The organism is Streptomyces sp. NPDC005263, from assembly GCF_042872365.1.
Classification (GTDB): Bacteria; Actinomycetota; Actinomycetes; order Streptomycetales; family Streptomycetaceae; genus Streptomyces.
The window spans coordinates 1,529,429-1,587,099 of sequence record NZ_JBIAKJ010000001.1; the positions used below are offsets into that span (position 1 = coordinate 1,529,429).

A 57,671-nucleotide genomic window follows, 5' to 3' on the forward strand; every position below is an offset into this window, starting at 1 on the left:
TGACCGGAATCAGTGAGGCTCGTCCGAGCCAGGGCGTCGACCAGGTGGCCGCAGGCCTCGTGGCATGCCTGCCCGCGCTGAACCGGTACGTCAAACAGAGCATCGACCGGCGACTGCCCTACCCCAAGCTCCCCGAGCGGCAGTTGGCCCTGCTCCAGTACGTCGCGGAGTACGACGGCGCGACCGTCCACAAGGCCGCCGACGCGCTGCGGATGATGCCGAACAACGTCAGCGCCCTGGTCACCCGCCTCACCGACGCGGGCCTGCTGGAACGGCACCAGGACGACGTCGACAAGCGCGTCGCGCACCTGCGTGTCACCGCCGAGGCCCGGCAACGCATCCGCCAGGCCGAGGACGTCGCGGCGCGACAGCTCGCGGCCGCGCTGCGGACTCTCACAGACGGCGACCGCGACGCCCTCGGCTCGGCGCTCGGCGCCCTTGAGGCTCTCACCCGGCGTCTGCGCGAGCACTCCGCCACCTGACGATTCGGTCCGGATCTCGTACGCCTACCGCCCTTGCCGCTGCTGGGGCCCGGTGTGCTGCCTCCTGGACAGCCGCCCCACACACAGCTCACCCCCACATGTCCACGCGCCCAAGCCGCGCGCCGCACGTCCCGAGGACAGCTCACACATGTCTGTCACCGCTGTTTCCACAGCGCCCGCTCCCGTATCCGACCCTCACCCCCGCGGTCTTCGCGCCAACCCCTGGCTGACGCTGATCGCCGTCGCGCTCGGTCTGTTCATGGTCGGCCTCGACGGCTCCGTCGTCTCGATCGCCAACGCGGAGATCGCCCGTGACCTGAGCGCCACCACCGCCGAACTGCAGTGGGTCACCAACTCCTACCTGCTCGCCCTCGCCGCCGCCCTCATCCTCGGCGGCAAGCTCGGCGACCGCTTCGGCCGCCGCACTGTCTACCTCGTCGGCGTCGTCGGATTCACCCTCGCGTCCGTCGCGATCGGCCTCGCCGGCTCGGTCGACGGTGTCATCGCCTTCCGGGCCTTGCAGGGCCTCTTCGGCGCTCTGCTCATGCCCAACACCCTGGCGTTGCTGCGTGCGGTGTTCACGCCGAAGAAGTTCGGCATGGCGGTCGGCATCTGGGCGATGATCTCGTCCGTCGCCACCGCGCTCGGCCCGATCGTCGGCGGACTGCTCGTCCAGCATGTCAACTGGGAGTCGGTCTTCTACATCAACGCCCCCATCGGCGTGATCGCCCTGGTCTTCGGACTCGTTGTCCTGCCGCAGTCCAGGAACGAGGCGGCGGCGAGCGAGAAGTTCGACGTGCCCGGCGTCGTACTGCTCGCGCTCGGACTGATCGCCGTCGTCTTCGGAGTCGTCAAGGGCGAAACGTGGGGCTGGACTTCGGCCGGCACGCTCGGCGCGATCGTCGGCGGTGTCGTGGTCCTGGTCCTCTTCGGCTGGTACGAGACCCGCGTCGCGCACCCGCTCCTGCCCATGCGGCTGTTCCGCAACCCGGCCCTGACCATCGGTGCGTTCGTCACCGCGCTGAACTTCTTCGTCCTGCTCGGCGCGATCTTCTTCGTGATGCTGTACCTCCAGAACGTGCACGGCTTCACGCCCGTCGAGTCCGGTGTGCGCACCCTGCCGCTCAGCCTCGCCTCCATGCTGGCCTCGCCGCTCGGAGCGAAGCTCACCGAGAAGTTCGGCCCGCGCCTGACCATGCCGCTCGGGATGGTGCTCCAGGCAGGCGCCGCGTTCGCGATGCTCGCGTGGAGTGCCGACTCCTCGTACGCCGCCATGTGGCCGCCGTTCGTCGCGCTTGGTCTCGGCGTCGGCATCGTGATGGCCGCGTCCTCCGACGCGATCGTCGGCAACGCCCCCGTCAAGGACGGCGGCATCGCGGGTGGCCTCCAGGCCACCTCGCTCCAGGTCGGCGGCGCGCTCGGCACCTCGGTGCTGGTCTCCCTCATCAGCAGCCGCGTCGGCTCCACGCTCACGGACTCGCTGACCGACGCCGGCGTGCCCCACTCGGCGGCCGCTCGCTTCGAGGAGGCGAAGGACGCGGTCGCGATGGGCGTCGCCCCGGTCTCCGACGCGATGCCCGCACAGCTCAGGGCAGCCGTGGTGGAGGGCAGCCACACCGCCTTCATGAACGGCGTCCACACCGCCGTCCTGGTCACCGGCCTCCTCGCCCTCGTGGGCGCAGCCCTGGCGGCGTTCGGCCTCCGCGGTCGGCAGGACGAGAACCACGGGCACGACACCAAGGTGCCGGCCCCGGCCGCAGCCACCGTCCGGTCCTCCGTCGGCGTCCCGGTCAGCGGGCACGCCATCGGCGCCGAGTCCGCACCCGTGCCGCGGGCGGTCATCACCCTGATCTCGCTGGGCGGACGGCAGGTGGGCCACGTGGTGACCCACTCGGACGGTTCGTACACGGTGGACGCGCCGGGCGCGGGAAGCTACGTACTCATCGCCTCGGCCGAGGGCTACCAGCCTCAGGCGTCCACGGTCGTGGTCGGCGGCGAGCCGGTGTCGTACGACATCCTGCTCTCCGGCACGAGCGGCCTGGTCGGCACGGTCACGTCGGCCGATCACGGGAAGCCGGTCGTCGGCGCCATGGTGGTCGCGGCCGACGTGCGCGGCGATGTGCTCGCCGCCGGTCCGACCGACGCGGACGGCACCTTCGGCTTCACCGAGCTGCTGCCTGGTCAGTTGACCCTCGCGGTGACCGCGACCGGCTACCGGCCGATCGCGCTGCCCGTCGAGATCTCCGCGCAGGGCGTCACCAGGACCGAGCTCGAACTCTCCCCCGGCCTGCACGTGCGGGGCATGGTCCAGGCCGCGGGCCGGCCTCTGAACGACGCCCGGGTCACGCTCATCGACACGGCCGGCAATGTGGTGGTCAGCTCGACTACCGGCGAGGACGGCGGCTATGCCTTCACCGACCTGAACGGCGGCGAGTACACGGTCACGGCGGCCGGCTACCCGCCGAAGGCCACCCACCTGACCGTTCACGGCTCCGGTGTGGAAAGCCACGACATCGAGCTCTCCCACCCGGGCGGGTGACACTGGCCGGGCCGGGACACGTCCATCCGTTCTGGATGTGTCCGGCCCGGCGGTGAAAAACCCTGGACCTGGTGAACCCCGTACCGGTGGCGGCGGCCTGTCGCCACCGGTCCGAGGTTCAGCACGCAAGTCCTTTCGGCTCTCTCAGGACCAGTACAGGCGAAGCGGCAGGGACTGCAGATGCCTCACGGTGAGTTCACGCTGGTAAGCGAGCCGCTCAGGTGGCACCGCCAGCTCGAAGCGTTGCACCGTACCCAACAGCACCTCCACAGCGATGCGCACTTCGAGGCGGGCGAGGGCGTGCCCCAGGCACGTGTGCGCTCCCCGACCGAACGCGAGGTGCGCGTGGGGCGAGACACGATCGAGGTCCAGCTCGTCGGGCCGTTCGACCAGCTTCGCGTCACGGTTGCCGGCTCCAAAACTCACCAGGAGGCGAGCGCCGGCCGGAACCGGACAGCCGCCGATCTCGGTGTCACGGGTCGCGGTCCGGAACAGTCCCTGAACCGGCGATTCCAGACGCAGCGACTCCTCGACGAACGTGGCGAGCCGCGAGGGGTCCTGCCGCAATCGGTCGGCCAGCCGCGCATCCTCGGCCAGCAGCCTGGTGCTGCTGCTGATGGCATCGGCGGTCGTCACGTTACCGGCGAACAGCAACTCGATGACAAACCGCGTGGCGTCCTCCGCGCCGAGGCCGGCGGCCGCGATCGTATGCAGAATGGTGGTCTCCTGCTCGACACCGGCCGCGGCCTCCAACGCCGGGGCCAGGAGCGCACCGAACTCCTCGCAGGCCAGCCTGAAGCCGGCCGGGTCGGGTGAACCGACGAGGGAGGAAAGCACGTTCTCCGAGAGCCGCCTCATCGTGCCGGTGTCCGCTTCCGGGATGCCCAACACCGTGGCGATGACGGCGATGGGCAGCTTGACGGCGAAGTCGGACACGAAGTCGACTTCCTCCCGTCCACGCAGGTTCTCGATCAGCTCCGCACACATAGTCCGGATCTGCGGTTCGAAGCGGGCGACCCGTCCGGACGTGAACGCCCTGGCCGCCAAACGCCGACGCCGACTGTGCTCCGGCGCATCCGTGGTGACCAGATAGAACTCCGCACCCGTCGGCTCACTCCCGGGTTCGACGGGCTTGAGTCCGAGCGCGTCGCGCGACGAGAAGGTCTCGACATCACGCAGCACCGAGTCGACGTCATCGGCGCGAGTGACCATGAAGGCGCCCGCCTCCTCGACGAAGGGCACGCCTCGCTCTCTCAGTTGGGAGTACAGCGGGTAGGGGCAGTACGCGGCCTCGGGCTCGACCTGCATATTCCTGTCATGGCTGGACATGGGTTGCTCCCTGTTGTCCGTTCAGCGGCTCACTGACATGGGGAAGACCTAACCGGCCATGCTGCATGGACTCCGCTCGCGTCGACAGAACAGCAACCGTTGAATGAACAACGCCTGCCGCCTGACACGGACTTCCGCCAGCCCACGAGTTCTGAGCAAGCAGGCGCCGTCATTCCCCTCGTGCAGCGCTCACCGAAGAGTGTGCCGGAAGGCGTTCCATGCCACGTCACGCACCACTGCGACCACCAGCACCAACCGTCACAAAGACATCTCCAGCTCCCAACTACCTGGATCAGACGCCCTCTCACTGCCGCCTGCCCACATCCCCGGCGTTCGGGACCCGGGTCAGGACATCTCGGCGTCGACAGGCAGGGCAATGGCGATGGCCTCTGCGGCGAGCCGGACCTTCTCGCCGTAGGGCGTGAGGATGTCGGGGGACATACGGCTCTTCGGGCCCGAGATCGAGAGCAAGGCGATCGGCCGGCCGTGCCGGGGGCGGATGGCGGCGCCGACGGAGACCACGCCCTCCTCCGCCTCTTCCCGGCAGATCGCGAATCCGGCCTCGGCGATGCCTCGGAGCTCGGATCGCAGGCGGCCGGGGTCGGTGATCGTGTGCGGGGTGACCGCGTCCAGACCACCGTCGATGTACGCGCCCACCTCCGCCTGCGGCAGCGCGGCAAGGACAGCCTTGCCGTTGGAGGTGGCGTGCAGCGCCCCCGCGCCCCGAGGGGCGACACGGCCCGGACGGGCTGGGGGCTGTCGACCCGATCGACCAGGACCACTTCACGCCCGGTCGGAACCGTCAGGTGCACCGTTTCGCCGACTTCGGCACCGAGGTCCCTCATCGTTGGCAGCGCGGCAGGCCGGAGCCCGCCGCGGGCACTGACGGCACTGCCGACGACGAAGGCGCGGACGCCGACCTGCCACCGGCCCGTGTCCGTCTGCTGCTCGATCCAACCGGCCTCCGCGAGTGTCGCCAGGCTGCGCTGCACCGTAGTCTTCGGCAGACCGAGGGTCCGGGTCAGCGCGCTCAGCCCGATCGGCTGGTTGACCGCCACGGCCTCCAGAACCTGCAGCGCTGTGGTGACGCTCCGCATCGTCCCCGCTTCGTTTCCGGGCATCTCGCCGGGCGTCTGTTCCGTGATGGTCGCACATCGGCCGGGCCGCGTGCCGTGGTCACCTCTGCCCCAGACAGGTCCGTCGAGACGGTGCGGAGTCCCTGTCGCGCGCTGAACGAGTGCGGCTCCGTAGTCGTTGCCGTTCGGCGTCCGGACGATGGTGTGGGTGTGGAACTTCTCGGGCTCCGTGCTCGCCAGGAACACGCCGGCGTGATGGTCGAACTCAACGAGGACGACCGGGCTCTGCACACGTTAGTAGAACGGGTCCTCGTCGCCGCGCCCGCCGATCCAGCAGAAGTACGTCTCGTCGAGATGGCGGCGGATGTCCGCCAGCCGTGCCTTCCTGGGCCCGTCGGACTGGTACTCCAGAAAGATGGCCACCAGATCTATGAGGGCATCCCGCTGGGCCGGGTCGAGTTCTGCGCCGAGAACCCCTTCGTAAGGAATGACCTGGTTGTCCTGAAACGCTCCCGCCAGGGTGAGTTCGTCAGCGGGGTGCAGTCGCCCGGGGGCAGCTCCGGGTCCCGCTTCTGGTGGAACAGCACCGCCCGACCGGCCTGGCCGTTCGTCAAGTTCCTCACGAAAGCGAGGCCCGCGCGTTCCTCTTCCTCGAAGAGTGACAGTCCGGCGTGCTCACCGCGGTCGACCAGGTTCGGCTCGGAACCGAAGAACACCGGTGTGAGCACTTGCCGGCCGCCGATCAGGAGGCAGTTGACGGCGAGGTGGTGTCCCCAGAGGTTCCAGCCTCACGGTTCGGTCGCGGACGGAGTGCCGAAGATGTTGATGTTGTAGCTGTGCTCGTTGAGGAGACCGGGGAGCTCGACGAGGTCGCCCAGGAACCTGCCGGTGGTCATGATGCCCAAACCTTCTGGTACCCGGCGGGGCTCAGACACGCAGCCACGAACTGGCATGCCTGCTCACGGACCTTCTCGCTGACCTCCTCCAGCCGGACACCGAAGGGGTTGAGGCAGAACTCCGGGTTCAGCCAGGCCCGCCACACGCGACTGTCGAGGGGATGCCGGATGCTGCTCTGTTCGTCGGCACTGAGCATGCCCAGGAGGGTGAGGGCGGAGTCAACCGCCGCGGCGTTGTCGACACCCTCGTCGCGGACTGTTCTTCTGCGGCGTCTTTCGGTCACGGTGCGCACCTGTGCGCCGGCCGGGGGCCACACGCCTCGCCATCGGGGAGATCGCGGTACCACTTCTGTACAACGAACTTCCCGGACTCCGCGTCAGAGGGAAGCCGACCACTGCCACCGACCTGACGAAGCACTGCCGAGTGCCGTTCGGGTGGAGCGTAGCGATAATGGGGAAACAGGGTCGGCACGACAGCGCTGCGCGGACAGGCGGAACTCTCTGAGGCCCGGTGGAAGCGAGACCGCTATGGAAGAGGGACGCACCCCGGCCACCAAACGACTGGGCCCGAGCGGTGACGTGTCCGGCGACGATGGTGCGGCCTGGGCTGTCGTCGATCAGCACGGCGTTGTGACGGAATGGAGTGAGGGGGCTCGGCAGTTGCTCGGCTACCCGCCGGCCGAGATCGTCGGCGCACCCGCCGCCCGCCTGCTCGCCTGCTCGCCGAGAGCCTCGCCTCGCCGACCCTGCGGGAGATCCAGGCTCTGCCGAGGTGGAGCGGCCGGGCACGGCTGCGGCACCTGGACGGGTACCCGGTGGAGACAGGTCTGCTCGCGCATCGCCGGACCATGAGGGATACGGGCCCGGACTGGTTTCTGGTCTGTTCCCTCACCGGGGCCTCCACCTCGCAGGACACGCCGCTCACGGAGTGGATGGTCAAGCAGTCGCCCAGCTGCTCGATGATGGTGTTCGACACGCATCTGCGCCTGCGCCGGGCCAACAGCTGCGCGGAGAACGAACTGGGCCTCACCGAGACCGAGATGCGTGGGCTGCGGTTCTCGGAGTTCGACTTCAACCCGGAAGCCGTACGGGTGGAGCGGGCTGCTCGCCAGGTGCTGGAAAGCGAGGAGCCGCTCCACCTGGAGCTGTTCGCACGGCCCCCCGGCGAGAGCAGGGAGCGTGCTTGGTCCCTCCTCCTGTACCCGGTGCGGGACGAGGGCGGCGCCGTGTGCGGAGTGGGGCAGGCCACCCATGACGTGACCGAGCAGTACTGGGCGCGCAAGCGGCTGCAGCTGCTCAACGACGCCAGCGTCCGGATCAGCAGCAGCCTCGACGTGACGCGCACGGCCCAGGAACTGGCCGAGGTGGCCGTGCCGGAGTTCGCCGACTTCGCCACCGTTGATCTGCTCCCCGACTCCGACCCGGCGCCCGGGACCTCCCCACCAGGCACGGTCCGCCTGCGCCGGATGGCACACCAATCCGTGATCCCGGGCGCTCCTGAGGCAGTCGTTGCTCTCGGCGAGGTGGACGACTACGCAGCCGACTCCCCGACCGCCGAGTGCCTGGCCACGGGACGGGCCGTGCTCCACGCGACGTTCGATCCGTCCAAAGCCGACTGGTCGGTAGGCCACCCTCGCCGGGAGGCCTCGGTCCGCGCGTTCGCCATGCACTCCGTCATGGTTGTGCCTCTCCGCGCTCGCGGCACCGTTTTCGGCGTCGCCGTCTTCGTCCGCCATCAGCGGCAGGAGCCCTTCAGCGAAGACGATCTGCTGCTTGCCGAAGAGATCACCGGCCGGGCCGCCGTGTTCATCGACAACGCCCGCCGATACACCCACGAGCGCGACACCGCGACGGCGCTGCAAAGGACCCTGCTTCCGCAACATCTGCCGCGGCCGACAGCCGTGGAGGTCGCCTCCCGGTACCTGCCCGCCAGTGCGCTCGCCGGAGTGGGCGGCGACTGGTTCGACCTCATTCCGCTGTCCAGTGCACGGGTCGCCCTGGTCGTCGGCGACGTGGTCGGGCACGGCATCCACGCGGCGGCCACCATGGGACGGCTGCGCACGGCCGTCCGTACCCTCGCCGACGTCGACCTCCCGCCGGACGAACTGCTCACCCAGCTCGACGACCTGGTGATCCGGCTGGCGGCAGACGCGGACACCGGCGGCGCGTCACCGACCGACCAGGCCGCCGAGACCGCCGGGGGGCTCGGTACCACCTGTCTGTACGCCGTCTACGACCCGGTCTCGGGCACATGCACACTGGCAGGCGCCGGTCACCCCATGCCCGCGCTGGTCAGTCCCGAGGGCGCCGTGGACTTCCTTGACGCGCCCGTCGGCCCTCCTCTGGGCCTGGGCGGCCTGCCGTTCGAGGCCACCCAGGTAGTGATGCCCGAGGGGAGCATCCTCGCCCTCTTCACCGACGGCTTGATCGGGTCCCGCCACCTGGACATCGACCAGGGGCTGGCGCGGCTGCGCAGGGCACTGGCCCATCCCGGCACCGACCTGGACGGCCTCTGCGAGACAGTGATCGGTGCGCTGCGGCCCGAGGACCGCACCGACGACATCGCGCTGCTCACCGCCCGCACTCACGTGCTCGACGCCCGGCAGGTCGCCTCCTGGGACCTGCCCGCCGAGCCGGCCATCGTGGCCCAGGCCCGCAAGCTCGTCTCCGCCCAGCTCATGGACTGGGACCTGGCGGAGGCATCGTTCGTCACCGAACTGGTGATCAGCGAACTGGTCACCAACGCCATCCGTCACGCCGCCCCGCCCATCCAGCTACGGCTGATCCATGACCGCCACCTCATCTGCGAGGTCTCCGACGCCAGCAACACCACCCCCCACCTGCGCCGGGCGCACACCTACGACGAGGGCGGCCGCGGTCTGCTGCTGGTGGCCCAGCTGACCCGCGGCTGGGGCACCCGCCACTCCGCCTCCGGCAAGACCATCTGGGCAGAACAGGCCCTCGAGGCACGCCGGCCCGGCAGCTGAAGCCCCGCTCCACACGTCCACCAGGCCTGTCAGGACCATGCCTCACGCCGGCCGCCCGCGCCCACCGACATCGCTCCCCGGACGCGACGTTGTACGGACGGACGTTCTGGTCGTCGGCGCCGGTCCGGCAGGGCTGGCCGCTCACGGTGACCAAGTACCCGTCGACGGCTCCGACGCCTCGAGCTCACATCACCAACCAGCGGACCGTGGAGGTGCTGCGCGACCTGGGAATCGAGGACCGGGTCCGGGAGATCGCGATGCCTGCCGGGCTCATGGGCACCAACGTGTGGGCGACCTCGTTCGCGGGCGTGGAGCTGGCGCGCATGATGACCTGGGGCGAGGGTCTGGACCGACGTAGCGAGTACGCGGCAGCGAGCCCGTGCGAGATGTGCAACGCACCACAGAACGCGCTGGAGCCGGTGATCCTGCCCGAGTGTGCCTGATGTGCCGAGTTCGGCCGCGCTCCGCCGAGCGAGCCCGCCCAGGAGGTCTCGCCAGTCGCGAGAGCGCTCGCCTCGGCGGGGCCGAGAGTCCTATGACGGCTCACCTCCTTGCAGCCTTCGGAGTTCGTCATGAGATCTTTGGTTCGCTTCGTCGAGGAGGGTGAGCACACCGTGGATCAGGCAAAGACGCGTGGACCGTACGCCAAAACAGCGGCCCGCCGGGCGGAGATCGTCCGCGCGGCACGCGACAGCTTCGCCGAGCACGGTTACGCCAAGGCCTCTTTGCGCGATATCGCCGAGCGGGCCGGCATCACCCACGCCGGGCTGCTGCACCACTTCCACAACAAGGACGAACTCCTCGCCGAGGTGCTCGCCGACCGTGACTCCGAGGAGTGGCGGCGGGGCCTGGACGAGGTCGAACGGCCCGACCAGCTCGGCCCCTACCTCGCCGGGCTCATCCGCCACCACCAGAAGGCCCCCGAGTTGATGCGCCTGTGGATCGAGCTCGCGGCGGCCGCCTCCCGGCCGGATCATCCCGCCCACGGCTACTTCGTCGAACGGTACGACCGCAGCCGCGTCCAGTTCGTCGACGGATTCCCCGACGAAGCGGCCCGCAGCAGGCTCCGCGAGGGCCTCAGCCCCGAGAGCGCCGCGATTCTCTTCCAAGCCGTGCTCAACGGACTCCAGTTGCAGTGGGTCCTCGACCAGGACCTCGACATCGTGGGACCGGTCACCGACTTCGCAAGGCTGCTGTTCGACCAGGACGGCACTGCGGACGCCGGCTGAACAGCGTGGACGCCAGACCCGGCCCGACGTCCACAGCGATCACGCAGCCGTGAACGATCCCGGCCACGGCCGGAGAGCAGCCCACCCGCACGGCAACGAACCCGAGGGCGGACCGACGCCGTTGTGCTGCGAAGTTCACATGCGAAGGGGTGAGCACCTCCCGGGCGGGGTGCCCGCGTCGGCGGGTGCGACGTCGATCGATCAGCGGGGCACATGCGGACGCCGACAAGGCGTGCAGGACGACCGCGCAGTACGTAGCCGCCGGGAGGACTCCGGCACGAACAAGCGCCTGACCAGGCCCGCACTCCGTGATCGACGGACTGGGGCTCGCTCACTCATGTAACGCTCAGGTTACGAAACGGTCCCGCAGTCTTGCCTCCCTCGGGATCCCGGTTAGCGTTCCAGCGAAAACCAACCACTTGGTAAGAGTTGACGCTCGGACAAAACTACTGCCGAGCCCGCACCCCATACCCCCGCTCCCGGTCACCCGGGCATGCAGAGAATCCTCGGCGGCCTGAGAGCCGCCGGGACCGTCACCCTCGGCACTCAGGAAGGCAGTCGACGATGACTGAACTCGCTCCCGGATTCCTCTGGGGCGCATCCACGGCACCGCACCAGATCGAGGGCAACAACCTCAACAACGACTTCTGGGCGAACGAGGGGCGCATTCCGGGCATGGAGCGCAGCGGCGACGCCTGCGACAGCTACCACCGCTACCGCGAGGACATGCGACTGCTCGCGGACGCCGGCCTGAACGCCTACCGCTTCGGCATCGAGTGGGCCCGCATCGAGCCCGTCCCCGGCATGGTCTCGCGCGCCGAACTCGCCCACTACCGGCGCATGATCGAGACAGCCTTCGAGCTCGGTCTGACCCCGGTCGTGACTCTGCACCACTTCACCAGCCCTCTGTGGTTCTCCCAGGAGGGCGGCTGGCTCGGCGACCGGGCCGTCGACAGGTTCCGGACCTACGTCGAGACGGTCGCGCCGATCCTCGACGACGTCGAGTGGGTCGTGACCATGAACGAGCCGAACATGCTGGCCATCATGGTCGGCATGGCCCGGGCGATGCAGAGCGCGCAGGCCTCCGGCGAGTGGCAGAGCCCCACTCTCGACAACGAGGGCCCGCGTCCGGCGCTGCCGGCTCCCGACGCGGTGATCGGCGAGCGGCTCGTGGAGGCGCACCACGCCGCGCGGGAGGTGCTGCGTGAGCACACCGGCGCCAAGGTCGGCTGGACGGTCGCCAACCGCGCCTTCGTCGCCCGTCCGGGCTCCGAGGAGAAGAAGCGGGAACTGGAGCGCACCTGGGAGGACCTCTACCTGGAGGGCTCGCGCGGTGACGACTTCGTGGGCGTGCAGTCGTACTCCAGCCAGTGGGTCGGCCCGGACGGCATCGAGCCCTACCCGCCGCACCCGGACAACACGCTGGTGGGGAGCGCCTACCGGCCCGACGCCCTGAGTATCGCGGTACGGCACACAGCCGAGGTCACCGGCGGACTGCCGATCATGGTCACCGAGAACGGCATCGCCACCGGCGACGACACCCGCCGTATCGCCTACACCGGCGAGGCCTTGGAACACCTCGGCAAGGCGATCGCCGACGGGGTGGACGTCCGCGGCTATCTGCACTGGAGCCTGCTCGACAACTACGAGTGGGGTCACTGGGCACCGACGTTCGGCCTGATCGCGGTCGACCGCGAGACGTTCGAGCGCCGTCCCAAGCCCTCACTGGCCTGGCTGGGCGAGACCGCCCGCCGCGGCCGGATCTGACCAAACCGACGCACGGAGGACATGCCATGCAGGTATCCGTACCCGACGTCTCGTCGAAATCCCTGGCCGAACTCGTCTCGCTGTCCGGTCGGCGTGCCGTCGTGACCGGCGCAGGCCAGGGGCTCGGCCGGGCCGTCGCCGAGCGACTGGCCGAAGCGGGAGCGGACGTACTCGTCGCCGACATCCAGGACGAGCTCGCCACCGCCGTCGCCGCGGACCTCGGCACCCGGGGCCGTGCGCTGTCCGCCCACCTGGACGTCACCGACGCCGACAGCGTCGTGGCCACCGCCGACCTCGCCGTCCGGGAACTCGGCGGGATCGACATCTGGGTGAACAACGCCGGGATCTTCCCCAGCGTCTCCGCCCTGGAGATGTCCGACAAGGCATTCGACGAGGTGTTCGCCGTCAACACCCGCGGGGTCTTCCTCGGCTCCCGGGAAGCGGCGCGCCGGATGAGCGAGGCCGGTCACGGGGGCGCCATCGTCAACGTCGTCTCCACGGCCGGGTTCCGTGGCACGGCCCCCGGGCTCGCCGCGTACGTCGGCTCCAAGCACGCGGCCCGCGGCCTCACCCGGCAACTCGCCCTGGAATTCGCCCCGTTCGGCATCCGCGTGCTGGGCGTCGCGCCGACGTTCGTACCGACCGAGGGAAACCTGGCGGCAGCGGCCGCGGCCGGGGTGGACTCCGAAACGATCATGTCCGTGATGCAGCCGGGCCCGCTCGGCCGGCTCGGCGTGCCCGACGACGTCGCCCGGGTGGTGCTGTTCTGCGCCAGCGACCTCTCGGCCTTCATGACAGGTAGCACACTCCTCGCGGACGCCGGAGAAACCGCTTGACCGGAGCGCCGCCCAGACCACCCGACCTCACCCAGCACCCGGCAGGAACTCCATGCTCTCGAACCGCACCACCCCCACCCGCGACATCGTCGGCCTCGACGGACTGTGGCGGTTCGCTCTCGACGCCCGGGCCGGCGCCTCCCCATGGTCCTCCCGGCTCGTCCCGCCGCTCGAAGTCCCCGTACCCGCCAGCTACAACGACCTGTTCGTGGACCCGGAGATCCGTGACCACGTCGGAGTCGTCTGGTACCAGCGCGATGTGCGCGTGCCGCGCGGCTGGACCGGCGAGCGCGTGCTCCTGCGCTTCGGGTCCGTCACCCATGCCGCGCAGGTCTACGTCGGCGAACGGCTCGTGGCCGAGCACAGCGGCGGCTACACACCGTTCGAGGCGGACCTGACCGGCATCGTCGAGCCGGGCGCCGCGTTCCGGCTGACGGTCGGCGTCGACAACCGGCTGACGAACCTGACCATCCCGCCCGGCACCGTCACGACCGGCCCCGACGGCCGCGCGCGGCAGTCGTATCTGCACGACTTCTACAACTACGCGGGCATCGCCCGCCCGGTCCGCCTCTACAGCACGCCGACGACGTTCGTCGGGGATGTCACCGTCGTCACCGGGCGGGACGGTTCGGCCGGCACCGTCGGCTACCGCGTGGAGACCGCCGGTGTGCACGCCGAGACGGCCGCCGTGCGGGTGCGCGCGGTGGACGAGGCCGGCCGGACCGTCGCGGAGGGAACGGGCCACGAGGGTGTCCTGCGCATCGAGGACGTCACCCTCTGGCAGCCGGGCGCGGCCTACCTCTACGATCTCGTCGTAGAACTGGCCGTGAACGGCGAGACCGTGGACAGCTACAGCCAGCCCTTCGGTGTCCGGACCGTCGAGGTGCGCGGCACCGACTTCCTCATCAACGGGGAGCCGTTCTACTTCACCGGATTCGGCAAGCACGAGGACACCCCGGTCCGCGGCAAGGGCCATGACGACGCCTATCTCGTCCACGACTTCCAGCTCATGCAGTGGACCGGTGCCAACTCCTTCCGCACCTCCCACTACCCCTACGCCGAAGAAGTGCTGGACTTCGCCGACCGGCAGGGCATCGTCGTCATCGACGAGACCGCCGCCGTCGGCCTCAACCTGGGCGTCCAGGGCGGGCTGACCGGCGTTCCCCCGACCCCGACCTTCGCGCCGGAGAACTTCGGCGGGACCACTCGGGACGTCCACGCCCAGCACCTACGGGAGCTGATCGAACGGGACAAGAACCACCCGAGCGTGGTGATGTGGTCGCTCGCCAACGAACCCGCCTCCAACGAGGACGGCGCCCGCGAGTACTTCGAGCCGCTGGTCGAACTGGCCCGCAAACTCGACCCGACCCGCCCCCTCACCTACTCCGCCGTCATGTTCGCGACACCGCAGAACGACCAGATCGGCGACCTGTTCGACGTCCTGAGCATCAACCGCTACTACGGCTGGTACCTGTTCACCGGCGACCTCGCGACCGCCGAGGGATACCTGGAGCAGGACCTGCGCGGGTGGGTCCAGCGCTTCGGCAAGCCCGTCATGATGTCCGAGTACGGCGCCGACACCCAGCCCGGCCTGCATTCCGTCTGGGACGCCCCGTGGAGCGAGGAGTACCAGAGCGACTTCCTCGCCATGTACCACCGCGTCTTCGACCGCCTCCCCGAGTTCGTCGGCGAGCACGTGTGGAACTTCGCCGACTTCCAGACCTCCGCGGGCATCCACCGTGTCGACGGCAACAAGAAGGGCGTGTTCACCCGTGACCGAAAGCCCAAGTCGGCCGCGTTCGCCCTGCGCCGCCGCTGGCAAGGCCTGGAAGGCCGCAAGCCTGGCCAGGCCGTGGCCGACTGACACCTCACGGGCCGGAGAGATGCGGCCCCGTCCTCGGCGCGACGACCGGGAAGCCGCCGGGCCGGCCGACCCGCACCGCCACTTCCCACCGCGCACGGACGATCCGCGCCGGCACACTGCACCGAACCGGCCACTGACGGCACCAACCCGGCGACGCAGGGCATGCGTTCTGCCGCCCTGGCGGACCCGTCCGCACCTTCATCACACCAGCGCGGACACGGCCCGCCGACCGTGAAGGCGGGCACCATCTCCGCCCACCGTGAGCGGGACGGCCCAGCGCCCCCCCGTGACGGAACCCGTCGGCGGGACGGCGTCGGCCGTGCCGCCGGCATCCCGGCAGCCAGGACCGCTTCGTTCCACCGCTCCCGTCGCTCCTCGGCGGGCCTGATCGAACTACCGCTCCACCACGGCAACTGCCTTACGGCCGTTGGTCCGGCTCGCGCACCCAGCCCGGGCGAGCTCGGTTCCGCGCGCCCGCCCACCCCATCCCCCTATCTCTCCGCACCGGCGCAGAGCGGGGCCCTCCGTGCGGAACCGCCGCAGCCGAAGTGCCCCGCCCTGGCCGTACTCCCCCCGCGGCCGCCGCGCCCTGCGACCATGTTGACGAAGGAGTCTCCATGCCTCACGACGACCGGGACGTCAGGGTGGTGCTTCCCCCATCCACGGCCTCACGGCAGGAAACCGACCAGGCTCCCGCCACGCCCGAGGTCGAGGCACCGCCGCTGCAGCGGCTCGCCAGGGGCTACCTCGTCTGGCTGATGATCGCCAGCTTCGGTGGCTCCCTGGCCCTGATGGTCCCACTCGCCTACTCCCTCGCTGTGCGAATCGACGACCTCGCACCCGGGCACGAGGAGCGGCTCGGCTACGTCACCGGGTCCGCGCAGTTCGTCTATCTGGTCCTCAGCCCTCTCATCGGCCTATGGAGCGATCGCACACGCTCCCGGCTCGGCCGTCGCACCCCCTTCATGATCGGCGGCGCTTTGCTCGGTACCACCGCGCTCGTCGGTGTCGCCCTCGCGCCGTCGGTCCTCCTGCTGGGCCTGGCCTGGGTGGTCGGCATGATCGGCTGGTCGACGGCCGGGCAGGCGATCCAGAACGTCCAGGCGGACCGGGTGCCGGAGGAGCAGCGGGGCCGGATCTCCGCCCTGACCAGCGTCATGACCCAGATCGCCCCGGTGCTAGGCATCGGCCTCGCGTACGCGGTGGCCTCCAGCACGTTCCTGGTGTTCCTGGTCCCGGGCGTTCTGGGTGCTGCCATGGTGGTGCTCTTCCCCGTGCTCAAGCCTGAGGGCGACTCCCGCGCGCTGGTACACAGCAGCGGTGTGACGTTGAAGGGCATGGTCGCCAGCTACGGCTTCAACCCGCGCAAGTACCCGGACTTCGGCTGGAACTGGCTCGGCCGCTTCGTCTTCTTCATGGGCTTGTACTTCAACACCACCTTCGGCACCTTCTTCTACGCGCAACGGCTCGACCTGCCGGTCAAGGAGGTCGCCGGGGTCGTGGCGGTCATCGGGACCATCGGCGTGGTGGCCGCGGCGGGCGGCGCCATCGGGGGCGGCTTCCTCTCCGACAAGCTCGGCCGGCGCAAGCTGTTCGCCATGATCGGCGCCGTGGGGTTCGTCGCCGGGGCCGTCACCGAGGCGTTCGCCCACTCGCTGGCGCAGTTGGTCGTGGGCGCGGTGCTGATGCAGTTCGCCATCGCCGTGTTCAGCGCCGTCGACCAGGCGATCGTGTTCGCCGTCCTGCCGGACAGGGCCCAGGCGGGCCGGTACCTCGCCGTCGTCGGCTTCGCGCAGAAGATTCCCAGCGCCGTCGCTCCACTGGTCGCCCCGCTCGTCATCACCCTGGGTGTCAGCGCCGGCGGTGAGAAGAACTACACCCAGCTCTACCTGCTCGGCGCGGTCCTGGCCCTGGCCGGTGGCCTCATCGTCAAGTTCAAGATCAGGTCGGTCCGATAGTCCGCCTCCCGGCCGTCACCCGAGATTCCACCGAGTTCCGAGAAGGCACAGAATGCGCGACGCACCGTACAACCTGGGAATCGACAGCGGCGGGGACGACCTCCCCGTGTCCGGGCCCACGCCCCGGCTGTCGTGGAAGCCTCCGTCGGACACGGCGCACCAGGTGGCCTACGAGGTGCAGTGCACAGTCGACGGCGAAGCGCAGCCCACCGTGACCACCGCTGTGGACGAGCACCGTTTTCTCCCCTGGCCGTGGGCGGCGCTGGCCAGCGGTCGCCAGGTGGCCTGGCGGGTCCGGGCGCTCGCCACCGACGGCAACCCGCCCTGGTCGCAGTGGCACGCGTTCGAGAGCGGTCTGCTGGACGCCGACTGGCGGGCGCACTGGATCAGTCCCGCCGAGTCCGCTGATCGCGGCTACGGCAGACGGCCCGCATACGTGCTGTCGGCCCGGTTCCACGTGCCAGCCGGGGTGCGCTCGGCACGGCTGTACGCGACGGCACTCGGCGTGTACGAGGCGTACGTCAACGGCGAGCGGTCCGGCACCGCCGAACTCTCCCCCGGGTCCACCTCCTACGACCGCACGCTCTACGCCCAGGCGTACGACGTGACGGCCGCCGTCGTCACGGGCGACAACCGGATCGAGATCCTGCTGTCCGACGGCTGGTACCGGGGCCAGGTGGGCGCCTTCCGCCAACCGGCCGGCTGGGGCACGGTGCCCGGCGCGCGGGCCGAACTGCACCTCGTGCACGAGGACGGCACACGGCAGGTCGTCCGCACCGACGGAACGTGGACGAGCACGGAGTCGGCCATCACCCGGGCCGACCTCATGGACGGGCAGACCACCGACTTCCGGGTCGGACCGGGCGTCGAACACCCCGTCCTCGTGGACCAGGTCGAGGCACCCCCGATCACCTGGTCGCCGGCACCGCCGGTGCGGATCGTGGAGTCGCGCCCCGCACAGTCGGTCCGGCAGCTCAAGGACGGGCTGTGGATCGCGGACTTCGGCCAGAACGCCTCCGGCTGGATCAGCCTCAGCGATCTCGGCCCAGCCGGCACCCGTACCGTCATCGACTACGGCGAACACGTGGGCGCTGACGGCGACCTGACGACCACTCATCTAAATGCGACCCGGCCGGGCCAGGCGCCGATCCCCTTCGTCCAACGCGACGAGGCCGTTTCCGCGGGCGGCGGCGACAGGTTCGAGCCGCGCCACACCGTGCACGGCTTCCGCTACGCCCGCGTCCGCCGCGACGGTGCCCCACTCGACCCGGCGAGCCTCGTCATGCGGGTCGTCCACTCGGACCTTCGCCGCATCGGCACCTTCGCCTGCGGCCACGAAGACCTCGGCCGCCTCCACGAGATCGCCGACTGGAGCTTCCGCGGCAACGCCGTCGACGTGCCCACCGACTGCCCCACTCGCGAACGTCTCGCCTGGACCGGTGACTACCAGGTCTTCGCCCCCACCGCCACGCGCCTGTACGACGTGCTGGGCTTCAGCCGCAAGTGGCTACGCTCCGTGCGCGACGACCAGCTGCCCGACGGCCGGATCGCCAACTTCTCGCCCGACGGACGCCGTATCAAACACCACCTCGACGACCAGTTCGCCATGATGACCGGCTCGGCCGGGTGGGGAGACGCCATCGTCGCCGTTCCCTGGGAGCTGTACGAGTCCTACGGTGACCGCCAAGTGCTCGCCGAGAACTGGGAGGCGATGGTGGGTTGGGTGGAGTGGGCGCTCACGACCGCCCGCACCGCCCGCCATCCGTCCCGGATCGAGCGCTCGACCGAGCCGCTGCCGCACGAGCGATACCTCTGGGACGGCTCCTTCCACTGGGGCGAGTGGACCGAACCGAAAGCGAGGGCGGCGGACGGCACCCGTATCGACCCCGTCCAGAGCGACCCCGTCGCCTGGTTCACGGCCGACAAGGGCGAGATCGGTACGGCATTTCTTTACCGGTCGACGGCGACTATGGCGCGTGTCGCCCGGGTGCTGGGCCGCACCGGGGACGCGAACCGCTACGCCGTGATCGCCGGGCGGGTCCGCGACGCCTGGCGCGCGGAGTTCCTCTCCCGAGACGGACGTACCGTCGGCGACACCCAGGCCGGCTATGTGCGCGCGCTGGTCCTCGGACTCGTCCCGGATGAACTGCGTGAGGCTGCCGCTGCGCGGCTGGTCGAGCTGATCCGCGCGGCCGGCACCCATCTCGGCACCGGCTTTCTCGCGACCGGCGACCTGCTGCCTGTTCTCGCCGACACCGGTCACGCCGATGTCGCCTACGAGCTGCTCCTTCAGCGAACCGCGCCGTCCTGGCTGTACATGCTCGACCGGGACGCGACCACCATCTGGGAGGACTGGGAGGGTGTCGACGAGACCGGCACCGCCCACGAATCCCTGAACCACTACAGCAAGGGCGCGGTGATCCGCTTCCTGCACACCCACGTCCTGGGACTACGGCAGACGCCGGGATCGATCGCCTGGGAGTCCTTCGAGGTCGCGCCCGTCCCGCACCCGTCCGTTCCCTGGGCCCGGGGCACGCACGACTCCCCCCAGGGCACGATCGCCGTGGAGTGGCGGACGACCGGCGACCGGCTCGCCGTCACAGTCGACGTCCCACCGGCCACCACCGCACGCATCCTCTTCCCCGACGGCACCGCCGTAGAGCCCCCCGGTTGCGGCAGTTTCAGTGCCACCCGTCGTATACGGAAGGCGGATTGAGCCGACCGGACCGCGTACGTGTGCGGGCCACCTCTGAGTGTGCCCCTTCTACGCTTCGGGGGTACGGGAGCCCGAAGGGACAGCAAGCGTGGCCAGCCGGATCCCGTAATCAAGACCCGGCGGCGCCTCGCACCAGCTGCGGTCCAGCGGAACGCGTTGGAGAGCGCTGGTCGGCCCGGTCAGCGCCCAGCCCCGTCAGATGCACGGTGACGTCTCCGCCGTCGGACGTGGAGCCGTCCCGATCGGCCACCAGGCGCCGTCATCCCGCGATGATCCACCCGTCCGCGCCGACGCACGCGTCACTGTCGGCCGAGACAGCGATGTGCACCCAGCTGACGCCGAGATTCACCTCGTCCAGATCCGCACGCAATGCGCGCGCGGAGGACGCCTGTTCGTCGGGGGACGTGTTCCACAGGCCGAGCGCGAAAGGCTCGACGTGGCTAGATCCGAGCGCGGACAGGCGCGCGAGGGTGCCAGGGCGGCCGGCCTCCAGAACCTCGATCACGCTGTACAACTGGGCGGCGAGGATGCCGGGGCTCATGCGTCGTCCTCCGGTTTTGCGGTTTGCGGGAAGGTCATACGCATGAAGGACCGGATCGGGCCGACGATGTCGAGATCCTGGTCGAGCAGCCACTGCAACTGAAGGCCGTTGAGCACGGCTTGAAGCAGGGTGGCCGCATCGTCGGGGCAGAGCGCCTCGTGGAGTTCGCCGCGTTCGTCCTTCCCGAGCATGCCCCGGGCGAACTGGTCGCGTCCCCAGGCGTAGCGCTGCGCGAAGTAGCCGTGCGCGGGGTGCTCCGGGCGTGAGGCGGCCGCCGCGAGCTCGATCCACAGGCGCATCAGTTCGGGGGCCTTCTGGTGGTGGCACAGCATGTCGCCGAGGTAGGGCGCCAGATGGTCCATGTCGGACACCTGCGACTCGGCGTACCGCCGTTCCCCGGCGTCGCGTTCGGCGAGCACGGCGGCCAGCAGGTCGTCCTTGTTGCGGAAGTGATGCAGCAACCCGGCGTGCGTGATGCCTGCTCGTTCGGCGATGTCGCGCAGCGAAGCCTTCGTGAAGCCGTGTTCCGCGAAGCTCTCGCGAGCCGCCCGGACGATCTCGGCCCGTCTGGCGGGGGTCTTGGTGTACGGGCCGCGGGCCTTGGCCTGGGTCACAGTGCGCTTCCTCTTCCCGGATCCCGCATCACACCTTCAAAAACCTTCCAGGCATTAGGTTTTCGTTGCCTGCTCGGAGTGTGGGCGGCGACCGTCGCAAGCACAAGGGGCGGGGCGCGACGATTTCGCGCCAGGTAACGCTCTGATTACGAACGGGGCTTCCCATCTTCCCGCGCCTTCCGTCGGGGCTTACCTTCCGAGTGAAATTCAACCACGTGGTAACTGTTCGCGTGACGGGACCAACCGGCGGATCCGCGACCGCCTCACCGTCCCTGTTCACCACCCGCATGCCGGCCTCACGGGGCTCCACCGCACACCCCCACACGTGCATCGGCCAACTCGTGCGCCCATGCATGACCGCGCCCACACACCGACGCACTGACGAAGGCCCCGGCTCTTCAGGTTCCAGGACGAAGGAATCCGCCCATGCGTATCCGCTTCTCGCATTCCCGGCCCATGCCACGGCCACGACAGCGCTCGCAGGCCCTTGCCGCAGCCGTGACCGTCGCCCTGCTGGCAACAGCCACTGCCGCGTGCGACAGCACCCCGGCCGCCACGTCGAACTCCGGCGCCGCCGCCGCCCTCTCGCTGTCCATCCTCGGCACACCCAACTCGTTCGACCCCGCCCAGCTCATCGAGGGCCAGCAGACCTACGTCTGGGATTCGATCTTCGACACGCTGCTCCTCCAGGACAACGAGGGCGTACTCCACCCCGGCGCGGCCCAGAGCTGGTCGTACTCCAAGGACGGCCGCGCGCTCACGCTGAAGATCCGCCAGGGCATGAAGTTCAGCTCGGGCGATCCCGTCGACGCGAACGCGGTGAAAGCCACCCTGGAGCGGATCCGGTCGACACCCGGGCAGAGCCGGCTGTCGCTGGCCTCCGTCTCCTCGGTCGAGACCCCCGACCCCGCGACGGTCCTCGTCAAGCTCAAGCAGCCCGATGCCTCACTGCTCGCCGCACTGTCGACGTCGCCCGGCGTGATCGGCGACCCGAAGACGATGGCGAACAAGAGCACCACCCTCAACCCTGTCGGCTCGGGTCCCTACACCCTCGACACCAAGGCCACGGTCAACGGCTCCGTCTACGTCCTCAAGAAGCGCGAGGACTACTGGAACCAGAAGGCGTATCCGTTCAAGACGGTCAAGATCCGCGTGATCACCGACCCGACCGCCTCGGCCAACGCCCTCAAGGCGGGCGAGACCAACGCCGGTACCGTCGACGTCTCGCAGATCTCCGCGATCAAGGCGGCCGGCTTCCGGATCTCGCACGTGCCGGCCACCGCGGGCGCCTTCCTCGTCCTCGGCGACCGCGCGGGCAGCAAACTGAAGGCGCTCGGCGACCTGCGCGTGCGCAAGGCCATCAACATGGCCTTCGACCGGCAGAAGATCGTCACCCAGATGCTGCGGGGCTCCGGCAAAGCCACCGACCAGTTGTTCAACCCGCAGGGCGGGGCCTACGACGAGTCGCTCAACAAGCTCTACCCCTATGACGTCACCGGGGCCAAGAAGCTCCTCGCCGAGGCCGGCTACCCCAAGGGATTCTCCGTCACCATGCCGAGCCTCGTCTTCACCAAGAGCTTCGAGCCGATCTTCACCCAGGCGCTCGCCGACATCGGCGTCAAGGTGACCTGGGAGCCGGTGCCCGCGCAGCAGACCACCACCGCCGTCGCCTCGGGCAAGTACCCGATGTTCCTGCTCGTTGAGGGCCTCGCCTCCGACGCCGTCATGACCCGCAGCTTCTACACCCCGGCCGGCTTCCGCAACGTCTTCCGCTCCACCGACCCGAAGCTGACCGACCTGCTCGGCCAGGCCTCCCGGGAACTCGACCCGGCCAAGTCCGCAGGGATCTACCGGGAGATCAACCAGTTCGGCGTCGAGCAGGCGTGGCTGGCGCCCGTCTTCTACCTCGGCACCGACTGGGCCACCAAGAAGGGCATCACCTATCTCGGTGACGGCTCCTCCACCATGGCCACCATCCGCCAGTTCGGCGTGGCCGGCTCCTCGCAGTCCGGCGGGTGAGCAGGCCACCATGACGCTCTATGTGCTGCGTCGCCTGACCGCGGGCCTCGTGCTCGCGGTCCTGGTGACCATGATCACGTTCACGCTGCTCAGCGCGTCGTTCGACGATGTCGCGAGCAGCGTCCTCGGCAACGGCGCCACCCCGCACCAGATCGCCGCCCAGAAGGCGCAGATGGGCCTCGACCGCCCCTTGGCGGCGCAGTACGGCGACTGGCTCGCGCACGCGGTCCGCGGTGACCTCGGCGCCTCGTACCTCACCAGTGAACCGGTCCGCTCGGCCATTACCGCCCGGCTCGGTGTCACCCTGTCGATCGTCGTCGTCGCGCTGCTCGCCACCTCCCTGATCAGCGTCGCCCTCGGGGTGGCCGCCGCCGCGCGCGGCGGCGCCGTCGACCGGTTCGCACAGGGCGCCGCGATGATCGGCTACCTCGTCCCGAGCCTGCTCGTCGCCATCGCACTGGTCTACGTGCTGGCCATCAAGCTGCATGTGTTCCCGGCCACCGGATACACCACCTTCAGCGAGAGTCCGAGCCCCTGGGCCAGCTCCATCGCCATTCCGGTGGTCGCCCTGATGATGGGCGGGATCGCCAGCCTGACCTCGCAGATCCGCGGCGCCATGATCGGTGAACTGCGCAAGGACTACGTCGGCATCCTGCGCACCCGGGGCATTCCGACTCGCTCCATCGTTCTGCGGCACGCCCTGCGCAACGCCGCGGGTCCGGCCCTGACGGTGCTGTCCCTGGAGTTCATCCAGATGCTCGGCGGGGCCCTGATCATCGAGCAGATCTTCGCGCTGCCGGGCTTCGGCCAGTACGCGTTCAACGCCTCCTTGCAGGGCGACGTGCCGATCATCATGGGCATCAGCCTGTTCGGCGTGCTGCTCGTCGTGGTCGTCAACCTCGTCGTCGACCTGCTGGGCAGCTGGCTCAACCCGAAGGCGAGGACGGTCAGTTGACCACCACACACAAGGAAGCGCGGCGCCGCTCGGCGCTCCGGCACCTGATCGCCGACCCGCAGGCCGTCGTCAGCGCGCGCCTGCTGATCGTCGTCGTCCTGCTGGGGCTCCTCGCACCCGTCCTCACCGAGCACGGTGCGAACGAGGCGAACCTGGACGCCGTCAACGCCGGCGTCGGCGACCACGGTTACCTGCTCGGCGGGGACAAGAGCGGCCGCGACACCTTCGCCAGGCTGCTGTTCTCCATCAACACGAGCGTGGTCTCGGCGCTCATCGGCGCGAGTATCGCCCTCGCGATCGGGATCACGTCCGGGCTGGTCGGCGGCTACTTCGGGAAGCGGGTACGCGGCGTCACCGAATGGCTCTTCAGCCTGGTCATGACGTTCCCCGGACTGCTCGTACTCATCATCCTGATGCCGGTCACCAAGGGCGACTACCGGGCCACCATGCTCGTCTTCGGCTTCCTGCTCTCCCCCGGCATCTACCGGCTCGTACGCAATCTGGTTCTCGGCGTGAAGAACGAGCTCTTCGTCGACGCCGCCCGGGTCTCGGAACTTCCCGACCGCCGCATCCTGCGACGGCACGTGTTCACCGTGGTGCGCGGCCCGGTGATCATCGCCACGGCATTCCTCGCCGGCCCCTCCATCGCCGTCCAGTCGGGCCTGGCCTTCCTGGGCGTCGGCTCGAACACCGTGCCGAGCTTCGGCGCGATGATCTCCGAGGGCTACACCAACCTGTACGAGGAACCACTGCAGTTCCTGTGGCCGAGCCTCGTCCTCGGCATCATCACGGCTTCGCTGGTGCTCCTGGGGAACGCGCTGCGGGACGCCTTGGAGGGCGGGCGCCCCAAGCCGGTCCGGATCGTGACCGCCACCGGGTACCGGCCTCCGGCCACGGAAGGGGCCGCCGTCGACGGACTGCTCACCGTCGACGACCTGGCGATCGCCTACCCGGCCCCCGACGGTGAACTGAAGGAGGTCGTCAGCGGCGTCACCCTGAGCGTGGCCGCCGGGGAGACCCTCGGCCTGGTCGGCGAGTCCGGCTCCGGCAAGACACAGACCGCGTTCGCCGCCCTCGGGGTGCTGCCCGCGGAGGCGGTCGTCACGCGCGGCTCGATCCGGCTCGACGGCCGCGAGCTGCTCGGCCTGAGCGAGCGCGAACTGCGCGCGGTACGAGGTACATCCATCGCCTACGTCCCCCAGGAACCCATGTCCAACCTGGACCCGTCCCGCACGGTGGGCGCCCAGCTCGTGGAGGGCCTGCGCGCCGCGACGCCCACGTCGAGGGGCGAGGCCCGCGAACAGGTCCTGGCGCTCCTCGCCCGGGTCGGCATACCCGACCCCGAACGCACCTTCCGCTCCTACCCGCACCAGATCTCCGGCGGCATGGCACAGCGCGTCCTCATCGCGGGTGCCGTCGCGAGCCGCCCCCTGCTGCTCATCGCCGACGAACCGACCACCGCTCTCGACGTGACCGTCCAGGCGGAGATCCTCGATCTGCTGCGCGACCTCCAACAGGAACTGAACATGGCTGTGCTGCTCGTGACCCACAACTTCGGCGTGGTCGCGGACATCTGCGGCCGCGTGGCCGTCATGCGGGAGGGCACGGTCGTCGAAACCGGCACGGCGGAAGAGCTGTTCGCCGCGCCGAAACACCCCTACACGCGCACGCTCCTGGACGCGATCCTCGACGAGACCGCACTGCGCACCGACCCGCCGGCCGCCCCCGCGGACGTACTCGAGACGGAGACCCGATGACCACACTGCTGGAGGTGAACGACCTGCGCGTCACCTACCCCGGGCGGGGCTTCCGGGCCCGCCCCCACGAAGTCCTGCACGCTGTGTCGCTCACCGTGGGCCAGGGCGAGACCCTGGGCGTCGTAGGCGAGTCGGGCTCCGGCAAGACGACCATCGGCCGCTCCGTGCTCGGCCTGGTGGCGCCCAGCGGAGGCACGGTCCGCTTCCAGGGCCACGACATCACCCACGCCGGGCGAAAGGAGCGCCGCGCCCTGGCCCGGGACATCCAGGTGGTCTTCCAGGACCCCTACTCCTCCCTCAACCCGGCCCTCACCATCGGTGACATCCTCAGCGAACCGCTGATCGTGCAGGGTGCCGCGGCGAGTGCGGCCCGGACCCGGGTCACAGAGTTGCTCGACCACGTGGGACTGCCGAAGGACGCCTCGCAGCGACTGCCGCGGGAGTTCAGCGGCGGCCAACGGCAGCGCGTCGCGATCGCCCGCGCCCTCGCGCCCGCCCCACGGCTCATCGTCTGCGACGAACCGGTCTCCGCGCTCGACCTCACCACCCAGGCCCGCGTCCTCGATCTGCTCATCGACATCCAGCGGCGCACCGGCGTCGCCTATCTGTTCATCTCGCACGACCTCGCGGTCATCCGGCACATCAGCCACCGCGTGAGCGTCATCCACCGGGGCGACATCGTCGAGACCGGACCAGCCAGCGACGTCACCACGAGCCCCGAACACCCTTACACGCAGAGGCTGTTGCTGGCCGCCCCGGTCGCGAACCCGGCCGAGCAGCGTCGGCGACGCGGGGCCCGGCAACACCTGTGATCCACTCGCCGTACCACCGAGCCGCTGTCGCGGGAGGGCGTCGATGTCCCGCGCGATATGTCCGTCGTCGGGTACGACGACAGTCACCCTTTCCATCTGATGCCGATCGGCCTGACCACCGTCCGCCAGGACGCCGCTCTCATGGCTGAGCATGCCGTACGGTTCGCCGTGGAGCGGCTGGAGAAACCGGACCTGGAAGCTCGGGCAGTCAGTCGTACTGGACCCGAAGCTGGTTGTACGCGGCACCAGTGACACAGCACCGTAGCCGTCGCCTTGAGGCATCGGCGACCGCGGGCTGAGGGAGCAGCCTCGGGGGATCGGGGCCGCGCCTGCGTTACGTCCCCCAGCAGTTGGGCTTTCGCCTTGCCGCACTGGGGATGGCACCGACCGCACGCCTGCCGGGATCGAGCTGGTGTGGGGCGTGTGCATACAGCAGGTCCTGGCCGACCGCACGCCTGCCGGGATCGAGCCCTTGACGATGTGGGTGAGGCGCCAGGATGAGCCGCGTTCAGTCGACAGCCGACGCGTTCACGGTTGTGAGGACGTCCTTTCGGCCTCTACAGGGCCGTCCGGTCCTCCGTGGGCGAAGAGCGCGCCGGTGGAGTAGTTCTTGACGCCGTCGAGGACGTGCGACCCGCCCGGACGCCGGGTGAGCCGGATGCGAATGTCCTGGATGTACTTGGTGCCCGGGCGCAATCGACAGGAGTTGGTTGGTTCTCGATCCATGCGAGCCCTCCGAGGTCCAGTTGGTGTTGGGCGCGCGTGACGGCGACGTAGGCGAGACGGGCGTCCGTTTCGCTCACGGTCTCTGGGATCGGCCGACCGCTGTCGTCCACCTGGTCGCTGTCCGGCGGCGGGGGAAAGTCGTCGGCGATTCTGACCCTGAGCCACTCCCGACCTTTTGCCGTGTGAGCGGTGGATACCGTGACCTCGGCTTTGACTTCGACGGTCAGCGCGTCGACGGCGGCGATGACGGCTTCAGGCCCGTAGGCGTCGACAAGTTCTACGAACGGCTGGAGATCTCGGCCGGCGGGATCGTATTCCGCGTACTCCTGCAACTCACCCCAGGAGGCGAAGAGAACCAGACGCGGCCCGACGCCGCGCCGCGCTCTCCGCCCGGTTCCCGGGCGAGCGGCTGGTGATCCCGTCCGGGAACCTCCTGACCCGCTCGAACGACACCCACCACCCGTTCCGCCCCTACACCGGGTACGCGCACCTGACGGGCGATCAAGCCCGGGGCGGCGCCCTGGTGCTGGAGCCCCGGGCGGACGGCGGCCACGACGCGCACTGCTACCAGCTGCCCCGCGACAGCCGGGACAGCGACGAGTTCTGGACGGGCTACACGGCCGAGCTGTGGATGGGCCGCCGCCGCACACTCGCCGAGTCGCAGCGGGTACTGGGACTGCCCTGCCGGGACGTGCGGTCGATCGCCGAGGACCTGGCCGGGTCGGGCACACCCACCCGGGTCGTCCGCGGCGTCGACCCGGCCCTTGAGGCGGTGCTCGACACCGACGAGGAGCGGGACGAGGAACTCGAAGAGGCGTTGTCCGGGCTGCGGTTGGTCAAGGACGACTGGGAGATCGGCGAGCTGCGCCGCGCCGTGGACGCGACGGTCCGCGGCTTCACCGATGTCGTACGGGAGTTGTCGCAGGCCGTGGCGACCTCGGAGCGGTGGATCGAGGGCACCTTCTTCCGCCGCGCCCGCGTCGAGGGCAACCAGGTCGGCTACGGCTCCATCTGCGCGGCCGGCGAACACGCCACGATCATGCACTGGACCGACAACGACGGCCCGGTCCGTCCGGGCGAACTGCTCCTGCTGGACGCGGGCGTGGAGACCCGCACCCTCTACACCGCCGACATCACGCGCACCCTCCCCATCAACGGAACGTTCACGCCGCTCCAGCGCCAGATCTACGACGCGGTGTTCGAGGCGCAGGAGGCGGGTCTGGCGGCGGTCAAGCCGGGCGCCGCCTATCGGGACTTCCACGAGGCGGCCCAGCGCTCGCTGGCCGCCCGGCTGGTGGAGTGGGGCCTTCTGGAGGGCCCCGCGGACCGCGTCCACGCCCTCGACCTCCAGCGCCGCTTCACCATGGCGGGTACCGGCCACATGCTCGGGCTCGACGTCCACGACTGTGCGCGGGCCCGCACCGAGGAGTACGTCGACGGTGTCCTCGAACCCGGCATGGTGCTCACCGTCGAACCCGGGCTGTACTTCCAGCCGGACGATCTGACGGTGCCGGAAGAGTGGCGGGGCATCGGCGTCCGGATCGAGGACGACGTCCTGGTGACGGCGGACGGGCACGAGAACCTGTCGGCCGCCCTGCCGCGCTCCTCGGACGAGGTGGAGGCGTGGATGCGGGAGTTCGCGGGCTGAACCGGCCCGGGGTGGGGCAGGCCCGGGGAGGATGAGCTGACGAGGCGCCGTCGGCGACCTGAACGCCGGCGGTGCCTGTCAGGCCTCGGGGGCGGGCACCACGCTCAGGTGTCCCGCCGTACGCCGCGGACGCGCCGTACGTCGCGTCGCGGGTGCCGGACGGCGCGCGGGGCGCAGTACCAGCGTCAGCCGGGTGTAGCCCAGGTCCCTCAGGGTCGCCGAGGTCTCGTCGACGATCCGGCAGTCGGTGGCGCCCCAGCGCGGGTCGGGGTGCACCAGCGGGCGGACCGCGCCGTCGTGCTCGACGGCCTGCTCGCCGACCGCGCGGATCCAGTGCGGCAGGCCGTGCCGGTAGGCGGCGTCCATGATCGGGTCCTGGGCGATCTCGCGGCGGATGGACTCCAGCGCGTGGTCGTGGCCGTGCCGCTCCACGGTGGCGGCGAAGTGCGCCAGCGCCGGCAGGCACCAGCGCGACTCGTGCTCGGCGAGGACGGTGCCGGCGTCGGGGTGGAAGAGGACGAATCTGAGGAAGTTGTCGCCCGGCATGGCCGTCGGGTGCGGACCCACGCCACCGAAAAGTGACGCGAATGCGGTGTTCGCGAGCACGACGTCCCAGCGGTGGTCGAGGACGACGGACGGGAACGTGACGGCTTCCAGGAGGGTGGCGTAGTCCTGGAGATACGTACGGGCCTCAGGCCCTTCGGGGACGGACCGCGGTACGGACCGCTGCCCACCTGCCTGATATGCCATCGGGAGGTCACCCCTCTTGCCTCTGCGGCCTTCACGCGGCGCCCTTGATCCTGCTTCCCCGACGCGAGCGGTGTCAACTATCGTGGCATTTCATGCCCGTTGACGGCAGAAATTGGCCACAGTTGTGGCGACACCTGGATGTGAGTTCGAACAACCGGCTAGTCTCCGTGAAGTTCACGGCATCCGCTTGTGAGAAGCCTGTGAGAGACCTAGGAGATCTGTCGGTGTCGATCGGCTTCGAGGGTCCCGGCGACGCGGCGTCGACTGTGCTGTCGGCCGTCGTCGGCCGTGTCACCGCACTGGCCGACCGGCTCGGCGTGCCGCATGCGGAGATCTTCGGCCCCGGTGCGCTGTCCGTCGCCTCGGGTGTGCCGGAACCCGTGGTCAAGGCCCTGCTGAGCGGCCGGCCCGCCGGGCAGCCCGATGTGCAGGCCCGGTTCCTGCAACGGCTGGACCTGCTGCGGCGCACCCGGCTCAAGCCCAACGGGCGCAAGTACACCCAGCAGGAGATAGCCGACGGCGCGGGGATGTCCCGGCAGCAGGCCGGAGCGCTGATCAACGGTGACCGGCGCCCCACCATGGAGCACTGCGACGCCATCCAGCGTTTCTTCCGGGTGCACGCGGGTTTCCTCACGGCCGAGGACCCCGAGGCGCTCGCCGGTGCCCTCCAGCGCACCGAGCAGGAGCTCCTGCAGAGGCTCGCCGAACGGGAGGCGGCCGCGGCGCTCGACGATCCGCTGGAACGGCTGCTGCAGGACCACGGTGTCCGCGGGATCGCCTGGCGGGCCGCTCAGCTGCCCACCGACCAGCACCGTGACAAGGTCGCGGAGTGGCTGGACATGCTCCTGGAGAGCGTCAAGCGTCCCGAGTCCTGATCCGGGGGCGGCCGTGGCCGTCCGCTTCAGCCCGGAGGGGCGTGCCCGCCGGGGAGTTCGGTGCGCTCGGGCCTCCGCTAAGCGGGCGAACCGGCGTGCGGCGGGGCCGGATTGTCAGTGGCGGGCGGCAAGCTGGAAGTGCGCCGCCGTGTGCGGCGTGACCGACGCAGTCGACCTGGGGAGAGCCGTCCGATGCACACCGCCGTACTGACCGACCGCGAGCGCGCCGCCGTCCAGGCCTATCTTCGGCTGCTGCACACGGTGCGGGCCGCGTTCGACGTGGCGCCCGGACCGCCGGACGCCGGCCGACCACCCGTCGTCCCGCCCGCGGTGCTCGCCGAGGCGGAACAGGCCCTGGCCGAGGCGGGGCTGACGGGCAATGAGGAGGAGTTCTTCCGGCTGCTGCACACCTGGTACCCGCCGCAGCCGTAGCCGCCACGCGCCCGGGACCCACCCGTCGTGCCGTGCGTCAGCCGTACGGCACGGTGACGGCCGTCGCCACCAGTCCGCGCCCGACGGCCCAGCGGCCGTCGAAGTGCCCGAGCCGTCGGCCGCCCACCACCGGCCCGGGCACGAGGAGTTCGGCGCGGAAGGAGCCATGCAGCCGCTCTCCGGGGTCGACGCCGATCTCGACGTCGGCCTCGGAGAAGTCGAGCCACTGCCGGGTGAGGGGGAACCACGCCTTGTAGACGGACTCCTTGGCGCTGAACAGGAGCCGGTCCCAGTGGGCCCCGGGATGGTCCTGGGCGAGCCGGAGCAGGCGCTCCCGTTCGGCGGGCAGCGCCACGGCGCCCAGGACGCCGTCCGGGAGCGGCCCGTCGGGTTCGGCGTCGATGCCGAGGGAGGCCAGGTCGGTGAGGCGGACCAGGGCGGCGGCGCCGTACCCGTCGCAGTGGGTCATGCTGCCGGCCAGTCCGGCGGGCCACTGCGGGGCACCGCGCTCCCCGGGCAGGACGGGCTGCGGCGGCACCCCGAGCTTCTCCATGGCCCGGCGGGCGCAGGAGCGCACGACGGCGAACTCACGGCGCCGCTTGCGGACCGCCTGGGCCACGACGGCCGCTTCCTCGGGGTACAGACCTGTGGTCGCGGGCTCCTCGTGGCCGTACGCCTCCACGGTCACCACCGAGCCGGGCAGCAGTTCCTCGATCACGGCGCCGCCGTCTCCCTCGGGGCGATGCGGCGCAGCCGGCCCGGGGGTTCGGAGCGTTTGCGCCACTCGCGGGGGTAGCCCACCGACACCTCCTCGAAGCGGACGCCCTCGTGCCAGGTGGTGCGGGGGATGTGCAGATGGCCGTAGACCATGGTCTCGACGCGGAACCTGCGGTGCCAGTCGGCGGTGAGCCGGGTGCCGCACCACATGGCGAACTCGGGGTGCCACAGGACGTCCGTGGGGTGCCGGTCCAGCGGGTAGTGGTTGACGAGGACGGCGGGCAGGTGGTCGGGAAGCGCGGCGAGCCGGCGTTCGGTCTCGGCGACCCGGGCCCGGCACCAGGCCTCCCGGGTCGGGTAGGGGTCGGGGTGCAGGAGGGCCTCGTCGGTGCAGACGATCCCGGTGGAGTGCGCGTACTCCAGTCCCTCGTCCTTGGTCGAGCAGCCGGCCGGCAGGAAGGTGTAGTCGTAGAGCAGGAAGAGCGGGGCCACCGCGACCGGACCGCCGGGGCCGTTCCAGATGGGGTAGGGATCCTCGGGTGTGGTCACGCCGAGTTCCCGGCAGATGTCGACGAGGTGGTCGTAGCGGGCGACTCCGCGCAGGGTGACGGTGTCCTTGGGGTGGGTCCACAGTTCGTGGTTGCCCGGGACCCAGACGACCTTGCGGAAGCGGCCCGCGAGCGTCTTCAGCGCCCAGCGGATGTCGGCCACGGTCTCCGCGACGTCACCGGCCACCAGCAGCCAGTCGTCGTCGGTCTCCGGCCGCATCCGTTCGACCAGCGCGCGGTTCTCCTCGTAGCCGATGTGCAGGTCACTGATGGCCAGCAGCTGTCCGGCACCGCCGACCGTCGACGTCACCTCTCGCCTCCTCCGGGCTCCCGAATGTGACCACGAGAACATATCCGCGGGCCCGAGGACAAGGGCGACTCGGGCCGTCCGGCCTGCGGGTCCGGCCGGACGTCCGGCGGCACGCCGGCCCGTGGTCCAGCAGCCCGCCCGCGGTGCTCGTTTCCACGACCACATTTCGTGCCGCGGTGCTCCGCACGCCTCGTACCAGCGGTGTTGCCCGCTCGGCGGGGAGGGTGCCGGCATGATCGGGTAATCCGTAACACGCGCGTTGCACGCGCGCCCCTTCGGAACCCGTATGATCGCCCCAACACCACCGCACACCCCCCTTCGCACGGGGGCGGTTTGGTGTACCTCCCAACACCCTGGCCGGGCACGGCCTGCTTCGCCGTGCCCGTGAACCCTGAAAGGCGGCCTGAATGGTCTCTCGCGTACGCGTCTGGCTCAACCGCACGTACGCGGAGAACGTCTTCTTCATGGATCAGCTGCGGAGAAATCCCAGCGACCGTGCCGTCGAGATCCATGCGACTCACGGTGACGCCGACTCCCCCGTCCTGGCCGCCGCCGACACCGCCGACCTGGAGCCGGAGGGTCTGTCCCCGGCCGGGTACGTGGAGTACGCGCTGGACCAGTGCGTACGACGCGGCATCGACGTGTTCGTGCCCCGGCTGCACCAGTCGGCGATCGTGGCGCACCGCGCCGAGTTCGAGGCGGCCGGGACGGCGCTGCTCGCCCCGCCGCCGGAGGCCGTGGCCGTCTTCCACGACAAGGTGATCGCCTACGAGGCCGTCCAGGCCACCGGGGTGCCGGTGCCGCCCTGGTGGCGGGCCCGGTCGGCGGACGAACTGGTCGCGGCCGTCGAGGAGTTGGAGGCCGGCGGGCACAAGGCGTGCTTCAAGCCCGCGTCCGGCGCCGGCGGGGTGGGCTTCCGGATCATCACCCGCACCCCCTTCTCGCTCGCGCAACTCAACGGCTTCCCGAGTCCGTACGTCTCGCTCGACCTGGTGCTGGAAGCGCTGAAGCAGACGGACGAGCCGGTGGACTGGCTGGTCATGCCGCGCCTGGAGCAGCCGGAGGTGTCGGTCGACTGCCTGACCGGACCCGACAACCGGATCCGGCTGGCCATCGGCCGCACCAAGAACGGCCGCCGTCGCGGGTTCACGCTCGCCGAGCAGTGGCTGGAGCCCGCGCGACAGATCGCGGAGGGCTTCGGGCTGCACTACCTGTCCAACATCCAGTTCCGGATGTTCGGTGACACGCCGGTCCTGATGGACGTCAACACCCGCCCGGCCGGCGGTCTGCACCAGCTGTCCCTGTGCGGGGTCAACGTCCCGTGGGCCGCGGTGCAGTTGGCGCTCGGCGAGGACCCGGGCGAGATGGCTCCGCCGTTCCTCGGGCAGGACTACACGGTGGTGTCAGGGCCACGGCCGTTGCGCGCGGTGTCCATTCCGCAGCAGTCGTCGCCCCCGCCGGTGGAGCGGGCGCCGATCGAGCCCGCCCCCGTCGAGCCCGCCCCGATCGGCTCGGCGGTCAGGACCGAGGTGACCGGCGCGCTGCGCCTGGAGGCCACGGCGGGCGCTGCCAGCCCCTCACACCCTCTGCCACGGCACTAGTCGCGGCGCCCCGGCGCCGAGGTGCCGGGGCCGCGGCAGGTCAGCCGCGGGTGGCGAGCGCCTCGCGCCACACCGGGCTGTCGACGTAGTGGTTGTCGAACCGCTGCGCCGAGTCCTTGATCTCCTGGGGATCGGCCTCGCCGCGCATCACCCGCCCCAGGAGCCGCAGATAGTCGAAGCGGCCCGCGCCCGGCGTGAACACGAACAGCACGTCGGCCGTCCTGCCGGGCGCGGCGGCGAAGGCGTGCGGGGTGTGCGGGGGCACGACGAGGAAGTCGCCCGCGTCGAGGACGGTGATCTCCTCGCCCACCAGCACCTGGAGCGATCCGTCGATCACCAAGAACAACTCGGACGCCTGGGTGTGCAGATGGGCGGGCGCTCCGACGGCGCCCTCGGCGAAGGTCGACCGGTAACTGGTGAGCCGCCCGCCGGTGTGGTCGGAGTCCGCGAGGAGCGTCATCACACTGCTGGGGTCGCTCGTCGTCTCGGCCTCGGCGGCCCGGGTGAGAACCGGTGCGAAGGGCGCGGTCATCGTGGTCTCTGACTCCCTGTTCGTCATCATGTCCACAACTCTAGGGAGCCGATCGACCGGTGACGGGGGGCATTTCAGGGCCGAAACCATGGGTCAATTCGCCGAGGCTGCAAGGCTCTGCTCAGAAGCGGCCCGATCCCCGGTACAGCTCCAGCTCTCCGTCCAGTTCGACCGCGAGCACCGTGGCGTGCGGGTCGAGGTCCGCCGCGGCGGGCGGGTCGATCCACAGCACGCCGACCGCCTCGTGCAGCCCGCCCACGACCCGGTGGGCGAGTTCGGTGCCGGTGCCGAGGACGGTGACCTTGCGGACCGGTGTGACCAGGCCGCGCACGCCGATCTCGGCGCGCGGGATGTCGTACAGGGTGAGGTAGACGGTGCGGCGGTCGGCGGAGAGGGTGCTGGGACCGTAGTGGTGCCCGGCCGGCAGTCCGCGGACCGTCCCGTACACGGCCTCGGAGTGCCTGCGGATCCACTCCCCCAGTCCTTCGAGACGTTCGACCTGCGGCTCGGGGATGGTGCCGTCCTCCCTCGGGCCGACGTCCAGGAGCAGGTTGCCGCCCCCGCCGATGGTCTCGGTGAAGTACCGGATCAGCTGGCTGAGCGACTTGTGGTTGTGGTCGTGGTGCTGGTAGCCCCACGAGTCGTTGATCGTCAGGCACAACTCCCAGGGACCGGCGGGCGGTTCGATGGGGGCGCCCTGTTCGGGGGTGGCGTAGTCGCCCTCGCTGAGCATGCGGGCGTTGAAGACGACGTCGGGCGAGTAGGAGCGGATGAGCGCGGCGAGCTCGGGGATGCGCCACTGTTCCTCGCTGCGGTCCCACTCGCCGTCGAACCACATCAGGTCGGGCCGGTAGCGGGAGGCGAGCTCGCGGATCTGGCCGTCGCGGTAGGCGATGAACCGCTCCCAGGCAGCCAGGTCCTCGTCCTCGGCCGCGACCTCGGAGTAGCGGTTGTCCTCCTGCTCCGGCGGGCGGCCCGGCTTGCGGGTGGAGGCGTAGTCGGGGTGGTTCCAGTCGGAGTGCGAGTAGTAGAAACCGACCTTGAGGTCCTTCTCGCGCAGGGCGTCGACGTAGCCGGTGAGGTAGTCGCGGCCCAGGTTGAGGTCGCCGTACGCGGTGTCCCACAGGGCGACGCCGTCGTGGTGGCGGCTGGTGAGGACGGCGTACCGGGCGCCCGCTCGGGCGAACAGGTCGGCCCAGGCCCTGGGGTCGTAGCGGGCTCCGGTGAAGCGGTCGAGCTGGGACATGTACTGGTCGTGCGGGACGATGTCGTCGTAGAACGACCAGGACTCCTGGACTCCGTCGACGGCGTAGATCCCCCAGTGGACGAAGATCCCCAACTTGGCGTCGGTGAACCACTGCTGCATGGACACGGCTGAACTCCTCTACAGGGCAAGGTCACGCGGTGGAAGCAGGGACGTTCGGAGAGAAGGAGCGGGGAAGGGGGGCGGGCGCGGCGGGCGCGCCCGCCCCCGGGGCCGGTGCTAGCGGCCGGTGGTGCCGCGCTCCAGGCGGAGCGTCAGCACCTGGAACGGGCGCAGGGCCACCGCGACCGTGCCGTCGGTGCCGACCTCAGCACTCTCCAGCGGGCGTTCCAGCAGGTCGGTGACGCGCGCGCCGGCCAGCGGGAAGCCGGTGCGCAGCACGCCCTGGCCGCGGCCGCCGCGGGACTCGTAGAGGCGGACGACCACGTCGCCGGACTCGTCGTCGGCGAGCTTGACCGCCTCGACGGTCACGCCCTCGCCGTCCACGGAGACGACCGGCTCCGGGGTCCCCGCCGTGTCCGCCACCCGCAGCGGCAGGTTCAGGGCGTAGCCCTCGGCGACCGCGTCCTCGATGCTCGCGCCGGGGAGCAGGGAGTACGTGAACCGGTGCGCCCCCTGGTCGGCCTCGGGGTCCGGGATGCGCGGGGCGCGCACCAGGCTGAGCGCGACCGTGGTGGTCGTACCGCCGTCCTCGCGGACCGTTCGGGTCACGTCGTGGCCGTACGTCGAGTCGTTGATGACCGCGACGCCGTAGCCGGGCTCGCCGACGTGCACCCAGCGGTGGCCGGAGACCTCGAAGCGGGCCGCCTCCCACGTGGTGTTGGTGTGGGTGGGGCGCTGGACGTGCCCGAACTGGATCTCCGCGGAGGAGTGCGCGGCGCGGACGTCCACCGGGAAGCCGGCCTTGAGGATCTTCTCTGCCTCGTGCCAGTCGATCTCGGTGGCGAAGTCGATCCTGGGGCTGCCGGCGCGCAGGGTGATGGTCTGGGTGAGCGTCGAGCCCTTGCCGAAGGAGCGCGTCACGCGGATCGCGCCGAGCAGGGGGTCCTCCTCGACGACGGCCACCGACTCCGCTTCCAGCAGGTCCGTGTAGCGGTTCCGGTAGTGCTTGTCGATGTCCCAGGCGTCCCAGTAGTTCGGGAGGTCGGTGTGCAGACGGAGCAGGTTGCCCGAGCCGGCGAGGACCTCGCGGTCGGCCCGCAGATCGCGTACGGAGGACAGGGTGCCGTCCGCGGCGACCTCCACCCGGACCAGGCCGTTGTCGAGGGTCCGCCCCGCGACCTTCACCGGCTGTGGGGGCTGGGCGTCGGTCAGCGGCGCGCTGCCGCTCGCGGGTACCTCCACGTACGCCGGTGTGCCGTCGGCCGCACGGACCACGTCGGAGCGGTCGTACGGGCTGGTGTTGAGCACGCGGGGGCCTCCGGCGCCCAGCGCGGCGACCGCCTCGGCGGTCAGCGCCTCCAACTCCTCGGCCACCCGGGCGTATTCGGCCTCCGCCTCACGGTGCACCCAGGCGATCGACGATCCGGGCAGGATGTCGTGGAACTGGTGCAGCAGGACCGTCTTCCACAGCCGGTCGAGCTTCTCGTACGGGTACGCGTAGCCCGGCGCGTGCAGCGCGGCCGTGGTCGCCCACAACTCGGCCTCGCGGAGCTTGTGTTCGCTGCGCCGGTTGCCCTGCTTGGTGCGGGCCTGGGAGGTGTAGGTGGCGCGGTGCAGCTCCAGGTAGAGCTCGCCGTTCCAGACGGGGGCGTCCGGGTACTCGTCCCGGGCGGCCTTGAAGAAGTCGTCGGGGTGTTCCACGACGACCTTGGGCGAGCCCTCCAGGTCGGCGAGCCTGCGCGCGCGTTCCATGATCTCGCGGGTGGGGCCGCCGCCGCCGTCTCCCCAGCCGAAGGGCGCCAGCGAGCGGGTACCGCCGCCCTTCTCGCTGTAGTTGCGGACCGCGCGGTCCATCTCCTCGCCGCTGAAGCGGGCGTTGTAGGTGTCGACGGGCGGGAAGTGGGTGAAGATGCGGGTGCCGTCGATGCCCTCCCACCAGAAGGTGTGGTGGGGGAACTTGTTGGTCTGGTTCCAGGAGATCTTCTGGGTGAGGAACCACTCGTTGCCGGCCAGCTTGGCGAGCTGCGGGTAGGCGGCGGTGTAGCCGAAGGAGTCGGGCAGCCAGACGCCCTTGGTCTCGACGCCGAAGTGCTCGATGAAGAACCGCTTGCCGTGGATGAGCTGGCGGGCCATGGCCTCGCCGCCGGGCAGGTTGCCGTCGGCCTCGACCCACATGCCGCCGACCGGCGCCCACTGGCCCTTCTTGACCGAGTCCTGGATGCGGGCCCACACCTTGGGGTAGTTGTCGCGCACCCACTCGTACTGCTGGGCCTGGGAGCAGGCGAAGATGAAGTCCTCGTACTCGTCGGCCAGGGACGTCACGTTGGAGAAGGTGCGGGACGTCTTGCGCTTGGTCTCGCGGATCGGCCACAGCCAGGCGGAGTCGATGTGCGCGTGGCCGACACCGGAGACGGTGTGGGCGCTGGCGTGCGCGGGCCGGGCCAGGACGGGGGCGAGTACCTCGCGGACGGCGGCGGCGCTGCCGGAGACGTCGTCCAGGTCCAGGGTGTCCATGGCCCGGTCGAGGGCGTGCATGATCTCGTGGCGGCGCGGTTCGTGCTCGCCGAGGTGGACCATGAGTTCGCGCAGCACCTGAAGGTCCAGGTCGAGGTGCCAGACCTCCTCGTCCAGGACGGCGATGTCGGCGCACCGGAAGGTGTACAGCGGCTTGTCACCGGCGGTCAGGACGTCACCGAGGTGGGTGGTCTTCGAGAAGTTGTCGGCGAGGATGTCCGGGTTGGAGGCGGCCTCGACCAGGTAGTCGACCGTCTCGCCGCCCGTCGCCGGGTTGGCGATCGGTACGTACTGGTTGAGCGGGTTGACCGCCTTGAGCGGGGTCCCGTCGGTCAGGTGGACCAGCGCCTCGGCCTGGTTGCCCGGCCAGTCGCCCACGAAGCCGAGGTCGATGACGGCCTCGACGCGCCGTCCCGCCCACTCGGCCGGCACCTGCCCGCGCATCCGGAACCAGGTCGTGCCCCACGGCGGGCCCCAGGGGGTGTCCATCGCGAAGGGCGCGTAGGGCGCGGCGGCGGCCTCCGCGAACGGGACCGGCTCGCCCGGCGCCTGCCAGGCCTCGACCTCGAAGGGGACGGTGGCCGCGTAGATGGCGGGCTTGATGCGCTGGGTGTGGACGCGCTCGACGCGCTCCTCGATCCGGCGGCGTTCGTCGTGCATGAAGATCTCCAGGAAACAGGAAGCCAGGGAGGGGGGAGAGCCCGAAGGCCAGAAAGCGCTTACCGGGCGCGTCTACACAAGGTACGCCAGGCCAGGATGGACGTCTGTGTAGCCCTCCACCAGCCTGCGGGCCACATTGACCGAGTCGACCAGCGGATGCAGCGCGAACGCCTTCACCGCCGTCGCACGGGAGCCCGACTCGGCCGCGGCCAGCACCTCGCGCTCGACCCCCTTGACGGAGCAGACCAGGCCGGTGGCGTGGTCGGGCAGCGGGGCGACGGCGACCGGGTGGGCACCGTTGGCGTCGACCAGGCAGGGGACCTCGATGACGGCGTCCTGGTCGAGCACCGAGAGGGTGCCCTGGTTGCGGACGTTGAGGATCAGGGTGGTGCGCTCGTCGCGGGCGATGGCCCGCATCAGGGCGAGGGCCACCTTCTCGTAGCCGCCGGAGAGGTCGTCGGCGTCGCGCTCGCCGGCGCCGGCCGTCTCCCGGTTCTCGGCCATGTAGGTGGCCTCGCGCTCGGCCCGGGTGCGGTCCCAGGCGGTCAGGGCGGCCGCGTCGGGGCGCTTCATCTCCTCGTAGAAGCGCGCCTGCTGGTCGGCGAGGAACGCGCCGCGGGTCTTGTCGGCCTGCTGGTAGGCCCGGACCGCTTCCCGGTTGAAGTAGTAGTAGTGCAGGTACTCGTTCGGGATCGCGCCGAGGGACTGGAGCCAGTCGACGCCGAAGAGCTTGCCCTCCTCGAAGGACCCGAGCAGGCCGGGGTCGGCGAGCAGACGCGGCAGCTCGTCCCGGCCGGCCACCCGCAGGCCCCGCACCCAGCCGAGGTGGTTGAGGCCGACGTAGTCGATCCACGCCTCCTGGGGGTCGGCGCCCAGGACACGGGCGATACGGCGGCCGAGGCCGACCGGCGAGTCGCAGATGCCGATGACCCGGTCGCCGAGGTGGCGGGACATGGCCTCGGTGACCAGGCCGGCCGGGTTGGTGAAGTTGATGACCCAGGCGTCCGGGGCCAGCCGGGCCACCCGCCGGGCGATGTCGACGGCGACCGGAACGGTCCGCAGACCGTAGGCGATGCCGCCCGCGCCGACCGTCTCCTGCCCGAGGACACCCTGGTCCAGCGCCACCCGCTCGTCGTTCGCCCTGCCCTCAAGGCCGCCGACGCGGATCGCGGAGAAGACGAAGTCGGCGCCGCGCAGTGCCTCGTCGAGGTCGGTCGTGGCGCTCACCTCGGGCGCGTCGGGCACCCCGGCGGCCTGCTCGGCCAGCACCCGGGTCACCGCGGACAGCCTCCGGGCATCCAGGTCGTGCAGCACGACATGGGTGACGCGGCCCTCGGCGCGGTCCCCGAGGAGGGCCCCGTACACGAGCGGCACCCGGAACCCGCCACCACCCAGAATCGTCAGCTTCACGCCGCGTCCGCCTTTCCGTTGTTGCCTGCCGGCACCACGTCGACGCCCGCCTCCTCGAAGGAGGCCAGCGTCGCCGGGTTGACCGGCGCGTTCGTCACCACCGCGTCCAGGTCCTCGGGACCGCAGACCTTCGCCATGCCGGTGCCCGGGAACTTCGCCGAGTCGGCGAGCAGGACGACCTTCTCGCTGGCCTTGATCATGGCCCGCTTCACGGGGACCTCGACGACGGTCGTGTCCATCACCTGCCCACCGGGGCGCACTCCACTGGTGCCGAGGAAGAGCCAGTCGGCGTGCAGCTGGCGCAGGTTGTCCTCGGTGAGGAAGCCGACCAGGGACCGGTACTCGCGCCGGACCATGCCGCCGAGCAGCACCAGCTCGATGCCCTCGTCGTCCGCCAGCTCCTCGTAGACCACCAGGTTGCTGGTGATCACGGTGAGCCGCCGGCCGTGCAGCTGCCGGGCCAGGCGGTAGGCGGTGGTGCCGATGTCGAGCAGCACCGACTGACCGTCCGCGACCATGGCGGCGGCCCGCGCGGCGATGGCGTCCTTCTCCGCCACGCGCACCTCGGCGACCTCGGCGAACGGCTGGTCGCCGTCCTCGGCCACGGCGCCGCCGTGCACCCGCGTCAGCATGCCGTCGTCCTCGAGTTTGACCAGGTCACGTCTGATCGTGGCGGGGCTCACACCCAGCTGCTCGGAGAGATCGGTCACGGCCGCGGGGCCACCGGAGCGCAGGGCCCGCAGGATGAGTTGATGTCGTCGTTCTGCCAGCACGACGTGAACACTACTCGTCATCTTCAATCATTTCCATGCTCAGTTCTGCTCAGGTATTGACCAATCTCGCGGATCGTCGCACGATTCCGGTCACGAAATGAAGAGTTTTGACGAGCTCTCCTGGATGAGAGGACCTTCACGTGGATGACGACCGGCCCGAGGTGCTGCTGACCGGGCTGCTCTTCTACGACCTCGTCCTCACCGGTCTGGGCAAGCCGCCGACGCCCGGCGAGGAGATCTGGACGGCCGGCATGGGCTGCGGCCCGGGCGGCATCGCCAACCTGGCCGTCGCCGCCTCCCGCTTCGGCCTGCGGACCTCCCTGGCCACGGTCTTCGGCGACGACTTCTACGGCGCGTACTGCCAGGAGGTCCTGGCCGGCCAGGAGGGCGTCGACCTCGCGCTCTCCCGGGTCGCGGAGGGCTGGCACACCCCGGTCACGGTCGCGCTGGCGCACGGTCACGACCGGGCCCTGGTCACCCACGGCCAGGAACCGCCGTACTCGCAGGACACCCTGATGGCCGACCCGCCCGAGGCGCGCACGGCCCTCGTGCACCTGGAGGCCGAACCACGCGCCTGGCTCGCCAAGGCCGCCGCGAACGGTACCCGGATCTACGCCGACGTCGGCTGGGACCCGACCCAGGAGTGGTCCCCCGCGCTCCTGGACCAGCTCGCGCTGTGCCACGCCTTCCTCCCCAACGAGACCGAGGCGATGGCCTACACCCGCACCGACAGCGCGGTCGCGGCCCTCGGCACCCTCTCCGAACTGGTCCCGGTGGCCGTGGTCACCCGCGGCGGGGACGGCGCGATCGCGGTCGACCAGACGACCGGCGAGTACGCGGACGTGCCGGCGCTCGCCGTGGACGTCCTGGACGCGACGGGCGCCGGAGACGTCTTCGGCGCGAGCTTCGTGGCGGCCTCGCTCGGCGGCTGGCCGCTGGAGGAGCGGCTGCGTTTCGCGGTCCTGGCGGCCGGACTGTCCGTACGCCATCACGGGGGCGCCCTCGCGGCCCCCGGCTGGTACGGCGTGGACCGCTGGTGGCGCGCCCTGACCGACCCCGACCTGAAGCGGGCGTACGGCTTCCTCGCGGAGCGGCTGCCGGCGGACCCCGGCCCTCCGGTGCGACACGCCCCCGTCACCCCGCCCGCACCGCACCACTGACCCCCCACAAGCGAAGCACTGACAGATCCGAAAGGCGGTGGGAGCTTTGCGGCTCTCACGTAGAGGACTGCTGCGCGCGGGCCTGGCCGGTACGGCCGCCACAGCGCTCGGCGGTCTGGCGTCCGGCTGTGCCGTCCCGACCGGTTCGACCGGCCGCAACATGGTCCTGTGGTACTGGGACGGCGGCCTCGGCGACACGGTCATCGGCAAGGCCAAGGCCCGTTACGACAGCACGGTCGACCTCAAGGCCGTAAAGATCGGCGGCTACTACCGGTCCAAGCTGATCACCACGATGGCCGGCCGCGCCCACGTCCCCGACATCGCGGGCCTCAAGGGCGAGGACATGGCGTCCTACCTGCCCAACGCGGACCAGTTCGTGGACCTGCGGACGCTCGGCGCGGACACGTACAAGAGCCAGTACCTGCCGTGGAAGTGGCAACAGGGCATCGCCGACGACGGCTCCATGATCGGTTTCCCGATCGACTGCGGCCCGGTCGCGCACCTCTACCAGTACGAGGTCTTCCGCAAGGCGGGGCTGCCGTACGAGCCCGCCGACGTGTCCCGGGAGCTGGACACCTGGGAGAAGTTCTTCGCGGCGGGCGAGCGTCTCAAGCAGCGCGTTCCGGGAACCTCCCTGCTCACCGACGTCAACAGCGTCTTCGAGAACGTGGTGCAGCAAGGCAGCAAGCGGTACGTCGACAAGGACCGCGTCTTCATCGGCGACCAGGAGCACGTACGCGACGCCTGGGCCCTGGCCGTGGAGGCCAAGCGGCGGGGGCTCGTCTCCAACCTGGTCACCGGCACCCCGGACCAGCTCTCGGCGGTGGAGTCCGGCAAGCTGCCCAGCCAGCTGGGCGCCTCCTGGGCGACCTACGACCTGAAGAACGGCGTGCCGAAGACCAAGGGCAGGTGGCGGGTCGCCGACATGCCCGTGCGGCCCGCCAACAACGGCGGCTCGTTCCTGTCGGTCACCAAGGCGTGCCGGGAGCCCGAGCGGGCCTTCGAGATCATCGCGTGGATGCTCAACGCCTCCAACCAGGCGCAGGGCTACGTGGACGCCGGCCTCTTCCCGTCCACCCCCGCCTCGTACGGCCTGAAGCAACTGCGCGAGGCCGACCCCTTCTTCGGCGGCCAGGTGACCACGGACGTCTTCGGGCCCGCCGCGCAGAAGATCGTGGTCGCCTACAACAGCCCGTTCGACGTGGCCCTCGGGCAGCCCATCAAGGACGAGATCAAGAACGTCGGCGTCCTCGGCAAGGCCCCGAAGAAGGCCTGGAGTGACGCCATGAGCAAGTGCCGGCGGATCGCGCAGCACCTGGGGGTGAGCTACTGATGGCCACCGTCCCCGCGCTGGACAGGCCCCCCGTGGCGGTGGCGGATCCGCCCGCCACGCGGCCGAAGAAGGGATGGCGCAAGTACTGGCACCTGTACGCCGCGATCTCACCGTTCTATCTGCTGTTCCTCGCCTTCGGCCTGATTCCCGTCGGCTTCTCGCTCTACCTGTCCTTCCACCGCTGGGACGGCCTCGGCTCGATGGAGTGGGCGGGCCTGTCGCAGTACCGGTACCTGGTGAGCGACAGCGACTTCTGGAGCTCGATCGGCAACACGATCATCATCTGGGCGCTGGCCACCTTCCCCATGATCTTCCTGGCGATGATCACGGCCGTGCTGCTCAACTCGGCGGTCCGGTTCAAGAACGTCTACCGCTTCGCCTACTTCCTGCCGAACGTCACCTCGGTGGTGGCCATCGCGATCGTCTTCGGCTCGGTGTTCTCCACCAACTTCGGCCTGGTGAACGCCCTGTTGCGAGCCGTCGGCCTGGACCAGGTGGCCTGGCTGAACACGCCGTGGGGCATCAAGATCGCCATCGCGACACTGATGACCTGGCAGTGGGTCGGCTACAACGCGATCATCTTCCTCGCGGGTCTGCAGACCATCCCGAGCGAGCTGTACGAGGCGGCGCGGGTCGACGGCGCCGGGCCCGTGCAGACGTTCTTCCGGATCACGCTGCCCATGCTGCGGCCGACCCTGCTCTTCGTGCTCGTCGTCTCCACCGTCACCGGCCTGCAGAGCTTCACCGAGGCGCAGGTGCTGCTGCAGAACACCTCGAACGACTCCACGTTCTCCGGCGGACCGGGCCACGCGGGCCGGACGATGGTCCTCTACTTCTTCCAGCAGACCTTCGACAACAACGACTTCGGCTACGGCGCCGCCGTGGCGTGGGGCATCTTCCTCGTCGTCGTCATCTTCTCGATCATCAACTGGCGCCTGGTGCAGCGCCGGGACGAAGACTAGGGAGGCCGGGACACCATGGCATCCGTCAAGGACACCAAAGACTCCAGGGGCATCCGGGGTTCCCGGCGCCGGGGCATCGCGCTGCACGCGGTCCTCGTCATCGGGCTGCTGCTGTCGGCCTTCCCGTTCTACTGGGCCCTCATCATGTCGACGCACACGTCGACCGAGATCTTCTCCTACCCGCCGAAGCTGCTGCCCGGCTCGCACTTCCTGCAGAACGTGCGCAGCCTCTTCGACAACATCGACTTCTTCGGCTCGATGTTCAACTCGCTGCTGGTCGCGAGCTCGGTGACCTTCCTGGTCCTGTTCTTCGACTCGCTGGCCGCGTTCGTCTTCGCCAAGTTCGAGTTCCCGGGCCGCAGGGCGCTGTTCGTCCTGCTGATGGCGATCTTCATGGTGCCGACCCAGATGGCGATCATCCCGCAGTTCGTGATCATGGCGAAGATCGGCTGGATCGGCTCGATGACGGCGCTGATCGTGCCGGCGGCGGCCAACGCGTTCGGCATCTTCTGGATGCGCCAGTACATGAAGAGCGCGATCCACGACGAACTCCTTGACGCCTCGAAGATCGACGGCGCTAACTTTCTGCGCCAGTACTGGCATGTGGCGCTTCCCGTGGTCCGCCCGGGCCTGGCCTTCCTCGGCATCTTCACCTTCATGGGCCAGTGGAACGACTACGCCTGGCCGCTGATCTCCCTGACCAACCCGGACAACGTCACCCTCCAGGTCGCGTTGTCGCAGCTCAACGGCGTCCACGGCACCACCGACTACGGCATGGTGATGACCGGCGCGCTGCTCGCCCTGATCCCGCTGCTGATCGTGTTCGCGATCGGTGCCAAGCAGATCATCGGTGACCTCGGCAAGGGAGCGATCAAGTGACGGACCCCCTGCTCGCGCTGCGCCCCTGGGAGACGCCCGAGGTGACCTCCTGGCGACGGCTGCCGATGAACGCCGTCGACCGCCGCGCCGGCGCGCTGAACCTGGACGGCGAGTGGCGCTTCCAACTGCTGCCGGCGCCGGACACGCCGCCGGCCGGCGACTGGTCGTCCTCCTACGTCCCCGGTGTCTGGACGACGCAGGACACGGACGACCTCCCGCAGTACACCAACGTCCGCATGCCGTTCGCGCAGTTCCCGCCCGCCTCACCCGCGGCCAACCCGACCGGGGTGTACGAGCGTGCGGTGGAGGTGCCGGCCGAGTGGGCCGGGCGGCGGATCGTGCTCCAGGTCGGGGCCGCCGAGAGCGTGCTCCTAGTGCATGTCGACGGGCGCGCGGTGGGCGTCTCCAAGGACTCCCACCTGGCCGCCGAGTTCGACCTGACCGAGGTGGTACGCCCCGGCGAGCGGGCCACCGTACGGCTGACGGTGGTGAAGTGGTCGGACGCCTCGCACATCGAGGACCAGGACCAGTGGTGGCACGGCGGGGTCACGCGGTCGGTGCTGCTGTACGCGACCGACCCGCTGCGGCTCGCGGACGTCACGGTGCGCGCGGGGCGGGACGGCGACCTGCGGGTGGACTGCCAGGTGCGGGACGCGGGCGGGGCGCTCCCGCAGGGGTGGTACGTCAGCGGTGAGCTGGACGGTCACCCGCTCTCCCAGGACGCGGAGTTCGACCGGGTCAACACCGAGGACGACCGGGTCTCCGACTTCCTCGGCGAGGCGCGGCTGCTGACCACCGTGCGGGACGTGCGCACCTGGAACGCGGAGGTGCCCGAGCTGTACGACCTGACCGTCCGGCTGCACCGCGCCGACGGCACCGTCGCCGACGCCTCGCACCACCGGATCGGGTTCCGGGATGTCGAGATCGTCGGCCGGGACCTGCTGGTCAACGGCGAGCGGGTGTACATCCGGGGCGTCAACCGGCACGACTTCCATCCGCTGACCGGGCGGACGGTGACGTACGACGAGATGCGCGCGGACCTGGTGCTGCTGAAGCGCTTCGGTTTCAACGCGGTCCGCACCTCGCACTACCCGAACGACCCGGCGCTGTACGACCTGGCCGACGAGCTCGGGTTCTACGTGGTGGACGAGGCCGACATCGAGTCCCACGACCACGCCCACGAGATCGCCGACGACCCGCGCTATCTGAACGCCTTCGTCGACCGGGTCTCCCGGATGGTGCTGCGCGACAAGAACCACCCCTCGGTGATCATCTGGTCGCTGGGCAACGAGTCCGACTACGGCGCGAACCACGACGCGGCGGCGGGCTGGGTGCGCCGGCACGATCCGACCCGGCCGATCCAGTACGAGGGCGCCGCCAAGCTCGGCTGGGCCGACCCGGGCCTCGCCTCCGACATCGCCTGCCCGATGTACGCGCCGCTGGAGGACTGCGTCGCGCACGCGCTGTCCGGGGAGCAGACCAAGCCGCTGATCCAGTGCGAGTACTCGCACGCGATGGGCAACAGCAACGGCACACTGGCCGACCACTGGGCGGCCATCGAGTCCACCCCGGGCCTTCAGGGCGGATTCATCTGGGAGTTCTGGGACCACGGAATCCTTCAGCGTGTGAACGACGGCAGACCGGTCGGGCGTGGGGGCGCCGGACTCCATGACAACGGTGTCGCCGCGCCCGGACATCGTTGGGCGTACGGCGGCGACTTCGGCGAGACGATCCACGACGGCGCGTTCATCGCCGACGGGGTGGTCTTCCCGGACCGCACTCCCAAGCCCGTGATGTACGAGCACCGCGAGATCGCGGCGCCCCTGCGGCTGGAGTGCCTCCGGCACGAGGGCATCGTCATCGGCAACCACCAGCACTTCCGCGGCCTGGACTGGCTGTCCGCCGAGTGGCGGTTGGCCCTGGCGGACGGCGGCACCCTGACCGCGCCGGCCGAGCTGCCCGATCTGCGGCCGGGCGAGACGGCGGCGGTGCCGCTGCCCTTCGAGCTGCCCGAGGACGGCGGGGAGGCGTGGCTGACCCTGCGCGTGACCACCGCCGGGGACGAGCCGTGGGCGCCGCGCGGGACGGTGGTGTGCCTGCCGCAAGTACGACTGCGGGCGGCTGACCCCCAGGCCACTCCCCCGCCCGTGCGGAATCGTTTCGTCGAGGTCGACGGCGACGGTCTGCTGGTCCATCCGCTGCTCTCCTCCGCGCCCACGCTGTCGCTGTGGCGGGCACCCACCGACAACGACGAACTCGGCGGGATGGCGGTGAACTGGCGGGCCTGGGGACTCGACACGCTGGTGCGCAAGCTCGTCGACGTGCGCCGGGCGGACGGCCGGGTCACCGTGTCCGCGGAGTACGCCGCGGCCGCCGGTGTCATCCGGCACACGCAGGTGTTCACCCCCATCGAGGGCGGCGTCCAGGTCGAGGAGTCGGCCGAACTGCCGGACCAGCTCACCGATCTGGCCCGGGTCGGCTCCGTGTTCGAGACGGTGGCGGGCCTGGACCTGATGGAGTGGTACGGACAGGGCCCCTGGGAGTCCTATCCGGACCGTGCCTTCGGAGCACCGGTCGGCCACCACTCGGTACCCGTGGACGAGTTGTTCACCCCCTACCTGCGCCCGCAGGAGAGCGGTGGGCGGCACGGCGTACGGCGCTTCACCCTGTCGGCACCTGACTCCACGGGACTGACAGTCGTCCTGGACGAACCACGGCAGGTCTCCGTGACCCGCTACCGCGCGGAGGACCTGACCTCCGCGACCCATCACGACGAACTCGTCCCTCGGGCCGGGTGCGTCGTCCACCTCGACGCCGCCCACCGCGGCCTGGGCACCGCCTCGTGCGGTCCGGACACCTCACCCTCCTACCTCCTCGCACCGGGCACCCATCGCTGGAGCTGGACCCTGCGCGCCCTCTGAACCCCCCACACCTCCTCTGTCACCCTTTACGCAGTGTTACGGAGCACACGTGTGCGTTTCGCATGAGCACGACCAGGGCGAGGCCGCGCAGGCCGGTGCCGGCAGACGCGGTTTCCTGCGGGCGACCGCGCTGCTGGGCGCGGCGGCCACGGCCGGTCTGGCGCTGCCGACGGCCGCCGAGGCGGCCCCGGCGTCCGAGTCGGGCTGGCGGCCCGATCCCGACAGCCGTCGCTTCACCCTCGCCGTCATGCCCGACACGCAGTACCTCTTCGACGGGCCGAGCATCGACAAGGCACCCATCGAGGCGTCCCTGCGCTACCTCCTGGAGCACGGCCAGGAAGACAACATCGTCTTCCTGTCCCACCTCGGTGACCTCACCGAGAACGGCGCCCAGATCGAAGTCACCGCGATCAGCGAGGCGTTCGGACTGCTGGACCGGCGTGGCGTCGGCTACAGCGTCCTGGCCGGCAACCACGACGTGAAGTCCTCGACGGACGACCAGCGGGGTCCGACGCCGTACCTGGCCGCCTTCGGGCCGCAGCGGTTCAAGGACAAGCCGACCTTCGGCGGCGCCTCGCCCGACGGCTACAACACCTTCCACCTGTTCAAGGCGGGCGGCCGCGAGTGGCTGGTGCTCGCCCTGGACTGGAGGCTGTCGGCGAAGGGTTTCGCCTGGGCCAAGGACGTCATCGCCCGGCACCCGAAGACCCCGGTCATCCTCACCACGCACGAGCTGGTCGTCGAGGACGACACCCTGTCGGACTACGGACAGCAGTTGTGGGACCAGCTGATCGCGGACCACGACCAGATCTTCCTCACCCTCAACGGGCACTACTGGCCGGCCGGCCGGGCCACCCGCAAGAACGCGGCGGGCAACGACGTCCATCTGCACCTGACGAACTATCAGAACCGGTATTTCGGTGGCGCGGCGATGATCCGCCTCTACCACTTCGACCTGGACCGTGACGTCATCGACGTCGAGACGGTCTCCCCGTGGATCCTCGGCCGCGCCGCGAAGGGGCTCAACGAACTGGAGCGGCAGGAGATCGAGCTGAGCGGCGACGCCGACCGGTTCTCCGTCGACATCGACTTCACCGACCGCTTCGCCGGGTTCGCCCCGGTGTCCGCGCGTCCGGCCCGTCCCGTGTCGCGGATGCTCGTCCCGGGCACGGTCGCGTACTGGCGCTTCGAGTCCCCCGTGTCCGGCACGGTCCGTGACCTGTCCGGCCGCGGCAACGACCTCAGCCTGGTGTCGGTGGGCGGTGGCACGCTGGGCTGGTCCTCGGACCACCACCCCGACCAGCCCGGCCACGGCAGCCTCGAGTTCCAGGGGTACAAGTCCCCGCTGAAGGGCGCCTACCTGCGCACGGTCGACGGGGCGCCCCTCAACTCGGCGACGTTCAAGGCCGGTTACACCATCGAGGCGTTCTACCGCGTCCCGGCCGACTGGGACCCCGACCACAACGCCTGGTCGGGACTGGTCAGCCGGACCGGCACGGGCGGTGCCGCGGGCAAGACCGCGGACGACCCCGACGAGCCGCTCGCCACGCTCTCGCTGTCCGACGGCCCCGGCCCGCAGTGGGCGGTCCGGCCGCTCAACCAGGAGGGCATCGCCACGAACTGGGGCGACGAGACGGCCCGGGAGGTGTGGTGGCACGTCGCCGTCGTCAACGACGGCTCCCACACCGTCATGTACGTCCAGGGCTGCCCCGTCGCCCGCAATCCGCACGCCACCGCCGTCGGGGTCACCTCTGTCGGGCTGCCGTGGCTGCTCGGGGGCTACGAGTACGCCGGGAAGATCGACCAGATCCTGCACGGACGGCTCGGCGACGTCCGGATCGTCGAACGGGCGCTGCCCGTCACCTCGTTCATGAACCACTGACGTCCCCGAAGAAAGGCGCGAGAACCATGACAGAGCAACAGCTGCCCGCCTGGGCCGACCCGTCGGTCTCCCCCTCCGAACTCGACCCGCAGGGCGTCTCCCGGCGCGGGCTGCTGCGCAGCGCCGGCTTGTTCGGGGCCGCTTTCGCACTCGGCTCGGCGGCCACGCCCACGGTGGCGGCAGCGGCGGACGACAGACCGCTCGGCGGCGGCGACCCCCGCCTCGCCTACCTCGTCGGCGACCACCACGTCCACAGCGTCTACAGCCACGACGCGAAGTACACCTTCTCCCAGCTGGCCACCGCGGCCGCCAAGTACGGCCTCGACTGGATGGTCTTCAACGAGCACTCCAACTTCGGGCATGCCTCCTACGGCGCCGCCATGGAGCACAAGGAGATCCTCAAGGCCCGCGCCGAGAACCCCCGCCAGCTGATCTTCCAGGGCCTGGAGTGGTACATCCCGGCCGCCGAGCACTGCACGATCTTCGCCGCGCCCGGTCCCCACGAGGTCGACGTCCTCACCCAGTTCGAGCTGGCCTATGACGGCAAGCTGCTCGGGTACACGGACGGCGCCCCGGGCAACCCGAACACGGCCCGCAACGAGGCGCACGCGGTCAAGGCCATCCAGTGGCTCGCCGAACAGCGCCGTACGGGCTACGTCGACGACGTCCTCGTCTTCGCCAACCATCCGATGCGGCTGGGCATCGACTCCCCGCACGAGATGCGCAACTGGCGGGACGCGGCTCCCGAGATCATGATCGGCATGGAGGGCGCGCCCGGCGCTCAGGGCGGCGGCATCCCCGGCTGGGAGGGCCCCACCTCACAGCGCGGCGAGTACACCAACAAGCCGTCCGTGAACTCCTGGGCCGGCTACCCCGAGGATACGTATGTGCTGTACGGCGGTTTCGACTGGATGACGTCGACGGTCGGTGGCATGTGGGACGCGATGCTCGCCGAGGGCAAGCTGTTCACCATCACCACCAACTCCGACGTCCACCGGGTCGTCTTCGACACGTGGAAGAACGGCGACTGGCTGCCGGGGCAGAACTTCGACAACACCGGCAAGATCCCCGACCCCGTGAACACGGACTCCCCGCAGCCCGGCGGCGACTTCTGGCCCGGCCAGTTCAGCCGCACCCATGTGGGCGTGACCCGCTACGGCTACCGCGCGGTGATGGCGGGCCTGCGCGCGGGCCGGGTCTGGCTCGACCACGGGCATCTGCTCGACGGGCTCGACGTGCGGCTTCAGCGGGACCGCGACTTCGGTCCCGGGGTGACGCTGGGCGGCCGACTGCGGGTCCGCAAGGGCGAGAAGCTCACCCTGAACGTCACCGTCACGACCACCTCCCGCCCCAACACCCAGGGAATCCTGCCCCAGTTGGCCCACGTGGACCTGATCCGGGGCGCGGTGCGCGGCCCGGTGACCGACCGGGACACCTGGAAGGCTCCCGACACCAAGGTCGTCCAGACCAAGGACGTCTCCGGCCGGACCGGGACGTACACCCTGCGCATCCCGGTCACCGCCGGGGACGAGTCCTTCTACGTCCGCCTGCGCGGCAGCGACGGCAAGCGCAACGGCACCGGCTACCTGGGGGCCGCCATCGACCCGCACGGCCCGATCCCGCACGTCCCCGGAGACGGCGACCCGTGGGCCGACACCTGGTTCTACTCCAACCCGATCTTCGTGGACGTGGTTGGCAGCTGAGGCGCCCCGTAAGGGGCGCGGGGCTGTGACATTATGCGGCTCCGCCGCGGGGCGCGACCAGCCACAACGGTCGCGCCCCGCAACGCTCAAGCCCTACGACGCGACGAGGGAACACTCACGAATAGAAGCGCGACAGACTCTGCAGCACGGCCGCCGGCTTCGCCCCACCCTCGATCTCGATCGTGCCGTCCACGGTGATCTGTACCCCACCCGGCACGTCGTCGACCGAGGCCAGCTTCCCCACCAGCCGTATCTTCGACCCGACCTTCACCGGGGACGGGAAACGCACCTTGTTCAGCCCGTAGTTGACCTTCGTCGAGACTCCCTCGACCTCCAGCAGCTCGGTGAACAGCGGGATGAACAAGGAAAGGGTCAGGTATCCATGGGCGATGGGCGCGCCGAACGGGCCCTCCTTCGCGCGTTCGGGGTCCACATGGATCCACTGGTGGTCCCCCGTGGCGTCGGCGAACGTGTTGATCCGCTCCTGCGTGACCTCGATCCACTCGCTGGTCCCGAGATCGCTTCCGGCCAGCTTCTTCAGTTCGTCGAGACCGTTCACGGTGATACTCATAAGTAACCGATTCCTTAAGGGAGTTGGTGATGTCCGTAGCGGTTGCGCACCCGGGACTTCAGGAGCTTTCCTGAGGCGGTGCGGGGCAGTTCGTCCGCCACCACCACGGACTTGGGGATCTTGTACTTGGCGAGCCGCCCGGCCAGCGAGGCCAGCACCTCGTCGGGATCCAGCGCGGCGCCCTCGCGCGGCACGACCACCGCGCGCGGCACCTCGCCCCACTTGTCGTCGGGTACACCGATGACCGCGCACTCGACGATGTCCGGGTGGGCGAGGAGCAGGTCCTCGATCTCGGCGGGGTAGATGTTCTCCCCGCCGGAGATGATCATGTCCTTGATGCGGTCGACGATGAAGAGATAGCCGTCCTCGTCGGTCCGGGCCGCGTCCCCGCTGCGGAACCAGCCGTCGGCGAAGGCGGCGGCCGTCTCCTCGGGCAGCCCCCAGTAGCCGGGCATGACGTGCGGCCCGCGCACCACGACCTCGCCGGTCTCGCCGACGTCGGCCGGAGCGAGGTCCGGCCGGACGACCCGGACGTCGCTGAAGAAGTGCGGCACCCCGGCCGAGCCCGCCTTGCTCAGGGCGTGCTCGGCGTCCAGGAACAGCGTGCCGGGTGCGGCCTCCGTCATGCCGTAGCCCTGGAGGAAGGTCAGGCCGCGCTCCTGGTAGGCGGCGATCAGCGGGCTCGGTACCGGGGAGCCGCCGCAGGTGAGGATCCGCAGGGAGGACAGGTCGGCGTCCGGCCAGCGCGGATGCCGGGCCACCTGGTCGAACATCGTCGGCACCCCGAACATGAAGGTGATCCGGTGCCGTTCGATCAGGTCGAAGGTGGCCTCCGGGTCGAAGGCCTCGACCAGGACACAGGTGCCGCCCTTGAGCAGGACCGGCAGAGTGAGCATGTTGAGGCCGGCCGTGTGGAACAGCGGGGCGGAGACCAGGGCGCGTTCGTCGGCGATCAGGTCGGTGTCGACGAGGACGTTGACCGCGTTCCAGGTGAGGTTGCCGTGGGTGAGCATCGCGCCCTTGGGGCGTCCGGTGGTGCCCGAGGTGTACATGATGATGCAGGTGTCGTCGGGGCTGACCGGCTCGTCGATCGGCTCGGCCGACGCCTCGGCGAGCATCTGCTCGTACTCGGCGCCGACCTCGGCGTAGGTCCGGACGTCGCTGTTGCCCGGCAGCCCGGCGACCAGCCCCTGGAAGGCGGGGCCGTAGACGAGGGCCCTGGCCCCGGAGTCGGCGAGCTGGTAGGCGATCTCCGGGCCGGCCAGGCGGGTGTTGAGGGGGACGAAGACCGCGCCGAGGGTGCCCGCCGCGAACAGTGTCTCCAGGTAGGAGGGGTGGTTGGGGCCGAGGTAGGCGATCCGGTCGCCGCGCCGGACGCCCCGGGCGCGCAGGGCGTGCGCGAGGCGGGTGGTGCGGGTGTGCAGCGTGCGGTAGTCCGTCGCCTGCTCACCGTGAATCAGGGCGGTGCGGTGCGGGGTCTTGCGGGCCCGGCGTGCGGGCCACGACCCCAGTCCCTCGTTGCGCATCGTGACGCCCCTTACGGTTTCGTCAGCCCGAGCAGGCGGGCGGCGTTCTCCTTGAGGATCTTCGGCTTCACCTCGTCCTTGATCGACAGCTTCTCGAAGTCGGCGAGCCAGCGGTCGGGGGTGAGGACGGGGAAGTCGGAGCCGAAGAGGACCTTGTCCTTGAGCAGGGTGTTGGCGTACTGCACCAGCTGCGGCGGGAAGTACTTCGGCGACCAGCCGGACAGGTCGATGTGCACGCCCGGCTTGTGGGTGGCCACCGCGAGGGCCTCGTCCTGCCAGGGGAACGACGGGTGCGCCAGGATGATCTTCAGGTGCGGGAAGTCGGCGGCCACGTCGTCCACGTGCAGGGGGTTGGAGTACTTCAGCCGGATCCCGCCCCCGCCGGGCACCCCGGCGCCGATGCCGGTCTGGCCGGTGTGGAACAGCGCGATCGTGCCGGTCTCCTCGATCACCTCGTAGAGGGCGTACGCCACGGACCGGTCGTTGGGGAAGAAGCCCTGGATGCTGGGGTGGAACTTGAACCCCTTCACCCCGTACTCCTCGACCAGACGGCGGGCTTGCCTGACCCCCGCCTTTCCCCGGAAGGGGTCGATGGAGGCGAACGGGATGAGCACGTCCGCGTTGGCGGCGGCCGCCTCGGCGACCTCCTCGTTGGGCACGGGGGCCGTCCCGGTCGCGGACTCGGCGTCCACCGTGAAGATCACGGCGGCCATCCTGCGCTCGCGGTAGTACGCCGCCGTCTCCTCCAGGGTGGGCTTGCGCTTGCCCTCGACCTTGAAGTAGGCGGAGGAGGCGTCGTGCAGGTCGTCGTCCAGGGAGGAGTGGCCCTTCGAGGACACCTCCGCGTGGGTGTGGACGTCGATCGCGACGAGGTCGTTCAGGTCCATCACGCCTCCGGGAACTTCGGGGCGGGGATGCCGACGCTCTGGAGTTCGGCGCCGACCGAGGTGGGGAAGGCGTCGGCCAGGGTCTCGGGAGTCCAGCCGCCGTCGGCGTAGGCCGCGCTGATCTCCTGCGGATGCGACCAGAGTGCCACTTTGTCACCGCCGATGCCGATAGCCTGGCCGGTGATGCCACGGGCGGCCTCGGAGGCGAGGAAGGGGACGAGCGCGGCGCAGTCCTCTGGGGTGCCGAAGCCCTCCCCCTTACGCAGGAAGCCCGGCAGCGGCTCGCCGTTCCTCATGGCCTCGACGTACGGGGCGAAGGCCGGGATGGTCTCGGTCATCGCGGTCGCGGCGACCGGCACGATCGCGTTGACGGTGATACCCGCGCGGCCCAGCTCCATGGACCAGGTACGGGCCATCGCGGCGATGCCCGCCTTGGCGGCGGCGTAGTTCGTCTGCCCGAAGTTGCCGCGCTGCCCGGCCGGGGAGCCGACCAGGATCAGGCTGCCGCCCTCGCCCTGCTCGCGCATCCGGACGGCTGCGGCGCGGGCGCAGGTGAAGGTGCCCTTGAGGTGGGTGGTGATCACCGCGTCGAAGTCCTCGTCGGTCATCTTCCACAGCACCTTGTCGCGCAGGATGCCGGCGTTGGTGACCAGGACGTCGAGGCGCCCGAACTCCTCCACGGCGCGGTTCACGAGCCGGTCGGCGGCCTCGGTGGTGCCGACGGCGACCACCTCGGCGACGGCCTTGCCGCCCGCCTCGACGATCGACTTCACGGCCTGCTCGGCCACGGCCTCGTCGATGTCGTTGACGACCACGGAGGCGCCGTGGGCGGCCAGGGCGTGCGCGTAGGCGAGGCCGAGGCCCCGGCCGCTGCCGGTGACGACGGCGGCCTTGCCGGTGAGATCGATGCTGGGCACGGGTGGGTCCCTTCACAGACTGACGCGAGAGATGCGGCTGGGTGTTGCTTGATGCGGCGCGATACGGCTCTGTACGGCTCGATGCGGCCGCTGAGATCGAAGCTAAGAGCAATAATTGTTGACGTCAATAGTTGTTGCCGACCCGTCGAGTGCGTCAGACTGGGAGCACCAGGCACGACGCGCCCCGCACGAGGCGCCCGCACGACCGCCCCGACCGGGGCCCCGACCAGGGAGACCACCATCGCCCGCCAGCCGCACCCGACGCCCCCTGCCGCGGGCCCCGCTCCGATCGACGCCTACGAGCCGTGGATGCGAGGTCTGCACGCGGACACCGGCTACCTGCTCTACCGGCTCGGACTGCGCTCGGGGCAACTGTTCAACGCCTCCCTCCAGGAGTCCGGGCTGCGCCTGCGCCACTACGCGCTGCTGCGCTTCCTCGCCACGTCGGAGGGCGCCCTGCAGCGCGAACTGAGCACCTCACTCGGCTACGACCCGAGCGCGATCGTCGGTTTGGTGGACGACCTGGAGAAGGTGGGCTTCGCGGAGCGCCGCCCCTCCCCCGACGACCGGCGCAGCCGCATCGTCGTGCTCACCGCGGACGGCCGCGCCTTCCTGCGCGACACCGACGAGGCCGGACTGCGGGTCACCAACGAGCTGCTCCAGCCCCTCGACCCCGCCGAGCGCGATGGGCTCCACTCGCTGCTGCAGAGAGTCGCCGAGACCGGGCTGGGGTGAGGCCATGCCGACGACCGCCGACGCCGCCCTGTCGCGGGCGGCGCGTTCCGCGCCCGACCGACTGCTGTCGGTCCTCGCCGCGTTCGACCACGACCACCCGGCGTTGTGCCTGACGGACATCAGCCGCCGGGCCGGACTCTCCCTCACCACCACCCACCGGCTCGTCGGCGCGCTCACCGAGTGGGGCGCCCTGGAGCGGGACGACTCGGGCGTCTACCACGTCGGGCTGCGGCTGTGGGAGGTCGCCGCGCTGGCACCCCGCGGACTGGCGCTGCGCCAGGCCGCGCTGCCGCACCTGGAGGACCTGTACGAGGCCACGCACGAGAACGTGCAGTTGGCGGTGCGCGACGGCTCGGAGGTCGTCTACACCGAGTGGATATCGGGCCGTTCGTCGGTCGGCGTGCACATCCGCGTCGGCGCCCGCTGGCCGCTGCACGTCACCGGCGTCGGACTCGTGCTGCTCGCGTACGGCGACGCCGAACTGCAGAAGGAGTACTGCGCCAGGCCGCTCGCCTCCCTCACCCCGTACACCCTCACCGACGCCGGACGACTGCGCCGGACGCTGGCCGAGGTGCGGCGCTCGGGCGTGGCGGTGAGCGACCGTCAGGTCACCGAGGACGCGCTGTCGGTGGCGGCGCCCGTGCGCGGGCCGGGCGGGACCCTCGTCGCGGCGGTGTCGGTGGTGGTGCCACAGGCCGACGCCCAGGTACCGGTACTCGTGCCGGCGGTGCGGCTCGCGGCGCGTGGGATCTCCCGGGCCCTGGGGTGGCAGCCGGACGCGGGCCGGACGCGGGGCGGGGCGAGGCCCGCCGGAGGTGCCGCCTCGCACCGATGAGGACGGGTCCCCGGAACGCCTCGCCTCGCTCAAGGCGTCATTTCGGGAGTCTGACGACGCGTGAGGCCCGGAGGACCTTACCGGCCGCGTCCAGCGCTTTCACCTGGTAGTACGGTCCTGG

At 70.3% G+C, this 57,671-nt stretch carries 44 protein-coding genes and 6 pseudogenes (1 of these 50 cut by a window edge); 29 read left to right on the forward strand and 21 right to left on the reverse strand.

The genetic code is table 11. The features are described from left to right. Positions 1-8 precede the first annotated feature (8 nt). The 3 genes and pseudogenes from ACFYRY_RS07055 (at position 9) to ACFYRY_RS07065 (ending at position 3,021) form a co-directional block, all read left to right on the forward strand. Entirely contained in the window at positions 9-482 is a 474-nt protein-coding gene (locus ACFYRY_RS07055) for a MarR family winged helix-turn-helix transcriptional regulator (RefSeq protein WP_387535249.1), read from the forward strand. A 148-nt stretch (positions 483-630) separates the two neighbouring features. Beyond that, positions 631-2,187 (forward strand): annotated as a pseudogene (locus ACFYRY_RS07060) (MFS transporter); the annotation flags it as partial. A 36-nt stretch (positions 2,188-2,223) separates the two neighbouring features. Then, positions 2,224-3,021: a collagen binding domain-containing protein gene (locus tag ACFYRY_RS07065; RefSeq protein ID WP_389141124.1), complete on the forward strand. Its 798-nt coding sequence runs from the start codon at positions 2,224-2,226 to the stop codon at positions 3,019-3,021. 144 nt (positions 3,022-3,165) lie between these two features. Here the strand turns inward: ACFYRY_RS07065 and ACFYRY_RS07070 are convergent, their stop codons facing one another. The 4 genes and pseudogenes from ACFYRY_RS07070 to ACFYRY_RS07085 all read right to left on the reverse strand — a co-directional run bounded on the left by ACFYRY_RS07070 (position 3,166) and on the right by ACFYRY_RS07085 (position 6,606). Further along, positions 3,166-4,350, reverse strand: coding sequence for a cytochrome P450 (locus ACFYRY_RS07070; protein WP_389140881.1), 1,185 nt, complete (start codon positions 4,348-4,350; stop codon positions 3,166-3,168). Between the two features lie 345 nt (positions 4,351-4,695). Beyond that, on the reverse strand, positions 4,696-5,061 hold the full coding sequence (locus ACFYRY_RS07075) for an IclR family transcriptional regulator (protein ID WP_389141126.1): 366 nt from the start codon (positions 5,059-5,061) through the stop codon (positions 4,696-4,698). 236 nt (positions 5,062-5,297) lie between these two features. Beyond that, a pseudogene (locus tag ACFYRY_RS07080) lies at positions 5,298-6,154 on the reverse strand (DUF3500 domain-containing protein); the annotation flags it as partial. Between the two features lie 164 nt (positions 6,155-6,318). Further along, a complete protein-coding gene (locus ACFYRY_RS07085; RefSeq protein ID WP_389140883.1) occupies positions 6,319-6,606 on the reverse strand; it encodes a DUF3500 domain-containing protein in 288 nt (95 codons plus the stop codon). Between the two features lie 244 nt (positions 6,607-6,850). Between ACFYRY_RS07085 and ACFYRY_RS07090 the strand changes: the two are divergent. The 8 genes and pseudogenes from ACFYRY_RS07090 (at position 6,851) to ACFYRY_RS07125 (ending at position 19,679) form a co-directional block, all read left to right on the forward strand. Next, positions 6,851-9,309 (forward strand): annotated as a pseudogene (locus ACFYRY_RS07090) (SpoIIE family protein phosphatase). Between the two features lie 89 nt (positions 9,310-9,398). Beyond that, complete coding sequence (locus tag ACFYRY_RS07095; RefSeq protein ID WP_389140885.1) at positions 9,399-9,752, forward strand: FAD-dependent monooxygenase; 354 nt, start codon at positions 9,399-9,401, stop codon at positions 9,750-9,752. Between the two features lie 171 nt (positions 9,753-9,923). Next, on the forward strand, positions 9,924-10,538 hold the full coding sequence (locus tag ACFYRY_RS07100) for a TetR/AcrR family transcriptional regulator (RefSeq protein WP_389141128.1): 615 nt from the start codon (positions 9,924-9,926) through the stop codon (positions 10,536-10,538). 564 nt (positions 10,539-11,102) lie between these two features. Beyond that, positions 11,103-12,305, forward strand: a complete 1,203-nt coding sequence (locus tag ACFYRY_RS07105) for a glycoside hydrolase family 1 protein (RefSeq protein ID WP_389140887.1) — start codon at positions 11,103-11,105, stop codon at positions 12,303-12,305. A gap of 26 nt (positions 12,306-12,331) precedes the next feature. Beyond that, positions 12,332-13,141 carry an SDR family NAD(P)-dependent oxidoreductase gene (locus tag ACFYRY_RS07110; protein WP_389140889.1) on the forward strand — a complete coding sequence of 270 codons (810 nt, stop codon included), beginning with the start codon at positions 12,332-12,334 and terminating at the stop codon, positions 13,139-13,141. A gap of 52 nt (positions 13,142-13,193) precedes the next feature. Further along, positions 13,194-15,005, forward strand: coding sequence for a beta-glucuronidase (uidA, locus tag ACFYRY_RS07115; protein ID WP_389140891.1), 1,812 nt, complete (start codon positions 13,194-13,196; stop codon positions 15,003-15,005). 617 nt (positions 15,006-15,622) lie between these two features. After that, positions 15,623-16,963, forward strand: a complete 1,341-nt coding sequence (locus tag ACFYRY_RS07120) for an MFS transporter (RefSeq protein ID WP_389140893.1) — start codon at positions 15,623-15,625, stop codon at positions 16,961-16,963. A 52-nt stretch (positions 16,964-17,015) separates the two neighbouring features. Continuing rightward, complete coding sequence (locus tag ACFYRY_RS07125; protein WP_389140895.1) at positions 17,016-19,679, forward strand: family 78 glycoside hydrolase catalytic domain; 2,664 nt, start codon at positions 17,016-17,018, stop codon at positions 19,677-19,679. Between the two features lie 259 nt (positions 19,680-19,938). Here the strand turns inward: ACFYRY_RS07125 and ACFYRY_RS07130 are convergent, their stop codons facing one another. Then, positions 19,939-20,220 (reverse strand): hypothetical protein, encoded by a 282-nt coding sequence (locus ACFYRY_RS07130; RefSeq protein ID WP_389140897.1) that lies wholly within the window; start codon positions 20,218-20,220, stop codon positions 19,939-19,941. Continuing rightward, on the reverse strand, positions 20,217-20,834 hold the full coding sequence (locus ACFYRY_RS07135; protein ID WP_389140899.1) for a TetR/AcrR family transcriptional regulator: 618 nt from the start codon (positions 20,832-20,834) through the stop codon (positions 20,217-20,219). Before ACFYRY_RS07135 ends, ACFYRY_RS07130 begins: the two co-directional genes overlap by 4 nt. 456 nt (positions 20,835-21,290) lie before the next feature. On the opposite strand from ACFYRY_RS07135, the gene ACFYRY_RS07140 reads away from it, so the two are divergent. The 5 genes and pseudogenes from ACFYRY_RS07140 to ACFYRY_RS07160 form a co-directional block, all read left to right on the forward strand. Then, positions 21,291-22,853, forward strand: coding sequence for an ABC transporter substrate-binding protein (locus ACFYRY_RS07140; RefSeq protein WP_389140901.1), 1,563 nt, complete (start codon positions 21,291-21,293; stop codon positions 22,851-22,853). 10 nt (positions 22,854-22,863) lie between these two features. Continuing rightward, entirely contained in the window at positions 22,864-23,808 is a 945-nt protein-coding gene (locus ACFYRY_RS07145; RefSeq protein WP_389140903.1) for an ABC transporter permease, read from the forward strand. Next, positions 23,805-25,565 carry an ATP-binding cassette domain-containing protein gene (locus ACFYRY_RS07150; protein ID WP_389140905.1) on the forward strand — a complete coding sequence of 587 codons (1,761 nt, stop codon included), beginning with the start codon at positions 23,805-23,807 and terminating at the stop codon, positions 25,563-25,565. The genes ACFYRY_RS07145 and ACFYRY_RS07150 overlap by 4 nt, the downstream gene beginning before the upstream one ends. Continuing rightward, complete coding sequence (locus tag ACFYRY_RS07155) at positions 25,562-26,377, forward strand: ATP-binding cassette domain-containing protein (RefSeq protein WP_389140907.1); 816 nt, start codon at positions 25,562-25,564, stop codon at positions 26,375-26,377. The genes ACFYRY_RS07150 and ACFYRY_RS07155 overlap by 4 nt, the downstream gene beginning before the upstream one ends. A gap of 24 nt (positions 26,378-26,401) precedes the next feature. Then, a pseudogene (locus tag ACFYRY_RS07160) lies at positions 26,402-26,642 on the forward strand (substrate-binding domain-containing protein); the annotation flags it as partial. A gap of 263 nt (positions 26,643-26,905) precedes the next feature. Here the strand turns inward: ACFYRY_RS07160 and ACFYRY_RS07165 are convergent. Together ACFYRY_RS07165 and ACFYRY_RS07170 are read right to left on the reverse strand one after the other, a co-directional pair. Further along, positions 26,906-27,103, reverse strand: coding sequence for a hypothetical protein (locus tag ACFYRY_RS07165; RefSeq protein WP_389141140.1), 198 nt, complete (start codon positions 27,101-27,103; stop codon positions 26,906-26,908). Between the two features lie 77 nt (positions 27,104-27,180). Then, positions 27,181-27,435 (reverse strand): annotated as a pseudogene (locus ACFYRY_RS07170) (DNA helicase); the annotation flags it as partial. On the opposite strand from ACFYRY_RS07170, the pseudogene ACFYRY_RS07175 reads away from it, so the two are divergent. Further along, positions 27,378-28,751: pseudogene (locus ACFYRY_RS07175) on the forward strand (aminopeptidase P family protein); the annotation flags it as partial. The pseudogenes ACFYRY_RS07170 and ACFYRY_RS07175 sit on opposite strands and share 58 nt — an antisense overlap. 78 nt (positions 28,752-28,829) lie before the next feature. Here ACFYRY_RS07175 and ACFYRY_RS07180 read toward each other — a convergent pair. Then, positions 28,830-29,501 carry a hypothetical protein gene (locus ACFYRY_RS07180; protein ID WP_389140909.1) on the reverse strand — a complete coding sequence of 224 codons (672 nt, stop codon included), beginning with the start codon at positions 29,499-29,501 and terminating at the stop codon, positions 28,830-28,832. A gap of 224 nt (positions 29,502-29,725) precedes the next feature. On the opposite strand from ACFYRY_RS07180, the gene ACFYRY_RS07185 reads away from it, so the two are divergent. Continuing rightward, complete coding sequence (locus ACFYRY_RS07185; RefSeq protein WP_389140911.1) at positions 29,726-30,376, forward strand: helix-turn-helix domain-containing protein; 651 nt, start codon at positions 29,726-29,728, stop codon at positions 30,374-30,376. A gap of 192 nt (positions 30,377-30,568) precedes the next feature. Further along, positions 30,569-30,808, forward strand: a complete 240-nt coding sequence (locus ACFYRY_RS07190; RefSeq protein ID WP_389140913.1) for a hypothetical protein — start codon at positions 30,569-30,571, stop codon at positions 30,806-30,808. Between the two features lie 37 nt (positions 30,809-30,845). On the opposite strand, the gene ACFYRY_RS07195 is transcribed toward ACFYRY_RS07190, so the two are convergent. Together ACFYRY_RS07195 and ACFYRY_RS07200 are read right to left on the reverse strand one after the other, a co-directional pair. Then, positions 30,846-31,526 carry a 4'-phosphopantetheinyl transferase gene (locus ACFYRY_RS07195; RefSeq protein WP_389140915.1) on the reverse strand — a complete coding sequence of 227 codons (681 nt, stop codon included), beginning with the start codon at positions 31,524-31,526 and terminating at the stop codon, positions 30,846-30,848. Continuing rightward, positions 31,523-32,383 carry a metallophosphoesterase family protein gene (locus tag ACFYRY_RS07200; RefSeq protein WP_389140917.1) on the reverse strand — a complete coding sequence of 287 codons (861 nt, stop codon included), beginning with the start codon at positions 32,381-32,383 and terminating at the stop codon, positions 31,523-31,525. The genes ACFYRY_RS07195 and ACFYRY_RS07200 overlap by 4 nt, the downstream gene beginning before the upstream one ends. Before the next feature lie 407 nt (positions 32,384-32,790). Here ACFYRY_RS07200 and ACFYRY_RS07205 point away from each other — a divergent pair, with 407 nt between their 5' ends. Further along, the gene (locus tag ACFYRY_RS07205; protein ID WP_389140919.1) at positions 32,791-33,984 is read left to right on the forward strand and encodes an ATP-grasp domain-containing protein; all 1,194 of its coding nucleotides are present in this window, start codon (positions 32,791-32,793) and stop codon (positions 33,982-33,984) included. A gap of 40 nt (positions 33,985-34,024) precedes the next feature. Here ACFYRY_RS07205 and ACFYRY_RS07210 read toward each other — a convergent pair whose 3' ends face one another. From ACFYRY_RS07210 to ACFYRY_RS07230, 5 genes are all read right to left on the reverse strand, one after another. Further along, positions 34,025-34,546 carry a cupin domain-containing protein gene (locus tag ACFYRY_RS07210; RefSeq protein ID WP_389140921.1) on the reverse strand — a complete coding sequence of 174 codons (522 nt, stop codon included), beginning with the start codon at positions 34,544-34,546 and terminating at the stop codon, positions 34,025-34,027. 91 nt (positions 34,547-34,637) lie between these two features. Further along, positions 34,638-35,888, reverse strand: a complete 1,251-nt coding sequence (locus tag ACFYRY_RS07215) for an alpha-L-fucosidase (RefSeq protein WP_389140923.1) — start codon at positions 35,886-35,888, stop codon at positions 34,638-34,640. 111 nt (positions 35,889-35,999) lie between these two features. Then, positions 36,000-39,056, reverse strand: a complete 3,057-nt coding sequence (locus ACFYRY_RS07220) for an alpha-mannosidase (RefSeq protein ID WP_389140925.1) — start codon at positions 39,054-39,056, stop codon at positions 36,000-36,002. 72 nt (positions 39,057-39,128) lie between these two features. Continuing rightward, positions 39,129-40,466, reverse strand: coding sequence for a 6-phospho-beta-glucosidase (locus tag ACFYRY_RS07225; RefSeq protein ID WP_389140927.1), 1,338 nt, complete (start codon positions 40,464-40,466; stop codon positions 39,129-39,131). After that, positions 40,463-41,239, reverse strand: a complete 777-nt coding sequence (locus ACFYRY_RS07230; RefSeq protein ID WP_389140929.1) for a DeoR/GlpR family DNA-binding transcription regulator — start codon at positions 41,237-41,239, stop codon at positions 40,463-40,465. Before ACFYRY_RS07230 ends, ACFYRY_RS07225 begins: the two co-directional genes overlap by 4 nt. Before the next feature lie 140 nt (positions 41,240-41,379). On the opposite strand from ACFYRY_RS07230, the gene ACFYRY_RS07235 reads away from it, so the two are divergent. The 7 genes from ACFYRY_RS07235 to ACFYRY_RS07265 are packed head-to-tail and all read left to right on the forward strand — an operon-like array spanning position 41,380 to position 52,079. Further along, the gene (locus ACFYRY_RS07235) at positions 41,380-42,399 is read left to right on the forward strand and encodes a carbohydrate kinase family protein (RefSeq protein WP_389140931.1); all 1,020 of its coding nucleotides are present in this window, start codon (positions 41,380-41,382) and stop codon (positions 42,397-42,399) included. Positions 42,400-42,445: 46 nt separating this feature from the next. Beyond that, the gene (locus tag ACFYRY_RS07240; protein WP_389140933.1) at positions 42,446-43,732 is read left to right on the forward strand and encodes an ABC transporter substrate-binding protein; all 1,287 of its coding nucleotides are present in this window, start codon (positions 42,446-42,448) and stop codon (positions 43,730-43,732) included. Then, positions 43,732-44,694, forward strand: a complete 963-nt coding sequence (locus ACFYRY_RS07245) for a carbohydrate ABC transporter permease (protein WP_389140935.1) — start codon at positions 43,732-43,734, stop codon at positions 44,692-44,694. Before ACFYRY_RS07240 ends, ACFYRY_RS07245 begins: the two co-directional genes overlap by 1 nt. Before the next feature lie 15 nt (positions 44,695-44,709). Continuing rightward, positions 44,710-45,573 (forward strand): carbohydrate ABC transporter permease, encoded by an 864-nt coding sequence (locus tag ACFYRY_RS07250; RefSeq protein WP_389140937.1) that lies wholly within the window; start codon positions 44,710-44,712, stop codon positions 45,571-45,573. Next, positions 45,570-48,494, forward strand: coding sequence for a glycoside hydrolase family 2 TIM barrel-domain containing protein (locus tag ACFYRY_RS07255; protein ID WP_389140939.1), 2,925 nt, complete (start codon positions 45,570-45,572; stop codon positions 48,492-48,494). The genes ACFYRY_RS07250 and ACFYRY_RS07255 overlap by 4 nt, the downstream gene beginning before the upstream one ends. Before the next feature lie 49 nt (positions 48,495-48,543). Further along, positions 48,544-50,376, forward strand: a complete 1,833-nt coding sequence (locus ACFYRY_RS07260) for a LamG-like jellyroll fold domain-containing protein (RefSeq protein ID WP_389140941.1) — start codon at positions 48,544-48,546, stop codon at positions 50,374-50,376. A gap of 26 nt (positions 50,377-50,402) precedes the next feature. Then, on the forward strand, positions 50,403-52,079 hold the full coding sequence (locus ACFYRY_RS07265) for a PHP domain-containing protein (protein WP_389140943.1): 1,677 nt from the start codon (positions 50,403-50,405) through the stop codon (positions 52,077-52,079). A gap of 115 nt (positions 52,080-52,194) precedes the next feature. On the opposite strand, the gene ACFYRY_RS07270 is transcribed toward ACFYRY_RS07265, so the two are convergent. Genes ACFYRY_RS07270 through ACFYRY_RS07285 form a run of 4 tightly spaced genes read right to left on the reverse strand, consistent with a single transcriptional unit; the run spans position 52,195 to position 55,980 of the window. Beyond that, the gene (locus tag ACFYRY_RS07270; protein ID WP_389140945.1) at positions 52,195-52,650 is read right to left on the reverse strand and encodes a MaoC family dehydratase; all 456 of its coding nucleotides are present in this window, start codon (positions 52,648-52,650) and stop codon (positions 52,195-52,197) included. Between the two features lie 14 nt (positions 52,651-52,664). Continuing rightward, positions 52,665-54,176 carry a long-chain fatty acid--CoA ligase gene (locus tag ACFYRY_RS07275; protein ID WP_389140947.1) on the reverse strand — a complete coding sequence of 504 codons (1,512 nt, stop codon included), beginning with the start codon at positions 54,174-54,176 and terminating at the stop codon, positions 52,665-52,667. 11 nt (positions 54,177-54,187) lie between these two features. Continuing rightward, on the reverse strand, positions 54,188-55,063 hold the full coding sequence (locus tag ACFYRY_RS07280) for an amidohydrolase family protein (RefSeq protein ID WP_389140949.1): 876 nt from the start codon (positions 55,061-55,063) through the stop codon (positions 54,188-54,190). Then, positions 55,063-55,980, reverse strand: a complete 918-nt coding sequence (locus ACFYRY_RS07285; RefSeq protein WP_389140951.1) for an SDR family NAD(P)-dependent oxidoreductase — start codon at positions 55,978-55,980, stop codon at positions 55,063-55,065. The genes ACFYRY_RS07280 and ACFYRY_RS07285 overlap by 1 nt, the downstream gene beginning before the upstream one ends. A gap of 309 nt (positions 55,981-56,289) precedes the next feature. Here ACFYRY_RS07285 and ACFYRY_RS07290 point away from each other — a divergent pair, with 309 nt between their 5' ends. Continuing rightward, positions 56,290-56,715 carry a MarR family winged helix-turn-helix transcriptional regulator gene (locus ACFYRY_RS07290; RefSeq protein ID WP_389140953.1) on the forward strand — a complete coding sequence of 142 codons (426 nt, stop codon included), beginning with the start codon at positions 56,290-56,292 and terminating at the stop codon, positions 56,713-56,715. Positions 56,716-56,719: 4 nt separating this feature from the next. After that, positions 56,720-57,550: an IclR family transcriptional regulator gene (locus tag ACFYRY_RS07295; RefSeq protein ID WP_389140955.1), complete on the forward strand. Its 831-nt coding sequence runs from the start codon at positions 56,720-56,722 to the stop codon at positions 57,548-57,550. A 37-nt stretch (positions 57,551-57,587) separates the two neighbouring features. Here the strand turns inward: ACFYRY_RS07295 and ACFYRY_RS07300 are convergent, their stop codons facing one another. Beyond that, positions 57,588-57,671: the end of an arylsulfotransferase family protein gene (locus tag ACFYRY_RS07300; protein WP_389140957.1), read on the reverse strand. 1,371 nt of this gene lie beyond the right edge of the window; only the last 84 of its 1,455 coding nucleotides appear in the window; its start codon lies beyond the right edge, outside the window; it ends in the stop codon at positions 57,588-57,590.

Coding starts and splice junctions, on each gene's coding strand:
- ACFYRY_RS07290 (WP_389140953.1), top strand. CDS start 56,290: ATGCGAGGTCTGCACGCGGACACCGGCTACCTGCTCTACCGGCTCGGA.
- ACFYRY_RS07070 (WP_389140881.1), bottom strand. CDS start 4,350: ATGTCCAGCCATGACAGGAATATGCAGGTCGAGCCCGAGGCCGCGTAC.
- ACFYRY_RS07245 (WP_389140935.1), top strand. CDS start 43,732: ATGGCCACCGTCCCCGCGCTGGACAGGCCCCCCGTGGCGGTGGCGGAT.
- ACFYRY_RS07105 (WP_389140887.1), top strand. CDS start 11,103: ATGACTGAACTCGCTCCCGGATTCCTCTGGGGCGCATCCACGGCACCG.
- ACFYRY_RS07190 (WP_389140913.1), top strand. CDS start 30,569: ATGCACACCGCCGTACTGACCGACCGCGAGCGCGCCGCCGTCCAGGCC.
- ACFYRY_RS07210 (WP_389140921.1), bottom strand. CDS start 34,546: ATGATGACGAACAGGGAGTCAGAGACCACGATGACCGCGCCCTTCGCA.
- ACFYRY_RS07110 (WP_389140889.1), top strand. CDS start 12,332: ATGCAGGTATCCGTACCCGACGTCTCGTCGAAATCCCTGGCCGAACTC.
- ACFYRY_RS07250 (WP_389140937.1), top strand. CDS start 44,710: ATGGCATCCGTCAAGGACACCAAAGACTCCAGGGGCATCCGGGGTTCC.
- ACFYRY_RS07130 (WP_389140897.1), bottom strand. CDS start 20,220: ATGAGCCCCGGCATCCTCGCCGCCCAGTTGTACAGCGTGATCGAGGTT.
- uidA (WP_389140891.1), top strand. CDS start 13,194: ATGCTCTCGAACCGCACCACCCCCACCCGCGACATCGTCGGCCTCGAC.
- ACFYRY_RS07145 (WP_389140903.1), top strand. CDS start 22,864: ATGACGCTCTATGTGCTGCGTCGCCTGACCGCGGGCCTCGTGCTCGCG.
- ACFYRY_RS07140 (WP_389140901.1), top strand. CDS start 21,291: ATGCCACGGCCACGACAGCGCTCGCAGGCCCTTGCCGCAGCCGTGACC.
- ACFYRY_RS07265 (WP_389140943.1), top strand. CDS start 50,403: ATGACAGAGCAACAGCTGCCCGCCTGGGCCGACCCGTCGGTCTCCCCC.
- ACFYRY_RS07165 (WP_389141140.1), bottom strand. CDS start 27,103: ATGGATCGAGAACCAACCAACTCCTGTCGATTGCGCCCGGGCACCAAG.
- ACFYRY_RS07120 (WP_389140893.1), top strand. CDS start 15,623: ATGCCTCACGACGACCGGGACGTCAGGGTGGTGCTTCCCCCATCCACG.
- ACFYRY_RS07155 (WP_389140907.1), top strand. CDS start 25,562: ATGACCACACTGCTGGAGGTGAACGACCTGCGCGTCACCTACCCCGGG.
- ACFYRY_RS07270 (WP_389140945.1), bottom strand. CDS start 52,650: ATGAGTATCACCGTGAACGGTCTCGACGAACTGAAGAAGCTGGCCGGA.
- ACFYRY_RS07280 (WP_389140949.1), bottom strand. CDS start 55,063: ATGGACCTGAACGACCTCGTCGCGATCGACGTCCACACCCACGCGGAG.
- ACFYRY_RS07220 (WP_389140925.1), bottom strand. CDS start 39,056: ATGCACGACGAACGCCGCCGGATCGAGGAGCGCGTCGAGCGCGTCCAC.
- ACFYRY_RS07275 (WP_389140947.1), bottom strand. CDS start 54,176: ATGCGCAACGAGGGACTGGGGTCGTGGCCCGCACGCCGGGCCCGCAAG.
- ACFYRY_RS07180 (WP_389140909.1), bottom strand. CDS start 29,501: ATGGCATATCAGGCAGGTGGGCAGCGGTCCGTACCGCGGTCCGTCCCC.
- ACFYRY_RS07295 (WP_389140955.1), top strand. CDS start 56,720: ATGCCGACGACCGCCGACGCCGCCCTGTCGCGGGCGGCGCGTTCCGCG.
- ACFYRY_RS07125 (WP_389140895.1), top strand. CDS start 17,016: ATGCGCGACGCACCGTACAACCTGGGAATCGACAGCGGCGGGGACGAC.
- ACFYRY_RS07205 (WP_389140919.1), top strand. CDS start 32,791: ATGGTCTCTCGCGTACGCGTCTGGCTCAACCGCACGTACGCGGAGAAC.